Genomic DNA, 57,671 nt, shown 5'->3' with positions numbered 1-57,671 from the left:
CGCGGTGGTCGGTGCCGTGCAGCACCGCCGGCCAGAACAGGCCGTGGAAGTTGACGATGTCCTTGCCGATGAAATGGTGCAGCTCGGTCTGGGTGCTTGCGACCAGGTGCGCGGCGAAGTCTTCACCGGTCCGAGCACACAGGCTGCGGAACGAGGACAGGTAGCCGATCGGCGCATCCAGCCACACGTAGAAATACTTGCCCGGCTGGTTCGGAATCTCGAAGCCGAAGTAGGGCGCATCGCGCGAGATGTCCCAGGCACGCAAGCCGCCTTCGGCATCCAGCCACTCGCGCAGCTTGGCCTTGACCCCGGGCAGGGCGACATCGCCTGCCAGCCACTGCCGCAGGAAGCCGTCGAAGTGCCCGACCTCGAAGAAGAAGTGCTCCGAGTCGCGCAGCTCCGGCGTGGCGCCGGAGATCACCGACTTGGGCTCCTTCAGATCGGTCGGCGAATACGTGGCGCCGCAGACCTCGCAGTTGTCACCGTACTGGTCGGCGCTGCCGCAGTTGGGGCAGATGCCCTTGATATAGCGATCCGGCAGGAACATGCCCTTGGCAGGGTCGTAGAACTGGGCCACGCTGCGGCGGCTGATGTGTCCGGCCTGCTCGAGCTTGAGATAGAACTGCTCGGTCAGCTCGCGGTTGACCGGCGAGTTGGTCGAATCGTAGTGGTCGAAGGCCACGCCGAAGGCGGCGAAGTCGCGCTCGTGGCTGGCCTGGATGTTGGCGATGAAGGCTTCCGGGGTGACGCCAGCCTTCTCGGCCGCCAGCATGATCGGCGTGCCGTGGGTATCGTCGGCGCAGACGTAGAAAACGTTGTCGCCGCGCATGCGTCGCGCCCGCACCCAGATGTCGGCCTGGATGTAGCCCACCAGATGGCCCAGGTGCAGCGGGCCATTGGCGTAGGGCAGGGCATTGGAAACGAGCGCGGTGCGGGTCATGGGAAGACAGCGGGACGAGGGGGTCGTGATTATCGCATGCCGGTCCGAGGCCCTCCGGGCACGAAAAAGCCCGGCCGGAGCCGGGCTTGGATTGCGCGGAGCCGGTGGCGGGCGTTATTCGCGCACCCAGGTCTGCGCCCGGCAGATGAACATGATGCAGCCGGAGACATCCAGCTTGGTGCCCCCGGGCTGCAGTTCCATCTTGGACTTGTAGGTCTTGCCGTTGGCCGGGTCCATGATCGTGCCGCCGGCCCACTCGTTGGTGCCGTCCGGAGTCAGGCCCCACAGGATGGTCATGCCCTTGATCGGCTTGCCTTTGCGTTCGCCGGTGCATTGATCGCAGGTGGGATTCGGGCCGTGGTCGGATTTCAGGATCTCCACGACCTTGCCGGTCAGGCTGCCATCGGTGGCCTTGGTGATCTCCACGATGGACTTGGTGTCGCCGGTCTTGTCATCGATGGTCTTCCAACGGCCGATCGCGCCGTCGGCGGCCAGCGCGCTGGAGGCGGCACTGGCCAGGGCCAGCATGGACAACATCAGGATGGTCTTGCGCATGGTCCCCTCCCAGGGATCGGTGTCTGCCGTCCTTATACCGTACTGGGGCGTGTGGTGGGAGGTCCGGGTGACTCTCCGGTCAGCCATGAAAGAAGAAAGGTGGCTTTCGCCACCCTTCTTCAGTACTCCTTTCGATGCCTATGCTCAGAACTTGTAGTTCATTCGCACGAAGTACGTGCGGCCAAACCAGTCGTACTGAGTAGCAAATGCCGGGACGTTGCCATACCGGGTTGCAGTGCCGGTGGACATCAGTGGCGGATCCTTGTCGGTCAGATTGCGAACACCGAACAAGATGCCCCAGTCGCCCTGCTCATATCCCACGGACACGGCGTGCCTAAGCTGCCAGCCAGCCTTGATGTCGCGAGTGGCACCGGCGTAACCCTGGTAGGTAAACGTCGGATCAAGGTCGCGATTCATCGTCGAGCTCACGTATTGGGTGTTCCAGGTATAAGTCCAGTCGCCGCGTTCCAGACTTGCATTGGCAATACCCACGGTCTTGGGACGGCCGATATAGCCGACCTGATCTTCGGTGGTCGTACCACTCTCGGCGGAACTATCGAACAGCTGGTAGACGTCCTCTATCGTGTAGGTCACCTGCGCATCCAGCGAGACCTTGCCGAATGAGAAGTCGTTGTCGTAGTTCACCTGCAGGTCGTATCCGCGGGTACGCTGCTTGTTGATGTTGATGTAGGTGTTCTGGATCGTGGTGATCATGTTCGGATTTGCAGCCGCATCTGGTGCATTGCGCTCGAACAACTCACAGAAGCTGTTTGGATAGACCGGTGAGCCGTAGCAGCCAAACAAGATGTCATAGCTGTCCAGCTGACCAATCTCGTCACTGATCTGGTAGTCGAAGTAATCCAGCGCGACGCTCAGGTTGGTGCCGGTCGGAGTGACGACCAAGCCCAGGGTCTTTGCCTTGGAAGTTTCCGGCACCAGGAAACCTTTGCCGCCGCCAGAATAGACGGTCGCCGACGATCCGCCGGAGGCCGCGTAGTCCGCCGGAATACCAGCAGCTGCGCAGTTGTTGCGAAGGAAATCATTGCTGCTATCGCCCCACAGGATGCAGGGGTCGATCGAGGTCTGCGACAGGAATCCGCTCTGATCGCCCAGATAGAGCTCATACAGTCCCGGCGCGCGGTAGGAAGTGCCGATGGTGCCGCGAACGCGCGCCCACGGGGTGATCTGCCAGTTCAGGCCAGTCTTCCACACGTTGTCCGAGTCATTGACCGAGTTGTAGTCGAATACGCGACCGGACAGGTTGACCGACAGCGATTCGATACCCGGGATGTCCTTCAGCAACGGGACGTCAATCTCGGCAAAGGCCTCGCGGACGTTGTCGGTGCCTTTGGTGACCGTCGCCGAGCTGGAGCCCCACAGCATTCCGTTCTGCGACAGCTCATCGGGCTGGTCATCAATGCTGTAGTGGCGGTATTCCACGCCAAACGCGGCGGCGACATCACCAGCGGGAAGCGCAAACAAGTTGCCCGAAATGATTGCATTGACCGTGGCCTGGTCGTAGACCGTATTGCCCTTTGTCCTGGCGCCAATGGCATTGACCAGGTCGGCCATGTTCCTGCCGCTCAGGATGCCCGGATCGAAGTAGTTCACGGAGGCTTCGCCGCTATCGTCCAGGGTCAGATCGCCCGTGCGGCTTGCGTCGATCGCCAATCCCTCGTAGTCCCCGTCGCTACGGGTGTAAGTGGCATTGGCCTCCCAGCCCCAGCTATCGGTCCATTTGAACAGCCCGTCGAACTTGGTGGCGCCGTAGAAATATTCCACCGTCTGCTTCGAATTGCTCGGAAACGGCATGATGGGCTGGTAGTAGTTGTCGTCGGCCTCGTTGTAGACGACCGGGAAGAACTGGCGGTACGAGTGCGTGCTGGTCTCGCGGCGGTTATAGAGCCACTGGGTCTTCCAGTTGAACGCCTCGAAACCAAAGTCAGTGGCGCCATAAAGGCTGATCCGCTTGCGCTGGTTGATGACTTCATCCTTGTCCATGAAATCAAAGTTCAGCACGTCTTCGTAATAGGCCTGCGGCGAATTTGCGTAGTTCTGGGTGGGATACGGGCGCGGACGGTAACCCGGGAACGGCCCGATCGTGCTGCCGTCCGGCGAGGGGACGTAGCGGATAGTGCTCGCGTTGAAGTAATCGATGATGGTGTTCGCGTACAGGTTGTTGCACCCGGCCAACTTCGTGCCCGCCAGGACAGAGCGATCTTCCCGGTCAATGCGCTGGCCATCGGTGCCGAATACCAGATCCTCCGAGCAGCGGAAAAAGTCGCGGTCGCCGCGCGTCACAGCGTTACTTTTATCCCACTGAACGCCGGCGACGATGCTGCCGTTCTCGAAGTTCCAGCCGTTGGCAATGGAGGCAGCGAACTGCTCGCCACCGCCTTCTTCCGGAATGCTCATTTGGAACGTCATTTCGGGACGGTCGAAGCTTTTCTTTGTGATCAGGTTGACCACGCCCGCAACGGCATCAGAGCCATAGATCGAGGACGAGCCGTCCTTGACGATCTCAATGCGCTGCAGCAAGGCCTGGGGAATGACGTTCAAGTCGAATGCGCCGACCTGACCCCGGGTGCCTGCCGGGCCAGGTCTCTGGCCGTCGAGCAAGATCAATGTGCGGTTGGCGCCCAGGCCGCGGAGCGAAACGGTCTGCACACCGGTGCCGCCTTCGACGACGAACCCACCGAACTGATTGTTGATCTGCGTCGAACCTGCCGCCGCGGCAGAGGTCTGCAAGAAGTCCGCAGTGTCGAATTGACCAGCCGCGACAGCGGTGTCGACCTCAATCACCTGGACGGGAGAGGTGGTCTCGTACTCGGGGCGGCGCAGAAGCGAACCGGTCACGGTCACGGTGTCCAGATCCTTGGCTTTTTTGGCTTCCTGGGAGGCTTCTTCCGTGCTTTGCGCGTCGCTCTGTTCCTGGGCAAATGCAGGCACAACCTGCAGTGCGGCGACGACCGCGAGGGTCAGTGGCAGTCGCCGAAAGCCCTTCTGGTGAAAACTCGACATCTGTATCCCCTTGAAAAATAAGAAGTTAAACCGTCGTTACGGATCGGTTAATCGAATTTAACTCCCTCGTCACCGCATTGCAATAGCCGTCACACAATGTCGTGATGTGACAATGAGGACAGGCGTTAAAGTCCTCCGGGCCCGCAGTCGTTACGAAGGAAGCTTTCTATCAGCGCCAGCGTTGCGCGCTGTTGCCTTGGATACCAAGGCAGGCTGTGGGATTGATCGGGAATCAGCTCGAACTTCGCGGGGACGCGATCTTTGACAGCCTCGTAGAATCCCTGGGCATGAAAGGACGGCGTCCGGACGTCTCGGTCTCCCACGAACGTCAGCAGCGGGATGTTGGCATCCGCAGTGTTCCGCATCGGGTCCATCCCTTTGACCGTCTGACCCTGGAGAATGCGCTGCAGTCGGTTGTCACTCCAGCTTGTGCCTAGCCGGCCAAGGTTGGTAACGGGAGCTCCGGCGATCGCGCACTGGAAAGGTGATGGCTTGCGCACCGTCGCAGCGGCGGCTGCAAAGCCACCGTACGAATAGCCGAAGATGGCGATACGGTCCTTGGCGGCAATGCCCTGGGAGACGAGCCATGCTGCGCCATCGTCATTGTCGTCTGACATCTTCAGGCCCCACTGTGCGTCGCCGGCCAGCCATAGGTCACGGCCAAGGCCACTTGAGCCCCGGTATTGAGGGCGCAGCACCGCATATCCCCGCGAAGTGAGCATGGGAACCCAGCCAGTGACATCCCACCCCATGTAGTCTCTCGCCCAAGGCCCGCCGTGCGGCATCACAACTGCCGCCACTGGCTTTGAACCAGAGTGGTATCCGGGAGGCAGGTCAAGAATGGCGGGGATCTGTCGACCGTCGCGAGCTGTGTAGGTCACCCAACGTTCTTCCCCAACATTTCCTTTGGCCACCCAAGGGCGAGACGCCCCGATGGTGACCACGCGCTTGCCATCCAGAAGGAGGTGATAGCTCGGAGGGGTGTCGGCGCTTTCAGTTGTAAAGAGCACCTTTGACAGGTCCTCCGTGTAACGCCCCAACGTCACAGACTGCCCAGGGAATGCGGCCTTTAGACTTTCCTGAACAGTTTTGAGAGATGGATCGACGTAGACCGTCTCGTTGGCTGGTCCACCTACGACAAACCCAACGATCTTGTTGAAGTTGCTCGGTTGGGTACCGAATACCAGTGCATTGATCGAGAACTTGGCATCCGCGACAAGAGGCTCCTTGTCGAACCTATGGCTGGTCGGGTCATACAAGCGGGCCTGCACCTGATCGGAGAACAGGTCGGTGAGGACGTAGTACTTGCCGGTGCCGTCCTCAACTCCGACGACGTCAACGGTGTAGCGGTCTGAGAGCTTCGTGGTCAGCGGAGACTGGACCGAGAACTCACCGGTCTTGGGATCCAGCAGGAGAATTTGCTGTTCGTAGTCATCCCCGATCGCCTCGATCTGCGCCTTTGCCAGAACCTTGCCAGTTCGTGGGTCGAACAATGCTGGAGTCGCGCGAGCTCCGCCCTTGAACAGTAGCTCGGTCTCCCCGGTCTTCAGATCGTAAAGGTAGTAGTTGGCAACCAGCGAAGTGCCGCTCAACTGCTGAATTATGACCCGCTCCGGATCCTGTGGAAGATCGCTTACAAGCGAGGCAGTGCCTCCGATTTCCAGGCAGCGCAGTGTCTGCTGGCTGACGCCGAGCTTGCGTGTGTTGTCTGCGAATGCCTCGGTAAAGTCCTTCTGCTCGAAGCCAGCGATATAGGCCTTTGAGACGAAGGTTTTGGTTGCTCCATAGGTGCTGCCTTCGCCACATCCTCCCAGCTGACCAGTCCATTCCTGCCGGGAAACTGCTAAAAGTTTGCCCGCTTTGAGGGCGACGGCCTGAACGAACTTCATCCGGTCACCGGATGGCGTGACCACTGTGGGACCGGACGATAGCTTGCCGATATCCCATGTCGCCAATGCGGTCTGGTCCGGGTCGCTAGGAGCTGGAATCAGACCAACAAGATGTCGACCATCCGGACTCATGGAAACTGACTGGAGAGCCGGCAGCCTCGCCAGATCCTCAATCGGAAGGGGTTCTGAGCCGGCCGCGGACAGCGGCAAGAACGCGGTGGCTAAGGCGGCAGCTAGAGCGAAGCGAAACGGAAGAAGCATGTTGATCCCCTGCGAAACAAGTCATGTGTTGGTCAGCAGTTGACTCATGCTGACGGCTTGCTGAATGTGTCAAATATTTTTATGTGTCGCAATCATTGACACAATGGTTGTGCGCCTGCCGGCTGCATTCATCATCCTGGCGACGTCCTTTGCTTCCGGATGAGGGTGTGCAAGCGGTTATCCTGTGGCGTCTTTTGCGGTGGTCTTGGATTTATGTCGTTTGCTCATTTGGCGGCTCATGCCGTGCAAGGCTCGCTCAAGCCCCATCCCCGCGTCCGCAACGTCATTGCCGTCGGTTCCGGCAAGGGCGGGGTGGGCAAATCCACCACGGCGGTGAACTTGGCGTTGGCCCTGGCCGCGGAGGGGCTGAAGGTCGGCGTGCTGGACGCGGACATCTATGGGCCGAGCGTGCCGACGATGCTGGGCCTGTCCGGGCGCCCGGAGAGTCCGGACAACAAGTCGATCGAGCCGATGCGGGCCTTCGGGCTGGAGGCGATGTCCATCGGGCTGCTGATCGACCCGGAGACGCCCATGGTCTGGCGCGGGCCGATGGCCACCGGCGCGCTGACTCAGTTGTTCAATGACACCCTGTGGGGGGGTCTGGACGTGCTCCTGGTCGACCTGCCGCCGGGCACTGGCGACATCCAGCTGACGCTGTCGCAGAAGATCCCGGTGGCCGGCGCGGTGATCGTGACCACCCCGCAGGACATCGCGACGCTGGATGCACGCAAGGCCTTGAAGATGTTCGAGAAGGTCGAGGTGCCCGTGCTGGGCATCATCGAGAACATGGCCCAGCACGTGTGCAGCCAGTGCGGCCATGTCGAGCACCTGTTCGGCCAGGGCGGCGGCGAGGCGATGGCCACCCACTACGGCGTGCCCCTGCTGGGCTCGCTGCCGCTGGAAGTGCGGATCCGCGAACAGGGCGACGCCGGCGAACCGGTGGTTCACGCCGCGCCGCAATCGCCCGCGGCCCAGGCCTACCGGCAAGCGGCGCGCGCGCTGCTGGACGCGCTGGACCAGCGGCCGCGGGTGGCCATGTCCATCGGTGCCTCGCTGGTCTGAGCGGGCTTGCTGCGCGACCGTGCCATCGCCGCGCGGGATGGGCGGCCGCGCGCCGCTCCCTCCGGCTGCGGGTCAAACCCAACCGGTCAGGGCAAGGTCCCGGGCCGGGACAGGCTCCGGCCGGGGCCCTACAATGGCGCGCCTCGCCCCACCGCCATCTTCCGGGAACCCACGACCGCATGAGCATCAAGTCCGACCGCTGGATCAAGCGCATGGCCGAACAGCACGGCATGATCGAGCCGTTTGAGCCTGGCCAGATCAAGCACGACGCCGACGGCCATCGCATCGTCAGCTACGGCACCTCCAGCTACGGCTACGACGTGCGCTGCTCGCGCGAGTTCAAGGTGTTCACCAACATCAACTCCACCATCGTCGACCCCAAGCACTTCGACAGCGGCAGCTTCGTGGACGTGGAGTCGGATGTGTGCATCATCCCGCCCAACAGCTTCGCCCTGGCGCGCACGGTGGAGTACTTCCGCATCCCGCGCAGCACGCTGGTGGTATGCCTGGGCAAGAGCACGTATGCGCGCTGCGGCATCATCGTGAACGTCACGCCGCTGGAGCCGGAGTGGAAAGGACACGTGACCCTGGAATTCTCCAACACCACACCGCTGCCCGCGCGCATCTACGCCAACGAAGGCGTGGCGCAGATGCTGTTCTTCGAGTCGGATGAGGTGTGCGAGACCAGCTACAAGGACCGCGGCGGCAAGTACCAGGGCCAGACCGGCGTCACCCTGCCGCGTACCTGACAAGCCTTTTAACCCAGTCCAAGGAAGGAATGATGAATACCCAGAGCGACAATCCCTACCAAGGCCCGCAGGCGCCTCTGCATGCGCGTGATCCCGCCCAGCCGAACGACCTGGCCACGCGCACCGCGCGGTTGGGCGCGGCCGTGATCGACAGCCTGATTTCCCTGGTGGTCATGGGGCCGGTGATGTATCTGGGCGGTTACTGGGATGTCGTACGCGCCACGCGTGGGCATGTTCCCATGGCCACGATGCTGCCCTGGCTGGTGTTCGGCTTGGTGGTCTTCACGCTAATCCAGTTCAAGCCGCTGATGGCCAACGGCCAGACCTGGGGCAAGAAGCTCTGCGGAATCCGCATCGTCGACCTGGAAGGTCAGGTGCCGACGCTTTCGACGCTGCTGTTCAAGCGCGTCCTCCCCGTGCAGGTGGCGGGTGTCATTCCCGTCCTGGGGTCGGTGCTGATCGCGGTGGATATCTTGATGATCTTCCGCGACGACCATCGTTGCCTGCACGATATGGTCGCCGGGACGCGCGTGGTCAGCCTGCGCTGACCGACGCCGCGCCTGCGTTCAGCGCCGTTCGCACAGCGCGGGATCGCGGTAGCGACGCAGCAGCAGATTGACGCCCGCCAGGATCAGCAGGGCCGGCCACCAGGTGCTGATGAGGTTGCTGACGTCCAGGGCGACCACGCCCAGGTTGTCCAGCAGGAACAGCGTGCCCAGGACGATCAGGACCAGGGCGGGGATCAGGTGACGGGACATGGCGGTGGCTCCTTGGTGGATGCCGCCATGCTCGCGCGCGGCTGGCGCGCGGTCAGGTGCCACAAGTCAACACTTTCCCTGTCATGCAGGTGGGCAGGTGCGATGTCCGCGGTCGGAACAGCGCGCCGGCCCGCGGCGGAAGCTGCGCGCCGGGTCGGAAGCGCACGCGGAGCTGGACGAGGTGCGCGGACTCAGTGCTCGGCGCCACCGGCCAGGACCAGGTCATCGGACGTGTCCAGCGCGACCTCCAGGCAGATGCGCAGGGCCTGGGTGACCACGTCCACGGGCAGTGCGAACTGCCCCGGGTGCGTTGCTGCAAGCTCCGGCGAATACGGCACGTGGATGAACCCGGCACGCACTCCCCGCCGGCGCCGCAGCAGGTGGCAGGCGCCGTAGAAGACCTGGTTGCAGACATAGGTTCCGGCGGTCTGGGAGATGTGCACCGGCAAGCCCTGTGCCTGCAGCGCGGCGCGCATGGCCTTGATCGGCAAGCCGCTGAAGTACGCGGCCGGGCCGCCCTCGACCACCGGTGCATCCACCGGCTGCGCGCCCAGGTTGTCGGCGATGCGTGCGTCGATGACGTTGATGGCCACCCGCTCCAGCGACAGGCCCTCGCGCCCGCCGGCCAGGCCGACGCAGACCACCAGCCGCGGGCGCACCGCGTCCAGCGCTTGGCGCAGGCTGGTCAGCGCGGTCTCGAACGCGACCGGCAGGCAGCGGGTCTCCACGCGATGGCCGCCGATGCATTCGCCCTGCAGGGGCGCGACCGCGTCCCAGCTGGGATTGGTCGGGTCGGCGCCGAACGGCTCGAACCCGGCCAGCAGGATCCGCGGCACGCGGCTCATCGGAAGCACACCCAGGCCATCAGGCCCACGTTGAACACCAGCAGCACGCCAGCCGTGGCCGCCTGGGCACGGATGACGCCGTGGCGATCGCGCAGTTCCAGCAGCACCGCCGGGACGATGTTGAAGTTGGCGGCCATCGGCGTGAGCAGGGTGCCGCAGTAGCCGGTCAGCATGCCCAGCGCGCCGAGGCTGGCCGGGTCCGCGCCGTGGCGCTGGATGAGCAGGGGCAGGCCGATACCAGCCATCATCACCGGGAAGGCGGCAAAGGCATTGCCCATTATCATGGTGAACACCACCATGCCCCCGGCGAAGGCCAGCAGGCAGGCCATGCGGCTTTCGATCGGGATCACTCGGCCGACCAGCGTGGCGATGACCTCGCCCACGCCGGTGGCCGCGAACACGCCCCCCAGCGTGGCCAGCATCAGTGGCAGCACCACCGCCCATCCCAGCGCGTCCAGCAGCCGGCCGCCCTGGCGCACGCCCTGTGCTGGCGCGGCACGGGTGACCCATAGTGCCGTGCCCAATGCCGCCAGGCTGGCCACGGCCAGGGCGGTCAGGGTCAGCGCGCCGGGATCGAGTAGCCCCTGCAGGCCGGGCACCCACGTGCTGCACACGAACAGCACCAGCGTGATCAGGGGAATGGCCAGCGCCGGGCCGAACAGCCGGTTGCGCAAGCGCTGCGCGCTGGCTTGCCGGCGCTGCCGTTCGGCCTCGCTGTCACCCTGCGGCTGCAGACGCTGGAAGGCGGCCAGCACGCCCAGCAGAATCACGCCCACGCCCATGGCCTGCGCAGGCCACGCCACGCCCGCCTTCGTCGCCTGCAGGATCGCCTCGCCGGCGGCGAACGGCACGGCCAGCACGGTCCAGAAGCCCCCCATCGCCCAGCGTCGGGCGCGCAGGTTGTGCAGGGCGGTGACCACCAGCAGCACGGCCACCAGCCAGTAGAAATATTCGGCCTTCAGCACGGAGGCGTGCCATCCGTGGTGGCGCGCTCCGCGACGCGCGCCTGGCGCAGGCGACGCTCCATCCGCAGCAGCCGCAGTGCCTGCACAGCGAAGGCGGCCACGGCCGTCGGCAGCGCCCACAGGGCGATATGCAGGGGTTCGAGCACGATGCCGTTGCGCGCATAGAAGCCCTGGATCAGCAGCACCGCGCCGATCGCCACGAACACGTCCTCGCCAAAGAACAAACCGATGTTGTCGGTGGCCGCGGCATGGGCGCGGATCTGCTCGCGTTCGTGCGGCTGCAACGGGCCGAGGTCGCGTTCGGCTGCGGCCTCGCTCATCGGCGCCACCAGCGGGCGCACGGTCTGCGCCGGGCCGGCGACGTGGGTCAGCCCGACCATGCTGATGAGCTGGCGCAGGCCCAGGTAGGCGATCTGAAAACGCGCCAGGGTCAGCCTGCGGAAACGCACGATCCACGCCTGCGCCCGTTCGCGCAGGCCGTAGTGCTCGAGCAGGCCGATGGCCGGCAGGGTCAGCAGGAACATCATCAGCGCGCGGTTCTGGACGAAGCCATTGCCGATCAGCGCCAGCAGGTCGGGCAGGGCGATCTTCGCCAGCAGCCCACTGGTCAGCGCGGCCACGATCACCACCAGCAGCGGGTTGAAGCGCAGGACGAAGCCCAGCACCACCACGCCGATGCCCAGCAGCGGCCAGGCGTTCATGGCGCGTGCCTGGACGGCGCGACGATGCGGCAGCCAGCCTCGTCCAAGGCGGCGCGCAGGTCCCGTGCGAAGTCGGCGGCATCGGGACGGTCGCCATGCAGGCACAGGGTGTCGGCACGCAGGGCGACAGGTTCGCCGGTGCGGGCGGTGACCTGGCCCCGCAGCAGGGCGCGCACCTGCGCGATCGCGCTCGGGGTGTCTTCGATGCTGGCGCCCGGCGTCCCGCGCGGAGTCAGGCGGCCATCGGCTTCGTAGCGGCGCTCGGCGAAGACTTCGTGTGCGACCTGCAGGCCGGCCGCCGTGCCGGCGCTGGTCAGTGCGCTGTCGGACAAGCCATAGAGAATCAGGGTCGGATCGTGGTCGCGCACGGCCGTGGCGATGGCGCGCGCAAGCACAGGGTCGGTGGCGGCCTGGTTGTAGAGCGCGCCGTGCGGCTTGACGTGGCGCAGCGTGGCGCCGGCGGCGTCGACGATGGCCTGCAGCGTGCGCAGCTGGTCCAGCACCAGCGCGTGGGCCTGGGCCGGGGTGAGGTCGAGCGCGCGACGGCCGAAATGTGCGCGATCGAGATGGGAGGGGTGTGCACCGATGGCTACGCCATGCTGCAGGCACAGGGCCACGGTCTGGCGCATGGTCGCAGCGTCGCCAGCGTGTCCGCCGCAGGCGATGCTGGCCGAGGAAATGTAGGGCATGACCGCGGCATCGTCGCAGCTTTCGCCCAGGTCGCAGTTGAAATCCAGGGAGCGGGTCATCGCCTCGCCGCGTGCAGGGCCAACCGGATTCTGGCCATGCGTGCACGCACCTCGCAAGCGGCGGCCTGGGCCTGTGCCGGGGTGACCGCCTCGAACCACAGGGGTTGCCCGGGACGCAGCTGGGCCAGCCGCGGCAGGTCGGCACTGATCACGTGGCCCAGCCGTGGATAGCCACCGACGGTCTGCGCATCGGCCAGCAGCGCGATGGGTTGTCCATCGGGCGGAAGCTGGAGCGTGCCGGGGGCCACCGGTTCGGACAGGCCGGGGCCGGGCGCGTCGGGCAGCGGCGGTCCCTGCAGGCGCAGCCCCTGCCGGTCGCTGCGCGGGCTGGCCTGCCAGGCCGTGCCGGCCAGCGCCTGCGCGGCGGCCACGGTGCTAGGAACGTAGCGGATTGGCGCCGGCGCCGGGGTGGGATCGACCCACCAGCGCGGCCAGTGCGGCAACCGTCCATGGATCGCGGACGGCGTGTCGACGGGGAGCCTGTCGCCGGCCTGCAAGGCGCGCCCCTCCAGACCGCCGAAACCGCCACGCAGGTCGGTGCTGCGGCTGCCCAGGACCGGCGTGACCGCGAAGCCGCCGGCCACGGCGAGGTAGCTGCGGATTCCGTCGCCAATCCCGCCCAACACCAGTGTGCCGGCCGGAACTTGCACCGGACGTCCCATCGGGATCGACGTGCCGTCCAGACGCGCCTGGATCCGGGCCCCGGTCAGGGCGATCGTCGCCGGTGCGGGCAGGCGCAGGGTCGGGCCGCGCAGGGTCAGCTCGAGCACGGCGGCCTGGACCGGGTTGTCGACCAGGCGGTTGGCCAGCCACGCCGCGAGCGGGTCGAGTGCACCGGCCACGGCCACGCCAAGATGGCGCAAGCCCGTGCGGCCGGTGTCCTGGACGGTGGTCAGCAGTCCGGGCGCGAGGACCTCCCAGGCGCTCACCGCCCCGACGCCTCGAACTGCTCCGGCGAGATCGCCACGAAACGCACGACATCGCCCGGGGCCAACAGGGCCGGCGCGGCGCGCGTGGCGTCGAACAGGCGCAGCGGCGTGCGCCCCAGCAGGCGCCAGCCGCCGGGCGATTCACGCGGATAGACGCCGGTCTGCGCGCCGCCGATGGCGACCGATCCGGCGGGGACGCGGGCGCGTGGCGTGGCCAGGCGCGGCAGGGCCAGCGCCGCGTCCAGGCCCAGCAGATAAGGGAAGCCCGGCGCGAAGCCGGTCATGGCCACGATGTAGCGGCCCGCGGTGTGGCGTGCGATCAGCGATTCGGGCGATAGCTCCAGTTCGGCCGCCGCGCTGTCCAGGTCCTGCCCGTAGGCGCCGCCGTAGCAGACGGGCAGCTCGATCACGCGCGCTGCGGGAGGGCGCAGCGTGCGCGCACTGTTGTCCAGATGGCCTTCGATCCAGCGCCGGACCTGCGCATGCGCGTCGTCTTGCCACACAACCGGATCGAAGAACACGGCCACGCTGGCATAGGCGGGCACCACGTCGCGCAACCAGTCCGGCGCCGCCTCGCGCAGCGCGTCGGCCAGGGCGAGCGCCTGGCGATTGAGGGTGGGATCGATGGTCTGGCCCAGGCGGACCAGCAGGGCGTCGTCGGCGAGGGCTTCGAACGCCAGCGTCATCAGCGCAGCAGGCCGCGCCAGCGGACGCGTTGGGCTTCCAAGGCGTCGGGGGCGTGGCGCACGGCCGTGCCACTGCCCCAGACCGGGCCGGGCCAGGCCGCGTCGGCGGCGTGGCGTCCGACCAGGTGCACGTGGAGCTGGCGCACGATGTTGCCCAGTGCGCCGATGTTGAGCTTCTCGATGCCCGGCTCGGAGCGCAGCAGCGCCCCGGCCTGGTTGACCTCGGCCAGCAGCAGGCGCTGCTGGCCGCCGTCCAGTTCGATCCACTCGGTGGCTCCGGCCACGCGCGGCACCAGCACCAGCCACGGGAAGCGCGTGTCGTCCATCAGTCGCACCTGCGACAGCGGGCCATCGGCGACGAAGACGCTGTCGGCGGCCAGGCGCGGATCGAGCTGGAAGTCGGTCATGCCCGGCGCCTAGCCGATGTTTTCCTGCAGGAAGGCCACCGCACGGCCGAAGGCCAGCTTGGCGCTGGGCTCGTCGTAGACCGCAGGGCTGGCGTCGCGGTTGAAGGCATGGTTGGCCGGATAGGTGAAGACATCCATGTCCGGCCAGGCCTTGCGCTGGGCATCGACGATGTCCGGGGTGATGTGCGCGTCCTGCTCGCCGAAGTGGAACTGCACCGGCGCCTTCAGTGGCTGGTCCACGAACTGACCGTTGCGGCCGCCGTAGTAGCTGATGCTCGGCAGGCCCAGGCGCTGGGCCGAGAGCAGGGCGACGGTGCCGCCCCAGCAGTAGCCGACGGTGGCGACCTTCTCGTGGCCGGCGGCGGTGCGCGCGGCCTTGGCGGCGATCTCCACCACGTCCACGGCCGCATCCAGGCCGATCTCGCCGACGATCTCCAGGCCGCGCTTCATGCCGGCATCGTCATAGGGCAGTTCCAGGCCCGGCTCGACCAGGTCGAAGAAGGCCGGCGCGATGGCCAGGTAGCCCTGCTCGGCGTACTGCTCGGTCACCTCGCGGATGTGTTGGGTCACGCCGAAGATCTCCTGGATGACGACCAGGCTGCCGCGCGGGGTGCCGACGGGGTCGGCCTGCCAGGCCGCGACCGGGCCCTTGGCAGTGGTGAGCGTGATCCATTGACCCATGGCGAAGCCTCTTCGGAACGTGACGTAGGGCGCTCAAGTCTAAACCCGCGCCCGAAGCGTTCCGTTGCACCGACGTGCCCGATGCGTCCCGCCGGTGGGCTGGTGTGGGCGCTCAGGCCGTGGGCGCGTAGGACACCGCGACGATCACGAAGCTGCCGGTGCGGCCGGGCAGGGCGGCTTCGAACTCGTCGTCCACGCGCTTTTTGAGCATGGCCCGGGCCAGCGGCGAATCGATGCTGATGTGGCCCAGGGCCGCATCGGTTTCGTCCGGGCCGACGATGCGGTAGCGCGCCAGCTCGCCAGTGTCGGCGTCCTCCAGCTCGACCTGCGCGCCGAAGAACACCGCCTGCGGGTCGGCTGGCGCGGTATCGACCACGCGCAGGGCTTCCAGGCGCTTGCTCAGGTAGCGCACCCGGCGGTCGATCTCGCCGAGTTGCTTCTTGCGATAGCTGTACTCGGCGTTCTCCGAGCGGTCGCCCTCGGCCGCCGCGGCGGCCAGCGCCTTGACCACTTCGGGCCGGCGCACGCGCCACAGGTCCTCCAGCTCGGCCTTGAGTGCGGCGTGGCCGGCGGGGGTGATCAGGGCGGTGCTTTTTTCGGCAGGCGGGCGCCAGCGGCTCATGCGGTGAAATCGGATGGATGAACGTCCGGATTTTACGCGGGGCAGCACTTGTGCCGTGGCGTGGCCATCGTCGAAGCTGCGTCCGGCCCGATGCCGATGACACCAAGGACGTCACGCATGTTGATCCTGCCACTGCACAAACCCTTGAACCGCAGCAACCTGCCCTGGGCCACCGTGCTGCTGGTTCTGGTCAATGTGCTGGTCTTCGTGGGCTGGCAAGCAGGAGATACCGCGCGCCTGGCGTCGGCGTACGCCTACTACGCACAGTCCGGCCTGGCCGAGGTAGAAGGCGACGCCTATACGCACTGGCTGCGCGAGCATGGCCGCGGCGCGCAGGCGGCCGCACTGGAGGACCTCGCTGCGCCGGCCAGGGCCGCTGCGGTGGCGCAGACCACCCAATACGACCTGCCGTTCCAGCGCGCCTTGCGCGAAGGCCAGTTGATCGAAGCTGACCAACAGGCGCAGTGGCGGCAGGCGCGTGCCGCCTACGACCAGCGGATGCATCGGGTGTTTACCGATCGCCATGTGTTGCGCCATGGCGAATGGTCGCCGCGCAGGATGCTGTCCTCGGCCTTCCTCCATGCCGGGGTGCTGCACCTGCTGGGCAACATGGTGTTCCTGCTGGCAATCGGTGTCCTGCTGGAAGGGGCCATCGGCCCGACCTTGATGCTGGCGGTGTATGTGCTTGGGGCACTGGGGTCCAGCGCGGCCAGCCTACTGTGGCGTGCGGGCGAGGTCGGTGCCGGACTGGGGGCCTCCGGGGCGATTGCCGCGATGATGGGCGCCTTCTGCGTGGTGTGGGGCCGGCAGCCGGTCCGCTTTTTCTATTGGTTCGTGGTGATGTTCGATTACGTGCGGGCGCCGGCCATCTGGCTGTTGCCGGCGTGGCTGGGCTGGGAGTTCTACAACCTGTTCGGCAGCGGGGACAGCCATGTCGCCTTCGACGCCCACGCGGGCGGCCTGCTCTGTGGCGCCTTGATGGGGGCTGCCCTGGTGGCCGCGGGCCGCAGGCGCGATGGATTCATCCGGGACGATGTCGAGCCGACCGCGGCAGGTCCTGATGATCGTTGGGGGCGCGCGCAGATCCACATGGGACGCATGGAGAACGACCAGGCCGAGCGCTTGCTGGAGGCGCTGGCCGCCGAGCAGCCGGCGCGCTTCGAGGTGGCCTTGGCCCGCCATCGCGTCGCGCGCAATGCCGGCGATGCGGTGCGCGCGGGTCGTCGCGCGGTCGACCTGCTCAAGCTGCGGGCGCTGGATGAGGCCCAGGCCGCAGCCCAGGTGCATGTGCTGGAACAGGAGTCTCTAGCGCTGCCAGCCGAGGTCCGCGCCGGCCTGGCCGAACGCTGGGCGGCGCTGGGCCAGTGGCAGGCCGCCGAGCGCCTGCTCGAAGGCGCGTCGGACCTGTCCGCCGAGGATCAGGCCGGGCTGTGGCTGCGTGTGGCGCTGGCTCACGACGACCTGCAGGGCCGGGCCCGGCAGCAGCGGCTGCTGAGCCTGCTGATCGAACGCTTTCCCGACGTCCCGCAGGCGCACAAGGCGCGCTTTTTGCTCGACAACGCCTGAGTACCGCGCCCGGTGCGGCGCTCAGGCCCCGGCAATCTGGGGGGCGGCGGGCAGGTCATCGATCGCGGCTTTGGCGGCGAGCAGTCGGCGACGTTGTTCTTCGTCCTCACAGCGCGCCAGCGCCTGATCGAGCAGCGCCGAGGCCTGGGCGTCGCGCCCAAAGCGTTCGGCCAGCAGCAGCGCGGTGTCCAGCGCCCAGCGTGGGGCCTCTGGCGCCGAAGGCCAGGCCTTGAGCATGGCCAGGTGCAGGTCGACCTGAAGCTGGGCCTGGCCGGTCAGCTGCGCACGCGCGGCGAGCTGGCAGGCCTGCTCGACAGTCAATGGGACAAAGTCCGGATCGGCCTGCAGGGCTTCGCGCAGCAGGGCCAGGGCCTGCCGGTCCTGTCCGGCCTGAAGCAAGGCGTTGAGGTATTGGCGGGCGTGTTCCAGCCGCTGTTCGCTGCGGTGGCTGCTGGCCAGCAGGCGCTGGTAGAGCGCGTGCACCTCCAGCCCCACCGCGCGCGAACGCACTTCGCCACGCAGGATCTCCAGCGCCGTGTCGTTGCGCCCCTCGCGGATGTGCAGCTCCGCATCTTCCAGCAGGCGCTGGTCGGGCGCGTCGCGGATCAGGTCCAGGTCGTTGTGCGCGTCCGGTTCATAGCCCAGGACCTCGTGGTACTGGTAGACCAGATAGCCCATGAAGTGGAACGTGGCGAACAGCCCCCAGATGGTGATGGCGGCCAGTGCCAGTTCGTCCAGCACCGGGGGGAGCAGGCCCTTGGCCCAGCGGCTGGCGGTGAGCATGCTGGCCTGCATGACGAACAGCACGCCGAAGGCCGCCAAGTAGGGCCAGCCGATCCGGGTGGCCAGGGCGACGGCCACCGCCGGGTTGAGGGCGCGTCTGAGGCTGCCGTCCATTGCCAGGGAGATGACGAAGCCCGGCTGCAGCAGGACGACGGCCACCAGCACGAGCAAGCCCAACGCCAGGCCACCGAAGGCGAAGGCCAGGACGACCACGACGATCAGCGCGATCATCATCGCCAGCAGGCGCCAGACGCTTCCGTCCCACGATGCATTGACCAGCTCGGGTGCCTCCATGCGCCCGTCCGCGGTGTGCCGCAGGATGTCGAACGCATAGCCGTAGATCGCGGCCCAGGTGACCAGGGACAGCAGCCATCCCATTCCCGGGATCAGGCTGCTCAGCGTGCACAGCGTCAAGGTCACCAGCGCGAGCAGCGCCGTGCCGTGGAGCGGGTAGAGCGGAAACCGGCGCAGGCGAGTCCAGAAGGGTTCTGGCATCGCCGGGCGGCGGGCGCGAGGCAGGCGCGGGCCCATGGGCTAAATCCTTTTACTTCCCCTGTGAAGACCCGATTGTGTCCTCGCGCTCGTCGGGGTGGCAACTCCTCCGGCGCCGCCTGCCGCAGGTTTCCTCAGTGCGCGCGCTTGAAGGTGTAGGTCCCGTCCTGGCTGCGCAGTTCGTCGGCGGACACCACGTCGAAGCGCACGTCCTGGGCGGCCTTGTCGTTGGGGTCCAGCAGCATCACCCCCGCCGCGGCCGACGACCAGGTGCCGTCGCTGGTCAGTTCGGCGCCAGCGGCCTTGAGGGTCTGCCGGTAGGTGCCATCGGCGGCGATCTCCAGCTGCGAGCCGTTGCCTTCGAAGGTGCCGGCCAGCGCCTTGGCGTCAATGACCCGGCCGGCCTGGTCGGTGACTTCACCGGCCGACGCGTTGTCAACGGCGGCCACCGCGTCGGTCTCCGGCAGCGGCGGTGGACGGGTCGCTTGCACGCTGGCGTCCTGCGCGGGCGGGGTGGCGGTGACTGGTTCGGTGTGGTCCGGCTTGCAGGCGGCCAATAGCAGAAGCGGGATGAGCAACGTGGACGGGCGGAATCGGGGCGTCATGATGCGTCCTGGGGAATGCGTCTGAGGATCATGCCATTGTCGCGCTCGTCCGCAGCGGTGCATGAACCGCCGTCCTGGCTCAATGACGTCGCGTCGTCGCTGATCCGGAAGCCATACCAGCGCTCGTCTTCGTGCCGAAGCGGTGGTTCTCGATTCAGTATCAGGCAACTGCCCGCGATCTCATCGATCCACCACGGGCCGGCCACGGTTTCCTTGCGCCCTTTGCCGCGATCGCAACGCGTGGTCAGGACATAGCGATTGTCGGCCTTGATTTGCAGGCGGGCGCGCTTGTATTCGCAGGTCGGGTCGCGGGTCATCCAGTCCCTGACTTGCCCGCTGTAGTCGCCGGTAAGTTGCGGCTGCCGCGCCTTGGGCCATTCATTGACATGGGTGTCCTGTGCGAAAGCGATTCCCATGAAGCACGCCGCAAGACCGAGCAAGCCCAGCGTCCTCATTTTCATTGCCGATCCCTCCTTGGAGGCGTCATCAACGCTGGTCAGCGGCCTTTGCCGCCGAACAGCCCGCCCAGCAGGCCACGCAGGATCTGCCGGCCGACCTGGTTGCCCACGGTGCGGGCGGTCTGCTTGGCCATCGCTTCGACCAGGCCCTGACGGCGGCCGGTGCCGAACAGCATGTCCTTGGCCATCTTGCCCAAGCCGTTGTCATCGGGCGCGTCGGGCTTGGCGGGGGGCGCCTTGGCCTGCGCGGTGGCGGTGTCGGCACGGTCGAGCAGGCGCTCTGCCGCTGATTCGCGGTTGATCGGGGTGTCGTACTTCATGCCGACCGGGCTGCCGGCGCGGACCTGTGCGCGTTCGGCTTCGGTGATCGCGCCCATGCGGCAGCGGGGCGGGGCGATCAGGGTCTGCTGGACCGGCATCGGCACGCCCTTGTCCTGCAGGGTCGAGACCAAGGCCTCGCCGGTCCCGAGCGAGGAGAGCGTGCGCGCCACGTCCAGCTTCGGATTGGGGACGAAGGTCTCGGCCGCCGTGCGCACCGCCTTCTGGTCGCGCGGGGTGAAGGCGCGCAGCGCATGCTGCAAGCGATTGCCCAACTGGCCCAGGATGTTGTCGGGCACGTCGTCGGGGAACTGCGAGCAGAAGTACACGCCCACGCCCTTGGAGCGGATCAGGCGCACGACCTGCTCGATGCGCTGCTGCAATGCCGGCGGGGCGTCGTCGAACAGCAGGTGCGCCTCGTCGAACACGAACACCAGCTTGGGCTTGTCCAGGTCGCCGACCTCGGGCAGGTTCTCGAACAGCTCGCTCAGCAGCCACAGCAGGAAGGACGAATACAGCCGCGGCTTGAGCACCAGCTGGTCGGCGGCCAGAATGCCGATCACCCCGTGACCATTCGGGTCCACGCGCATCAGGTCTGGCAGTTCCAGCGCCGGCTCGCCGAAGAAGCCCTCGCCGCCATCCTGCTCCAGCCGCAGCAGGGCGCGCTGGATGGCGCCGACCGACTGCGCACTGACCAGTCCGTACTGGGTGGAGACCTCCTTGCGTTCCTCGACGACCAGACCCAGCAGGGCGCGCAGGTCGGCCAGGTCCAGCAGCAGCAGACCGCGGTCGTCGGCCAGCTTGAACACGATGTCCAGCACGCCGGCCTGGGTGTCGTTCAGTTCCAGGATGCGGCCGAGCAGGGTCGGGCCCATCTCGGTCACGGTGGTGCGCACCGGGTGGCCGAGCTTGCCGTACAGGTCCCAGAAGATGGTCGGCGCGCCGGCCGGGGCATAGCCGTCGATGCCGATCTGCGCGGCGCGCACGGTGACGCGCTCGCTGCCGTCGCCGGGCAATGCCAGGCCCGCTACGTCGCCTTTCACATCGGCCATGAACACCGGCACGCCCAGGCGTGAGAAGCCTTCGGCCAGGGTCATCAAGGTCACGGTCTTGCCGGTGCCGGTGGCCCCGGCGACCAGGCCGTGGCGGTTGCCGAACTTCGGCAGCAGGTGGACCGGGATGTCGTCGGTGATGCCTTTGCCCAGCAGGATCGGGTCCATGGAGGTTCTCGCGCGGAGTCGGGCCGATTCTAGGCGCAGTTGTCCTTACCGGTCCGCCGCAGGGCCAAGGATGTCCCACGCATGACCGATGACCTTGCCGCCTGCGCGCGTGCGCAGCTACCCTGCCGGACCGCTTTGCGTCCGTGTGTGCCTGATGTCCTTCCCGTTCCGTGCCGTGCCGTTGTTCGCCGTCCTGACCCTGTCGTTCCTGGCGTCACCGGCCCTTGCGCGGATTTCCTCCCGGGACAAGGCGGCGGCCGAGGCGCTGGCCCAGCAGATGCAGGCCGCCGAGAAGCGCTACAACGCCGCGCTGGTCCTGACTTCCAACGCCGACCCGAAGGGTCAGGCCGAAAGCGATGCGGCCCTGGAGGACATGGAAGACACCCTGGACGCCTGCGCCAAGCAGAAGGGCTGCCAGATGCACACGCTGCTGGCCACCTACAAGCGCCTGCTCAAGGAGCAGGTGGACGTCGCCTCCGACGTGTCCGGCGATGACCTGGTCGGCGAGAGCGACAGCACCGATCCGCTGGACGATGGCCAGGACCACAGCGTGCCGGCCAGCTCGGAGGTACCCGACTCGACCCGGACCGCGCGCCTGCTGGACGATGGGCGTCATCCCTTCGACACGATGGTCGAATTCAATCCTGCAGTGCAGGCCGGGATCCGGCGCTGGCTCACCGACATGCGCGGCGCGCTGATCGACAGCTACGAGAACTATCAGAACATGCGTCCGGAGATGCTGCCGGCCTGGCAGGCCACTGGCCTGCCCGAGGCGCTGCTGTTCGGGATCATGGCCAAGGAGTCCAACGGCCGCACCCATGTGAGTTCGCGTGCCGGCGCGGCGGGGCTGTTGCAGTTCATGCCGTCCACCGGCAGCCGCTTCGGCCTGGGCATGGATGCGACCGGGTTCGATACGCGCTTTGATCCGTACGCCGCCACCGAGGCCGCCGCGGCCTACATGAACGAGCGCATGGGCGAGCTGAACCACAACATCGAGTTCGCCCTGGCCGCCTACAACGGCGGGGAAGGGCGCGCACGGCGGATCTACGCCAGCCGCCCCGGCGCGAGCTTCTGGGATGCCGATGTGTACGCGCAGTTCCCGGCCGAGACCCAGGACTACGTGCCCATGGTCATCGCCGCGGCCTGGCTGTATTTGCACCCCAAGCAGTACGGCCTGGTCTTTCCCCGCATCGACGCCACGCCGGCGCCGATCAAGCTGGCACGCACCGCCTCGATCTACGAGCTGACCATCTGCATGGGCAACGGCCGCACGCGCGAGGGCTACATGCGCGCCCTGCGCAACCTCAATCCGCGCTACCAGGCCGATGACTGGATCCCGGCCGGCACCACGCTGCAGGGCAGCGTGCGCATGGCGAGCCTGTACAGCCGCTACTGCGTCAGGGGACCGCATGCCGACCTGGCCCACACCCTGGTCACCGCCACGGTGGAGGCGGCCATCAAGCGCGATGCGCCGCCTTCGACGCGTGTGGCCGTGGGCGATGTCAGTGGCGTGCCGATCGGCGTGCCAACGACGGTGGCGACCGGTGCGCCCAAGGCGGCCAAGCCCAAGGCGGCGCAGGCGCGGCACTACCGCGTGGCCCGTGGCGATACCCTGGGCGGCATCTCCGACCGGTTCCGCTGCGATCTCAAGGATCTGGCCAAGGCCAATGGACTGCGAGCCCCGGCCTATGCGCTCAAGCCCGGACAGCGACTGACCCTGACCAGCTGCGACGGCTGAACCCGCGCGGGGCGGCGCGCGCATGACGCCTTGCCGACAGTCCGATCCCTGCTGGCGGCTGAACGAGACGGCTCGATCCGGCGTGGCCCCTGTCATCAGTCATGCAGGCACGCGCGTTCACAGACGCTAATCTTGATGGTTGTTGCCTAGCAACACCGTCCCCTACGGAGAGTCAGTGCATGTCGCGTAAATGGAAGATCGCCCTTGGGGCGGTCGTCGTGCTGGTGGTCGTGCTGGTGGGAGTCCGCGGCTGCGGCAAGCGTCATGCGGCAGAAGAAGCCAAGCAGGGCGGCGAGGACAGCACCAAGCCGGTTCCGGTAACCGTCGAGCCGGTCACCACACAGAACGTGCCGGTGTACCGCAACGCGACCGGGACGGTGACCGCGCTCAACACGGTGACGATCAATCCGCAGACCGGCGGACGCCTGATGAGCCTGAATTTCACCGAAGGCCAGCCGGTCAAGAAGGGCCAGCTGCTGGCCAAGATCGACCCGCGTGAGCTGCAGGCCGCCTACGACCAGGCCGCCGCATCGAAGAAGCAGAACCAGGCCCAGCTGCAGACCGCGCGCGACACCAACGCACGCCTGACCGATCCCAAGTACGCGCCCTATGTCGCGCGCACCGACATCGACACCCAGAAAAACCTGGTCGCGCAGTACCAGGCAGCCGTCGCCGCCGCCGAGGCGTCGATGGAAGCGGCCAAGGTGCAGTTGCAGTACACCGATATCGTCTCCCCGCTGGACGGCATCGCCGGCATCCGTGGCGTGGACGTGGGCAACATTGTCAGCACCGGGTCCACGATCGTGACCATCACCCAGGTCGAGCCGATCTACGCCTCCTTCAGCCTGCCGGCGCAGGACCTGACCGTGGTGCGCCAGGCACAGGCCAAGGGCGCGGCCAAGGTCGCCGCGCTGGACAGCACCGACCAGCACGTGATCGCCGATGACGGCGTGCTGGACGTGGTCGACAACCAGGTCGGCGCGGACACCAACACCTTCCGCCTGCGCGCACGCTTCCCCAATGCCGACCACGTGCTGTGGCCGGGGCAGTTCGTCAACGTGCGCCTGCAGGTCGACATGCTGGACGGCGGCCTGGTGGTGCCGACCCAGGCCGTGCAGCGTGGCCCGGACAGCGACTACGTCTATGTGGTCCAGGCCGACAACACCGTCAAGATGACCGACGTCACCACCGGCGTGGAGGTGGGCGATACCCATATCGTGGTCACCAAGGGGCTGAAGGCCGGCGAGCGCGTCGTGACCGAGGGCCAGTTCCGGCTCAAGCCCGGCTCCAAGGTCAATGCCCTCAAGCCGGGCCAGGAGCCGCCGGAGCCGACCGAGCAGGAACTGCAGCAGGCCATGCAGGGCGACAAGCGCGGCGGACGCCGCGGCCCGCGCTGATTCACATGCCCCGCCGCCGCCCGCGGCGGGGTCGCCGCGCAGGCGCGGTCGCCACGACGATCTGACAGGACGGACTTCCCTTGGGCTTCTCCAGCATCTTCATCCGCCGCCCCATCGCCACCACGCTGCTGATGATCGGCGTGATGCTGCTTGGCATCCTGGGTTATCGCAGCCTGCCGGTCTCGGCCCTTCCGGAGATCGACTCGCCCAGCCTGGTGGTGAACACGCAGTACCCGGGCGCGAGCGCGGCGACGATGGCCTCGCTGGTGACCACGCCGCTGGAGCGCCAGCTGGGGCAGATCTCCGGGCTGGAGATGATGACCTCCGACTCGTCGGCCGGTCTGTCCACCATCGTGCTGCAGTTCTCGATGGACCGCGACATCGACGTGGCCTCGCAGGACGTGCAGTCGGCCATCCGCCAGGCCACGCTGCCCAGCGGGCTGCCGTACCAGCCCACCTACAACCGGGTGAACCCGGCCGACGCGGCCATCGTCACCCTCAAGCTGACCTCCGACACGCTGCCGTTGCGCGAGGTCAACCGCTACGCCGATTCCATCCTGGCCCAGCGCCTGTCCCAGGTCCCGGGCGTGGGCCTGGTGTCCATCGCCGGCAACGTGCGCCCGGCCGTGCGCATCCAGGTCAACCCGGCCATGCTGGCCAACATGGGCATGACCCTGGAGAACCTGCGCAGCGCGCTGACCCAGGCCAACGTCAATGCGCCCAAGGGCTCACTCAACGGGGCGACCCAGTCCTACAGCATCGGCACCAACGACCAGATCGAGGACGCCGCCGGCTACGCCTCGACCATCATCCGCTACCAGAACGGGGCGCCGGTGCGACTGGGCGACGTGGCCAAGGTGGTCAACGGGGTCGAGAACGACCAGCTCTCGGCCTGGGCCGATGGCAAGCAGGCCGTGCTGCTGGAGATCCGTCGCCAGCCCGGCGCCAACATCGTCCAGACCGTGGCGGCCATCCGCGCCATGCTGCCCCAGCTGCGCACGGTGTTGCCGGCCGAGGTCAAGCTGGACGTGTTCTCCGACCGGACCGAGACCATCCGCGCCTCGGTGCACGAGGTCCAGTTCACCCTGATCCTGACCATCGGCCTGGTGGTGGCGGTGATCTTCGTGTTCCTGCGCCGGCTGTGGGCTACGGTGATCCCGTCGATCGCCGTGCCGCTGTCGCTGGTAGGCACCTTCGGGGTGATGGCCTTTGCCGGGATGTCGCTGGACAACCTGTCGCTGATGGCGCTGGTGGTGGCCACGGGCTTTGTGGTGGACGACGCGATCGTGATGATCGAGAACATCGTGCGCTACATCGAGCAGGGCAAGTCTGGGCCGGAGGCGGCCGAGGAGGGTGCGCGCCAGATCGGCTTCACCGTGCTGTCGCTGACCATCTCGCTGGTGGCGGTGTTCCTGCCGCTGCTGCTGATGCCGGGGGTGACCGGGCGGCTGTTCCACGAGTTCGCCTGGGTGCTGTCCATCGCGGTGGTCATCTCGATGCTGGTGTCGCTGACGCTCACGCCGATGATGTGCGCCTATCTGCTCAAGCCAGACCAGCTGCCCGAGGGCGACGACGCGCATGAGCGCACCGCCGCGGCCGGCAAGCAGAACCTGTGGTCGCGCACCGTGGGCCTGTACGAGCGCACCCTGGACTGGGTCCTGGCGCGGCAGAAGCTGACCTTGATCGTGGCTCTGGCCACGGTGGCCCTGACCGTGGCGCTGTACATCCTGATTCCCAAGGGTCTGCTGCCCGAGCAGGACACCGGCCTAATCACCGGCGTGGTCCAGGCCGACCAGACCGTGGCCTTCGAGCAGATGCAGTCGCGCACACAAGAGGTGGCGGCCGCGCTGCGCAAGGATCCGGCGGTGACCGGCGTGGCGGCGTTCGTCGGCGCCGGCAGCATGAATCCCACGCTCAACCAGGGCCAGATCAGCATCGTGCTCAAGGAGCGCGGGGACCGTGACGGCCTGGACGAGGTGCTCACCCGCCTGCAGAAATCCGTTGCCCACATCCCGGGCATCGCGCTGTACCTCAAGCCGGTGCAGGACGTGACCCTGGATACGCGTGTGGCGGCGACCGAGTATCAGTTCTCGCTCTCGGACGTGGATACCAACGAACTGCAGACCCAGGCCGAGCGGCTGACCGCCGCGCTGCGCAAGCGTCCGGAGTTGTCGGACGTGGGCAACAACGCGGCCAACGCCGGACGTGCGCTGATGATCGACGTCAACCGCGACACCGCCAGCGCGCTGGGTGTGCCGATGCAGAGCATCGACGACACGCTCTACGACGCCTACGGCCAGCGCCAGATCTCCACGATCTTCACCGCGCTCAACCAGTACCGCGTGGTGCTGGAGGTGGCGCCGGAGTTCCGCACCCAGGACGCGCTGATGAACAAGCTGGCCATCGCCAGCAACGGCAGCGGCGCGCTGACGGGCACCAATGCGACCACGCTGGGCCAGGTGACCTCGTCCAACTCCTCCACGGCCACCGGTATCGGCAATGCCAACACCGGCATCACCGTGGGCAGCGGCGGGGCGATTCCGCTTTCGGCGCTGGCCACCGCCCGGGTCGGCACCACGCCGCTGGTGATCAGCCACCAGCAGCAGCTTCCGGCGGTGACCATCTCCTTCAACGTCACCCAGGGCTACTCGCTGTCCCAGGCCGTGGCGGCCATCAACCAAGTGCGTGAGCAACTCGACCTGCCCGAGACGGTGCGCACCGAGTTCATCGGCAAGGCGGCCGAATATTCCTCCAGCCAGTCCGACGTGGTGTGGCTGCTGATCGCCGCGGTGGTGGTGATCTACATCGTGCTGGGCGTGCTGTACGAGAGCTACATCCACCCATTCACCATCATCTCGACCCTGCCGCCGGCCGGCGTGGGCGCGCTGCTGGCGCTGATGCTGTGCGGCTTCAGCCTCTCGGTGGACGGCATCGTCGGCATCGTGCTGCTGATCGGCATCGTCAAGAAGAACGCGATCATGATGATCGACTTCGCCATCGATGCCCGGCGCGAGGGGCTCAGCGCGCACGATGCGATCCGCCGCGCCTGCCTGCTGCGCTTCCGGCCGATCATGATGACCACCGCCGCCGCGCTGCTGGGCGCATTGCCGCTGGCGCTGGGCGACGGCATCGGCTCGGAGCTGCGCAAGCCGCTGGGCGTGTCGATCGTGGGCGGCCTGCTGCTCTCGCAACTGGTGACGCTGTACACCACGCCGGTGATCTATCTCTACATGGAACGCTTCTCCCAGCGCGTGCAGCACTGGCGTGACGCCCGTGCGGCGCGGCGAGCCTCCCCGGCCCAGGAGCTCGGCTGACGGGCGCCTGGGCGTCCTGTGCCGTCTGATCTCGCCATGACCCGTCGCGTCAGCCTCTCGACTCTTTTCATCCGTCGCCCCATCGGCATCTCGCTGCTGGCGGCCGGCCTGTTCGTCATCGGGCTGATGTGCTACCTGCGCCTGGGCGTGGCGGCGCTGCCGACGCTGGAGATCCCCTTCATCTTCGTCCAGGCCAGCCAGTCCGGCGCCGATGCCAGCACCATGGCCTCGACCGTCACCGCGCCGCTGGAACGGCGCCTGGGTCAGGTGCCCGGCGTGGACTCGATGCGCTCCAACAGCTCCGAGGGACGTTCGCTGGTCTTCCTGAGCTTCAACTCCAGCCGCAACGTGGACTCGGCCGCGCAGGACGTGGCCGCCGCGCTCAGCGCGGCCAGCGCGGACCTGCCCTCGGGCATGGGCACGCCCGGCTTCCAGAAAGCCAACCCCAACGACGATCCGTTGATCGCCATGGCGCTGACCTCCGACACCCAGTCGGCGGCCGACCTGTACAACCTGGCCGATTCACTGCTGGCCCAGCGGCTGCGTCAGGTCAGCGGCGTGTCCTCGGTGGATATCGCCGGTGCCTCCACGCCCGCGGTGCGCGTGGACGTCAACCTGCGCGCGCTCAACGCCATGGGCCTGTCGCCGGACGACCTGCGCAACGCCATGCGCGCGGCCAACGTGCTCTCGCCGACCGGCTTTCTGTCCGACGGCAAGTCGACCATGGCGATCATGGTCAACGACTCGGTACGCAAGGCGGCCGACTTCGCCAACCTGGGCATCTCCAGCCAGAATGGCGTGATCGTGCGGCTCAAGGACGTGGCCAAGGTCTACGACGGGCAGCAGGACGCCTACCAGGCAGCCTGGTTCAACAAGAAGCCCGCGGTGGTGATGTACGTCTACATCCGCAGCGGCGCCAACGTGGTGGCCACCGTCGACCGGATCCGTGCGCAGGTGCCGATGCTGCGCGAGTACCTGCCGCAAGGCACCACCCTGACCCCGTACTACGACCGCACCCCGACCATCCGCGCCTCGCTGCACGAGGTGGAGATCACCTTGCTGATCAGCCTGGCGATGGTGGTGCTGGTGATGGCGCTGTTCCTGCGTCGGCTGGCGCCCACGCTCATCGCCACGGTGACCGTGCCCCTGTCGTTGGCCGGCTCGGCGGTGGTGATGTACGCGCTGGGCTACACACTCAACAACTTGAGCCTGCTGGCCCTGGTGATCGCGATTGGCTTCGTGGTGGACGATGCCATCGTGGTCATCGAGAACATCATGCGCCACCTGGACGAGGGCATGTCGCGGATGGAGGCGGCCATCGCCGGTTCGCGCGAGATCGGCTTCACCATCGTCTCGATCACCGCCTCGCTGATCGCGGTGTTCATCCCGGTGCTGTTCGCCTCGGGAATGATCGGTGCGTTCTTCCGAGAGTTCACCGTGACCCTGGTCGCGGCCATCGCGGTGTCGGCGATCATCTCGCTGACCCTCACACCAACGCTGTGCAGCCGCTTCCTGCAGCCGCATGCGGCCGAAGCGTCCGAATCGCGCATTGGCCGCGTGATCGAGGCCGGGCACCGCGGCATGCTGCGCGTATATACCGCCTGCCTGGATTTCAGCCTGCGCCACGCGCTGCTGCTGTCGCTGACCCCGCTGATCCTGATCGGCCTGACCATTTTCCTGTTCGGCAAGGTCAAGTCCGGCAGCTTCCCGCCGCAGGACACCGGCCTGATCTGGGGCCGGGCGCAGTCCAGTGCGACGGTGTCCTTCGAGGACATGCGCGCGCGCCAGGAGCGCATCACCGACATGCTGCTGGCCGACCCGGCGGTGAAGATCGTCGGCGTGCGCCTGGGCAGCGGTCGCCAGGGCTCCAGCGCGCAGTTCAACATCGAGCTCAAGCGCCATGACGAGGGCCGCAAGGCCACCACCGCCGAGGTCCTCGCGCGGCTCAGCGCCAAGGCCGATCGCTACCCGGATTTGGAGCTGCGCCTGCGTGCGGTGCAGGACCTGCCCAGCGATGGCGGCGGCGGCGACCAGGGCGCGCAGTATCAGGTCTCGCTGCAGGGCAACGACCTAGCCGAACTGCAGACCTGGCTGCCCAAGGTCGTGGCCCAGTTGAAGAAGAACCCCAAGTTCCGCGACGTCGGCAGCGATGTGGAAGAAGGCGGCCTGCGCCAGAACATCGTCATCGACCGTGAGAAAGCCGCGCGCCTGGGTATTTCCATCGGTGCCATCGACGGGGCGCTCTATGGCGCCTTCGGCCAGCGCTCGGTCTCCACGATCTATTCCGAGCTCAACCAGTACTCGGTGGTGGTCAACGCGTTGCCCAACCAGACCGCCACGCCCGCCCAGCTCGAGACGGTGATGCTCAAGAGCCGCAGCGGCGAGATGGTGCCGCTGAGTGCGGTGGCCCATCAGGTCGACGGGCTGGCGCCCTCGCAGGTGCGCCACCTCAACCAGTACACGACGATGGATCTGAGCTACAACCTGGCGCCTGGCGTGAGCACGGGCGAAGCCAGCGCGATCATCAAGTCTGTCGTGGATGGCATGCGCATGCCTGGCGATATCAAGATCAGCGAAGGCGGCGGCTGGCAGCGCGATCTGAGCCCCAATTCGATGGGCCTGCTGGTGCTGGCGGCGATCCTGACCGTCTACATCGTGCTGGGCATGCTCTACGAGAACCTGGTCCACCCGGTGACCATCCTGTCCACGCTGCCGGCCGCAGGCGTGGGGGCGTTGCTGGCCCTGGTGATCACCGATACCGAGCTGTCGGTGATCTCGATGATCGCGCTGGTGCTGCTGATCGGCATCGTCAAGAAGAACGCGATCATGATGATCGACTTCGCCCTGGTGGCCCAGCGCGAGCACGGGCTGACCCCGCTGCAGGCCGCGCGTGAGGCCTCGATCGTGCGTTTCCGCCCGATCATGATGACCACCATGGTGGCGTTGCTGGCCGCCGTGCCGATCGCCGTGGGCCTGGGCGAGGGCTCGGAACTGCGCCGTCCCCTGGGCATCGCGATGATCGGGGGCCTGCTGTTCTCGCAGAGCCTCACCCTGCTGAGCACGCCGGCGCTGTACGTGATCTTCTCCTGCCTGCAGCAGCACTGGCGCAACTGGCGTGCCCGCCGTCGCGAGAAGAAGGCCGCGCGCCGCCGCGCGCGCCTGGCGCGGGCCTGACTTGCACGGCTGTTCCATCGCCTGCGTGTCCGAAGCGGGCGGCGATGCTTGTAACCGCTTTCGTGGAACGGCGGCACGCTTCAGGCCCTGACGCGCCGACAAACGGCATCCGGCTTCAAGAATCTGCAATGCAGGGCGGGCACAATCCCGCAACAGGGGTCGCTTGATACGTCAGGACCAGGCCATGAACGCATGTATCAGCACGCGGCTACCGCGCGTCTTCATCGACATCGAAGCCGAGCAGGACTACTGGCAGGACTGGTATCACAACCTGCCGGGCGCGGCGGCTACGCGCGGCTTCGCCTTCTACTGGCCGGTGATCGGCGCGGTCTACGACATCTACATCAACCATCCTGGCTGGGATTCGGACCGGGCCCAGGCGCGCTATGCGCTGTCCGCGGCGGTCCAGGCCCAGGGTCTGAGCGAGCGCGAAGCCAGCGAGGTGTTCTCGCAGGTCTGGGGCCGGATCAGCGGCGAGCGCCTGGGCCGTGCGGCGCTGGATCGCATCGCGCAGCCATACGCGGCGTAGCGACGCCCGCGGCGAACCCAATGTCCACGACCACGCTGCCGCCCGCGACCAAATCGTAGAGCGGAGCTTGCTCCGCTGGGGCTTTCTGACAACCTGTCCGGAGCGCAGCGGAGCAAGCTTCGCGCTACGTCAACCGTGCCAGCGCCTGGCCCAGGCGCACGGATGTTTCAGCACCCAGACCGGGGGCGAGTTCGGCCACGCCCGGCGGCAGCAGCACGATCACCGTCGAGCCATAGTTGAAGCGGGCCATCTCGCCAAAGCGTTCCAGCACGATGCCCTGGCCGCGATAGTCCTTGCGGGTGATCCTGGTCGCGTACTCGGGGATCTCCACGCCACTCCACACCGTCTCCACGCCGGAGACCAGCATCGCGCCGACCATCACGCAGGCCATCGGGCCGAAGTCGGTGTCGAAGTGGCACACCAGCCGCTCGTTGCGGGCGAACAGTCCCTGCACGTTGGCCACCGCATCGGTGCCCACGCTGAACAGCCGCCCGGGCACATGCACCGTTTCGCGCAAGGTGCCGGTCCAGGGCATGTGCACGCGGTGATAGTCGCGGGGCGACAGGTACACCGTGGCGTACACGCCATGCTCGAACGGCGCCGCATCGGCCTCGCTGCCCAGCAGCGCCGCGGCGGTGAAGTGCTTGCCCTTGGCCTGGAAAATGCGGCCCGACTCGATCGGCCCGCACTGGCTGATATGACCGTCGGCCGGCATCAGCAGGCTGCGGCGGCCCGGGTCGGGCATGCGCGCGCCAGGCTTCAGTGCCCGGGTGAAGAACGCATTGAACGTGGGATAGGCGGTCGGATCGGGTTGGGCGGCCTCGGCCAGGTTCACGTTGAACCTGGCCACCACCGTATCGATGATCTTCTGCTTGATCGCCGGGTTGTCCGAGTACGCCAATTTTCGCGCCAGCGAGGACAGGACCCGATGCGGCAAGGCGTAGGTGAGGGTGGTGACCAGGCTCACTTGGGCATGGCCTCGGTCAGCTTGAGCATGTCCGCGCCGATGGCGGCCGGGTCGAAGGGCGGCTGGATCAAGCCTGCCATGCGCCCCTGCGGGTCGAGCACGATGATCTGGGCGGAGTGGTCCATCGAATAATCCTGCGGGTTCTGTTTGAAATGCTCGCCCGGGACCTTGACGAAGACCAGGCTCAGCGACTTGGCGAACGCTTCCAGTGCCGGAACATCGGCCGTGGCGGCCAGCGTGTCGGGATGAAACGCGTGCGCATATTCGCCCACCTTGGTCGGCGTGTCGCGCTCGGGGTCGATCGAGACAAACAACAGCCTCGGGCGGATGCTGTCGGGCAGGGTAGCCCACTGCTTCTGCGCCTGGGCCAGCTGCGCCAGGGTGGTCGGGCACACGTCCGGGCAGAAGGTGAAGCCCAAAAACACCAGGGTCCAGTGGCCGCGCAGTTCACCCTGGGTGAGCTGGGTGCCGTCGGCCTGGCGCAGGGAGAACTCCGGCAGGACGCGCGGGCGGGGCAGCAGGGTGACGGCCTGGGTGGCCGGCCACCGGGCATCGTCGCCCTTGGACGGTGCGAGGAGCTTGTTGGCCGCCAGCACGCCGAGAATGCCGGCCGCCACGATCAAAATCAGAACGCCGAAGCTGCGTTTGCCCATTTTCCGTTTCCCGTGCAACGAAGGGCCATGATACCGGGCCGTCCCTCTATAATCGGCGGCCGCCTTCATCCGTTGTTGTCCATGACTGCCAGCGCAGCCGACGCCCTGCATACCATCATCGACCTGATCCGCTATGGCGCCAGCCGCTTCAACGCGGCCGGGTTGACCTTCGGGCACAGCCACGACAACGCGCTGGACGAGGCCACCGCCTTGGTCCTGCACACGCTGCACCTGCCGCCGGACCTCGGTCCCGCCTATGGCCAGGCGCGTCTGCTGCCGGAAGAGAAGCAGGCCGTCCTGGCGCTGATCGAGCGCCGCGTGGTCGAGCGTGTGCCGGTGGCCTACCTGACCGGCGAGGCCTGGTTCGCCGGCCTGAGCTTCAAGTCCGACACGCGTGCGCTGGTGCCGCGTTCGCCAATCGCCGAACTGATCGTCTCCGGGTTCGAGCCGTGGCTGGGCGGGCGCGACGTGCATCGCGCGCTGGATCTGTGCACCGGGTCTGGCTGCATCGCCATTGCGATGGGGCATTACAACCCGGACTGGCAGGTGGATGGCGCGGACATCAGTGACGACGCCCTGGCCCTGGCCGCGGAAAACAAGCAGCGCCTGCTGGCCGACAACGTCGAACTCGTGAAGTCCGACCTGTTCGCCGGGCTGACCGGGCGCCACTACGACCTGATCGTCACCAATCCGCCCTACGTCACCAACGACGAGACCGACGCGCTGCCGCGCGAATACGCCTACGAGCCCGAGCTGGGCCTGCGCGCCGGCGACGACGGTCTGGATCTGGTGCTGAAGATCCTGCGTGATGCGCCGATCCACCTGTCCGAGGACGGCTTGCTGATCTGCGAGGTCGGTGAGTCCGAGCAGCACCTGATCCGGCTGCTGCCGGAAGTGGACTTCGCCTGGATCGAGTTCAAGGTCGGGCAGATGGGCATCTTCGCGGTCGAATGCCGGGAACTGATCGCGCACAGCGCACGGATCACCGAGCTGGCGGCGCAGCGCCCGTGAGCGTTGCTGCAGCCCGCCATCCTGTAGCGCCGAGCTTGCTCGGCGGCCTTTCGTCGGGCGCACGGATCACACAAGCAGCCGAGCAAGCTCGGCGCTACATGGATCTTGGGTGATGAGCGCGAACAGCTTCGGCAAGCTGCTGACCGTCACCACCTTCGGCGAATCGCATGGGCCGGCGATCGGCTGTGTGGTCGATGGCTGCCCGCCGGGGCTGGAACTCAGGGCCGAGGAATTCGCACACGACCTGCAGCGCCGTGCCACCGGTAAGAGCCGCCATACCTCGGCCCGGCGCGAGGCCGACGAGGTCGAGATCCTCTCCGGTGTCTACGAAGGCCGCACCACCGGCACGCCGATCGGCCTGCTGATCCGCAACACCGACCAGCGCAGCAAGGACTACGCGAACATCGCCGCGCAGTTCCGCCCGGGCCACGCCGACTACAGCTACTGGCAAAAGTACGGCATCCGCGACCCGCGCGGCGGCGGGCGTTCGTCCGCGCGCGAGACCACCATGCGCGTGGCCGCCGGGGTGATCGCCAAGAAGTGGCTGGCCCAGCGATACGGCGTGACCGTGCGCGGCTTCCTGTCGCAGCTGGGCGAGATCAGGCCGGCCGGTTTCGACTGGAGCGCGGTGGAGGACAACCCGTTCTTCTGGCCGCATGCGCCACAGGTCGAGGACCTGGAAACCTACATGGACGCGCTGCGCAAGTCCGGCGATTCGGTCGGCGCGCGCGTGGACGTGGTGGCCGACGGCGTGCCGCCGGGCTGGGGCGAGCCGATCTACGGCAAGCTCGACGGCGAGCTGGCCGCGGCCCTGATGAGCATCAACGCGGTCAAGGGCGTGGAGATCGGCGACGGCTTCGCCAGTGCGGCGCAAAAGGGCACCGAGCATCGCGACCTGATGACGCCGCAGGGCTTCGCGTCCAACCACGCCGGCGGCATCCTCGGCGGTATTTCCACCGGGCAGCAGGTCGTCGCCTCGATCGTGCTCAAGCCCACCTCCAGCCTGCGCCTGCCGGGCGCCACGGTGGACGTGGACGGCAATGTGGTGGACGTCATCACCACCGGCCGCCATGACCCGTGCGTGGGCATCCGCGCCACACCGATCGCCGAAGCGATGATGGCGCTGGTGCTGATGGATCAGGCGCTGCGCCATCGCGCGCAATGCGGCGACGTCGGTGAGGTGTTACCACGCGTCCCCGGACGGATCGATGGCTGAATCGCGGCCCCGCGTCTGGGTGAGCCAGCCGCTGTTCGACGACATCGTCGACCAGCTGCGGGCGCATTCCGACGTGGAGACCACCCAGGCCGTGACCCGCTACACCTCGACGGACCTGGCCGAAAAGCTGGCCTCGCTGGAGGGTGCGGTGGTCACGCTCAACGAGCGCATCGGCGCGGCGGAGATCGCCGGCGCACCGCGACTGCGCGCGGTCGCCAATGTCGGCGTTGGCTACAACAATCTGGACATCGCGGCGTTGGGCGCGGCCGGCATCGCGGCGACCAACACGCCCGACGTGCTGACCGAGACCACGGCCGACCTCGGCTTCGCCCTGCTGATGGCCACGGCGCGCCGCATCACCGAGGCCGAAGCCTTCCTGCGCGCCGGGCAGTGGAACACTTGGTCGTTCACCAACCTGCTGGGTGCCGATCTGCACGGCAGCACGTTGGGCATCCTGGGGCTGGGCCGCATCGGCCAGGCCATCGCGCGCCGCGCCCGCGGCTTTGGCATGCGTGTGCTGTACCACAACCGCTCGCCGCTGGACGCCAAGGTCGAAGCCGAACTCGGCGCGTCCTACGTGTCCTTCGACGACCTGCTGAGCGGTAGCGATCACCTCATGCTGGTCGTGCCCTACACGCCGGCCGCGCATCACCTCATCGATGCCGGCGCGCTGGCGAAGATGAAGCCGACCGCCACCCTGGTGAACATCGCACGCGGCGGCCTGGTCGACGAAGTGGCGCTGGCCGACGCCCTGGCCAACGGCCGCCTGGCCGGCGCCGGGCTGGATGTGTTCGAAGGCGAGCCCACGGTGCGCCCGGAGCTGCTGGCGCTCAAGAACGTCGTGCTGACCCCGCATATCGGCAGCGCCAGCCTGGCCACCCGTCGGGCCATGGTGCAACTGGCCGTGGACAACCTGCTGGCCGCGCTAGGTTTCGGCCCGGATGCCGGCCGCCCGCCGTGCCTGGTCAACGCCGATGCGCTCGACGCCGCCAATGCCGGCGGCGCGACCGCGGGCGACACCAAAACCATCACGATCAAACGATAGGGAACCTGCCGCGTACGCAACGCCGGTGAGGTTCCCCGAACCCAAGGCTCCAGGTCCGTCGCGTCCTGTTTCCCCGATTAAACCTTTCCAAGAAGACACCCTCATGAGCAACGCAACCCGCACCTTCACCGTCGCCGTCGTGGGCGCCACCGGCGCCGTCGGCGAGACCATGCTGTCCATCCTGGCCGAGCGCGACTTCCCGGTCGGCAAGCTGATCGCCCTGGCCTCGGCGCGCTCAGCCGGCGGCACGGTCGATTTCAAGGGCCAGAAGGTCGACGTGCTCGACCTGGCCACCTTCGACCCGACCGGCGTGGACATCGCGCTGTTTTCCGCCGGTGGCGGGGTGTCCAAGGAGTACGCGCCCAAGTTCGCCGCCGCCGGTGCGGTGGTGATCGACAACTCCTCGACCTTCCGCTACGACGACGACGTGCCGCTGGTGGTGTCCGAGGTCAATCCGCATGCGGCCAAGCACCGCCCGCGCGGCATCATCGCCAATCCCAACTGCTCGACCATGCAGCTGATGCCGGTGCTGGCCCCGATTCACCGCGAGTACGGCATCACCCGCGTCAACGTGGCCACCTACCAGTCGGTGTCCGGCGCCGGGCGCTCGGGCATGGAAGAGCTGGGCAAGCAGACCGCGCAGCTGCTGGCCTTCCAGGAGATCGAGCCGCAGAAGTTCCAGGCCCAGATCGCCTTCAACCTGATCCCGCACATCGACGACTTCCAGCCCAACGGCTACACCAAGGAAGAGATGAAGCTGGTCTGGGAGACTCAGAAGATCCTGGAGGACAAGAGCATCCTGGTAAACCCGACCGCGGTGCGTGTGCCGGTGTTCTACGGGCACTCCGAGGCGGTCAACGTCGAGACCAAGAAGAAGCTCACCCCGGAGGCGGCGCGCGCCCTGCTGGCCGCCGCGCCGGGCGTGGAAGTGGTCGACGAGCACAAGGCGGGCGGCTATCCGACCCCGGTGACCCATGCCTCGGGCCAGGATCCGGTCTTCGTCGGCCGCATCCGCGAAGACTTCTCCCACCCCAGCGCGATCAACCTGTGGGTGGTGGCCGACAACATCCGCAAGGGCGCCGCGCTCAATGCGGTGCAGCTGGCCGAACTGGTCGCCGCAGGCGGCTGAAAGACCCGCCACGGCCGTGCCGATCGCCACACGCGTTGGCCGCGCCGGTCGTTGCCGGGCGGGGATCGGGACGCCCCGCTCGCGGCGGTGGATCGGTCCGTGTCCTGGGCCCGGGATTTCAACCTCCCGGGCCTGTACCGCTATAGTCGCGGCGTGAAATCGCAGGGGACGTTCTTGAAACTGGCTCGATTCAAACCCGTCGCGCGGGCGGCGCTGGCCGTTGCATTGTTGGCCATCAGCGGTGCTGCCATGGCCCTGGGCCTGGGCGAGATCCGGGTGAAGTCCAAGCCTGGCGAGCCGCTCGTGGCCGAGATTCCGGTGATCTCCAGCGCCCCGGGCGAACTGGACCAGCTGCGCGCGCGGCTGGCCTCGCCGGTGATCTTCGAGCGGGTGGGCCTGCAACGTCCGTCCGGGCTGGTCAGCCAACTGGACTTCGCCGTGGCGCTGTCCGACGACGGCAAGCCGGTCATTCGGGTGACCAGCCAGGACCCGGTGCAGACGCCGGCAGTCAGCTTCCTGATCGAGGTGGACTGGGGCCAGGGCCGCCTGGTCCGCGAGTATTCCGCGCTGGTCGGTGCGCCCGGTTCGGTGGCCGCCGCGGGGCAGCCAACGATCCAGGCGCCCACGCCGGCGCCTTCCAGCCGGATCCAGCGCCCGACCCCTGCACCGGCGCCCGTGCAGGATGCGCCGGCGCCTGAAGGCACGACGGCATCGACCGCGCTTCCGCCGCCGGCCCAACCTGCAGCTGCGCCCGCGCCTGCCGCCGTACCGGTGTCTGGCAGCGTTCCGGAGACGGTCACCGTGCGCCAAGGCCAGGCCCTGTCGCAGATCGCGCGCGGGCTGGCGCAGGGCGGCACCCTGGACCAGACGATGATGGCCTTGCTGCAGGCCAATCCCGAGGCCTTCATCGGCGGCAACATCAATCGCGTGCGCAGTGGCGCGGTGTTGCGGGTGCCGCAGGCCGAACAGATCCAGGCCCTGGCCGCGACCCAGGCCGCGGCGATGGTCCGGCAGCAGGTGTCCGACTGGCGCCAGGCGCGCCAGCCGATCCCGCAGCCGGCAAACGCGCTGGCTGAGCCGCCGGCACCGGCCTCGGGGACGGCGCCCAAGGTGGCCGAGGCACGACTTGAAATCGCACCGCCGGCGGCCGACTCCGCGCAGCGTGCAGGAACCACATCCGGCACCGATGCCGGAGGCGAGGGCGACATGCTGGCGAACGAACAACTGCGGCAGACCCGCGAGGACCTGGCCGCGCGCAATGCCGAGGTCCGGGAGCTCAAGGCCCAGGTGGCCGAACTGGAAAAGCTCAAAAGCCAACAGGCGCAGCTGCTGGCGATGAAGGACAGCGACCTGGCCGCCGCCCAGCAGCGCCTGGGGCAGGGCGCGCAGCCTGGGGTGCCGGTCTGGCTGTGGCTGGGACTGGCCCTGGTGATCGTCGGCCTCGCCGCCTGGGTGGTCCTGCGCCGCCGGAGCGGCCCGCGTCCGGTGCCGGTCTACAAGGGGCCGCTGGTGGCGCCAGCCCCAGTCACGCCGGCGCCGCGCGAGGAAGTCGAGGCGACGGCAGGGGACGGAACGCCAGATCCTGAGTTCGCGCCAACCCAGACGCCGGCCCCGCGCCACACCCCGAACTATGTCGACCCAGCTCCGGTCGCGTCCCACGACGCGTCGCCGTCGCCGGCCGTTACTCCGACCTGGATGAGTCCGACCGCCAAGCCGACCTGGCACACGCCCAATGCCCCGCAACCGACGTTGGCGCAGATCGTGCCGGCATCGGCATCGGCATCGGCGCCATCGCCATCGCCATCGCCATCGCCCGCCGAGGCGCCGGTTGTGGAAGCCGAGGTGGCACCGGCCGTAGTGCCCGTCCCGACGCCGGCGCCCGCGTCCACGCCCGCCGCCGCGCCGTCCGCAGGCGGGCGCGAGCGTCTGGAACTGGCCATCGCCTACCTCGACCTGGGCGATACCGAAGCCGCGCGTGCCCTGCTGGGCCAGGTGGCCGCCGGGGACGATCCGCAGGCCGCTGCCGAAGCCGCCCAGCTCCTGAACGAGCTGGGCTGAGCCCGCAGCAGGGGCCGCACGGGATGCGTTACGCGCTTGGCGTCGAGTACGACGGCGGCGACTTCCAGGGCTGGCAGCGGCTGGAGAAGCCTGGTGCGCCGGTGCATACACCCAGCGTGCAGTCCACGCTGGAAGCCGCCCTGTCGACCGTGGCCAACGCGCCGATCGACACGGTCTGCGCCGGACGCACCGATGCCGGCGTGCACGGCCAGTGCCAGGTCGTGCACTTCGAAACCGAGGTCGAACGCACCCCACGCGGCTGGACCCTGGGCGCCACCGCCAACCTGCCGCCCTCGATCTGCGTGCGCTGGTGCATGCCGGTGGCGCCTGATTTCCACGCGCGCTTTTCCGCGCGCGCGCGACGCTATCGCTACGTGCTGTTGAACCGCCCCGTGCGCCCGGCGCTCGGGCGCCAGCTGCTGTCCTGGGAGCGGCTGCCGCTGGATGCCGAGGCGATGAACCGGGCCGCACAGGCGCTGCTGGGCGAGAACGACTTCTCCGCGTTCCGCACCGTGCACTGCCAGGCCCGGCACCCGATGCGCGAGCTGCAGGCCATCCAGGTCACCCGCCAGGGCGAACAGGTGATCGTCGAGGTGCAGGCCAATGCCTTCCTGCATCACATGGTGCGCAATATCGTCGGCTCGCTGTTGGTCGTCGGGCGCGGCGAGCAGCCGGAGAGCTGGATCGCGCGCCTGCTCGCCGGCCGCGACCGCACCGTGGCCGGCCCAACTGCACCCCCGCAGGGGCTGGTCTTTGTTGGCCCGCTGTACGAGGCGCACTGGGGCCTGCCGTCGGAAGTCACGCTCGCCGGCTGAGCGATGCGTGCGGAGCGGAAAACGCGGTTGCAGCGAAGCGATGCGCTGCCCGCTTAGACTGGCAACCTGTGAATCGGCCAGGTTCCCCCATGCAGACGCGCATCAAGTTTTGCGGCATGACCCGTCCCCAGGACGTGCGCCTGGCGGTGGAACTGGGCGTGGACTACATCGGCCTGATCTTCGCGCGCAGCCCGCGCAGGCTTTCGATCGAGCAGGCGTGCGAACTGCGCGCGCTGATTCCCGACAGCATCGGCGCGGTCGCGCTGGTCATGGATCCGGGCGTGGAGGAGGTCGCGGCGATCGTCGAACACGTGCGCCCGGACCTGCTGCAGTTCCATGGTGGCGAGTCCGACGGTTTTGCCGCCGCGTCCGGCGTGCCTTTCCTCAAGGCCCTGCCGATGGGCGGGACGCTGCAGGCGGAGGCCGCCATGCAGGCCTACCCCTCGGCTTGGGGTTTCGTGCTCGACAGCCATGTGCCCGGCGGCACCGGTGGCAGCGGCAAGACCTTCGACTGGGCGCGCTACCCGCGCGCGGCCGGGCGCCCCTGCCTGCTGGCCGGCGGCCTGACCGCCGACACCGTCGGCAACGCGGTGCGCAGTGCGCGCCCGTGGGGCGTGGATGTCGCCAGCGGCATCGAGTCGGCCCCTGGCCACAAGGATCCAGAGGCGATGCAGCGCTTCGTGCAGGCCGTGCGCGAGGCCGATGCCGGCTGAGGCCGCGTGCCGCGCGTTGCCACCGCCACCCGTCGGCTGGAATAATCGGGAACGTGTCGCGCCAGGCTGGCGCAGCGACAAGGGGTCGCTCGGGGAAGGCACGCAGGACACCACGCGTGGCGCGAACCGCGCGGGGCAGGGGAATCGAAGGAATGCTGGAGTTTCTGTCTGTCGCATTGAGCTGGCCCACGTTGCCGTACAGCATCGTGCTGGGCTTCTCGGTCGCGTACTGGCTACTGGCCGCCACGGGCATCGTCGATGCCGATGGCCTGCACGGCGCCGATGTGCATCACACCGACCTCCATCTGGATGGCGACCACGCGCTGCACGGTGTCTCCGGGATGTTCGCCCGGCTTGGCCTGGGCGGTGCGCCGGTGATGCTGGTGGTGGCGCTGGTCGCCTTCTTTGGCTGGACGGTCACCTATTTTGGCCACCTGTTCTTCCTCGAGCATGTCGGTCCCGCGCTGCGCTGGGGGCTGGGGGCGCTGCTCGCGCTGGCGGCGCTGATCCCGGGCGTGGCCGCCAGCGCCCTGGTGCTGCGGCCGATCCGGCGCCTGTTGCTCAAGCTGCGTCCCATCGAGCAGGCCGCCATCCTCGGTCGCGCCGGCGTGGTGGTGTCGCCGCGCGTCGATGCGGCGTCCGGTCGCGCCAGCGTCGATGACGGTGGTGCCGGCCTGCTGCTGCAGGTGCGCACCGCGCCCGGCCAGGAACTCGCACGGGGAGACCGTGTGCTGCTGGTGGACTACGACGCCACCCACAACCATTACCACGTCGTCCGCGAGTCGGACGCGCTGTTGCCTGCTGCGTCGGATACGCGGCATCTGTCCTGAGGAGAAGTACCAGATGAGTTTTGCCACCCTTGCCCCGTTCGTGATCGGCGTCGGCATCCTGCTGGTGCTGCTGCTGGGCATCGCCGGCCTGTTCAAGGCCTTCTACCGCAAGGTCGACCAGGGCGTGGCCCTGATCGTCAATGACATGAGCGCCACGCCCAAGGTGCATTTCACCGGCGCGCTCATCATTCCGGTGCTGTACCGCGCCGAGCAGATGCAGATCAGCCTGATCACCCTGCAGGTGGACCGTCGTGGCAAGGAAGGCCTGATCTGCCGTGACAACATGCGCGCGGACATCGCCGTGGCCTTCTACCTGCGCGTCAACGAGACCCAGGCCGACGTGCTGCGCGTGGCCAAGGCCATCGGTGCCGACCGGGCCTCGGACAAGGACGCGGTCGATGAGCTGTTCAATGCCAAATTCTCCGAGGCGCTCAAGACGGTCGGCAAGAAGTTCGACTTCACCGAACTGTTCGAGAAGCGCCAGGAGTTCCGCGATGAGATCGTCGCGGTGATCGGCAACGACCTCAACGGCTATGTGCTCGAGGACGTGGCCATCGATTACCTGGAACAGACGCCCAAGGCGCTGCTGGATCCGTACAACATCCTGGACGCCGAGGGCATCCGCAAGATCACCGAGCTGACCGCTGCGCAGAACGTGGTGACGAACGAGCTGGAGCAGAACGAGCGCCTGGCCATCACCAAAAAGAACGTCGAGGCGCGCGAAGCGACCCTGGCGCTGGAGCGGCAGCAGGCCGAGGCCGAGGCCCGCCAGAAGCGCGAGGTGGAGACCATTCGCGCGCGCGAGGAGGCCGAGACGCTCAAGGTGCAGGAGGAGCAGCGCCAGCTGGCCGAGAACGCGCGCATCGAAGCGCAGCAGCTGATCGACATCCGCGAGCAGAACCGCCTGCGCGAGGTCGAGGTCGCCGAGCAGAATCGCCAGCGTGCGGTCGCCATCGAGGCTGAGCGCGTGGCCCGGGCGCGCGCGCTTGAGCAGGTCACCACCGATCGCGAGGTCCAGCTGCAGGGCGTGGAGCGCGACAAGGTCGTGGAGAACGGCAAGATGGACGTGGCCAACATCACCCGCGAGCGCATCGCCATCGACAAGACCGTGGCCCAGGAAGAAGAGCGCATCAAGGAGGTGCGCGAGGTCTCCGAGGCCGACCGCCAGAAGCAGGTCACCATCCTGGAAGCCGAGGCCAAGGCGCAGGAGCTGCTGGTGCGCCAGGTCAAGGAAGCGCAGGCCCGCGAGACCGCGGCCAAGCATCGTGCCGTGGAGCTGACCACCCTGGCCCAGGCCGAGTTCGAGGCCGCCGGCCGCCAGGCCGAGGCCAAAAAGGTCCTGGCCGACGGCATCCGCGCCGAGCAGGCCGCCCCCGGTCTGGCCGACGCCCAGGTCAAGGAGGCCTCCGCACTGGCCATCGAGAAGGTCGGCGTGGCCGAGGCGCGCGTGATCGAGGCCAAGGCCGAGGCCAACCTCAAGCAGGGCACCACCGAGGCACGCGTGCTGGCGCAGACCCTGGAAGCCCAGGCGCAGGGCGAGGAGCAGATGGGCAAGGCCAAGGCCAGCGCCACCGAATCGCTGGGCCTGGCCGAGGCCAGCGTGGTGGAGAAGAAGCTCTTCGCCGAGGCGCAGGGCCTGACCCGCAAGTTCGAGGCCATCGGCTCGCTCAGCGACACCGCGCGCGGCCACGAGGAGTTCCGCATGATGCTGGACACCAGCCTCAAGCAGGCCCTGGCGTCCATCGACGCCGGTCGCGAAGTGTCCAAGGAAAACGCCGAGGTCATCGCCACCGCGCTGCGCAACGCCGACATCGACCTGGTGGGCGGCGATGGCGGCATGTTCGACAACCTCATCAAGGCAGTCTCGCTGGGCAAGTCGATCGAGGGCCTGGCCGACAAGAGCCCGATCGTGCAGGACCTGATGCAGCGTTACCTGGGGGTGCAGCGTCCCGGGGCACCGGCGCGTTCCCTGGGCAACGGCGTTGGCGATGCTGATAAGGGCGCTGCGCACGGCGTCTCGCTGGACAACGCCTGATCGCGCGGGTGATGACCACGCACCAGAGTGGATGCGTGTCGCCGTGATCCCGCTAGGCCGCGCATCGGTGCGCGGCCGCTGGCCCGCCTGACGCAAGGAACCGCTGCACCATGTCCGATCCGCACATCGCTCCCGAGACGCCCGAGCAGGGCCGCGCACAGGGCCAGGTCGATCAGGCCGTCGCCCGTGGCGGCGCCTACGAGGTCCTGCGCCGGCGCCTGAGCGAGCAAGGGGCGCGCCTGCGCCAGGTGGTCGATGGCCTCAATGCACGGCGCCTGGCCGAGTTCGGCGACAGCCGCCTGGAGGTCGCAGGCCGTTTCCGCATCCGCACCGAGAACAACTGCGTCGGCCGTGACGTGGTCCAGGTCGGTGCGGACATGCTGCTGTTTGGCTACAACGTGTTCATCGGGTTGAAGCCCCAGACCTGGATCGAGGATGTGTTCGGCCTGTACCGGCTGGTGGAGGGAACCGAAGGCTACGACGTGGTGCCGGTGCCCGCAGCGGACAGCTTCCTGGGGCAGGCCGGCTTCGTCCACGACTTCACCGAGCTGTACGCCTACTACAAGCATGCCCGCCTGCTGCAGCTGATCGTGGAGGGCGGAAAGCTGCTGGCCGCCTTCCAGATCGGCGAGCGCAGTACCGATGTGCGTGTGTTCCGCTGGGCGATCGACAGCGACGGCACGCTGAGCTACCTGGACACGCGCGGCGAGCGCGACATCGCGCTGCCGCCGCCGTTCGATTTCGAATGGACCCGGGCCACGCGCGAGCTGGCCGTCACCGGCCGCCACGCGCATCTGAACATCCTCGACACGTTGTTCGTGGAAACCACCGGCGGCGACCTGACCATCAAGGTGGAGAACAACACCGAGACCGGGCAGGGCATCTACAGCGAACCGGTCGAGGACGCCACCCAGTCGCTTGACGATGCCCAGTTCGACTTTGCCCGGGTCGGCACGCTGGTCCTGCTCAAGGTGTTGCCCTATCGCGAGACCGCCTGGCGCGGACTGATCTACAACACCCTGACCGGGCACCTGGTGCGCAACGATGCCATCGTCCAGGCCTGCGTGCAGCTGCCCGAGGATCACGGCATCCTCTTCCCAGGCGGCTATTACCTGCAGGGTGGCGAGCACAAGGCCTTCGATGCCTCCATGGACGGGATGCAGTTCAAGCGGGCGATCCGCTCGCCCAACGGCGAGGACGTGCTCTACATCTTCTACGAACGCGAGGGCGGCCGGTCGGCGCTGTTCGTTTACAACACCATCCAGCGGGCGCTGCAGAACCCGGTGTTCGGGCACGGCTACGCGCTGCTGCAGGACGGGCGCATGGTGCTGTTCCACGCCGAGGGCGATCAACCCACGCGCATCCACCCGATGCAGGTGTGGCTGACGCCCTTCACCAGCGACGAGTTCGCCGCAGCGCGGCCGGCCAGCAACAGCTTTATGGGCCGGATCGGCAACGCCGAGCTGGTCCGGGGCATTTCCAACCTGCTGGGGCTGAGCCGCGATATCGAGGGTCGTGATGTCTCGGTGCAGCGTTACGAGCGCTTGGTGGGCGATGCGCGGCGTTTGTTCGATGCGCATCACTGGCTGGACGACGCGCATTGCGATGGGGCGGCCACGCTGCTGCGCGAGATCACCGCCACCGGCGAGTCGGTGCTGGACGAGTACGAAAAGGTCCAGGCCATCCGCCAGCAGTCCGACCAGGCCATGGCAGAGGCAGTGTCCGCGCACAAGGCGCTGCTGGCCCGCCTGCAGCCGGAGAACTGGACGGCGGTGCAGGAATTCGTCGATGCGCTCAATGCCATCGGTGCTCAGCGCGGACACCTGCTGACCATTCGCGAATACCGCTACATTGACACCGACGCCATCGATGCCATGGCCGCTGCCTTGTCCGAGGCGCATGCGCGCGTGGGCGCGGCGACCGGCGCGTTTCTCGCCGGCGAGGCCGCGCTGGTGCCGTTCAACGAACGCTTGGAGGCGATGGATGCCGGCGTGCAGGCCGCGAGCAGCGCGCGCCAGCTGGCCGAGCAGCTCGAGGCCATGCAGGCCATGTCGGCCGACCTGGACATGCTGTCCGAGCTGATGGCGGGGCTGAAGGTCGACGACGCCACCCAGCGTACGGTGGTGGTCGAGGCGATCTCGGCGATCTATGCGCGGCTCAACCAGGCCCGCGCGCGCGCCGAACAGCGGCGCAAGTCGCTGGGTTCGGCCGAGGCCGTGGCCCAGTTCGGCGCGCAGTTCGCATTGTTCGGCCAGGCCATCACCAGCGCGCTGTCGCTGGCCACCGATCCCGAGCGCGCCGACGAGCAGCTCTCGCGACTGATGGTCCAGCTGGAGGAGCTGGAAAGTCAGTTCGGCGAACACGAGCAGTTCCTGGGCGACATCCTGGCCAAGCGCGAGGAACTGATCGAGGCGTTTGAGACCCACAAGCAGGCGCTGCTGGACGATCGCCAACGCAAGGCGCAAGCGGTGATGGACGCGGCCAGCCGCATCCTCGATGGCCTGGGCCGGCGCACCGAGCGCTTCACCAGCGCCGACGAGCTCAATGCCTTCTTCGCCGGCGATCCACTGATCCTCAAGCTGCGCGAACTGGCCGAGCGCCTGCGCGGCTATCGCGACAGCGTCAAGGCCGACGACATCGAGTCGCGGCTCAAGGCCACCCGCGACCAGGCGGTGCGCGCGCTGCGCGACCGCAGCGAGCTGTTTGAGGCCGGCGGCAACGTGGTCAGGCTGGGGCCGCGCCACCGCTTCAGCGTCAATACCCAGCCGCTGGACCTGACCATCCTGCCGCGTGGCGATGCGCTGGCCCTGCACCTGACCGGCACCGATTTCCTCGAGCCGATCGACGACCCAGCGCTGGCACCGCTGCAGCCCTACTGGCAGGTGGCGCTGGATTCCGAATCCCCGGCGCTGTATCGCGGCGAATACCTGGCCGGCAGCGTGCTGGAAGCCGCGCTCGGCGGCCACGATGGCCTGGACCTGGCCACGCTGGCGCACCAAGCGGCCGAACCGGACGCGCTGGCCAAGGTGGTGCGCGACTTCGCCGCGCCGCGCTATCGCGAAGGCTACGAGCGCGGCATCCACGACCATGACGCCACCGCCATCCTGCGCGCGCTGCTGCCGCTCTACCAGGCGGCCGGTGTACTGGTGCATGCGCCGCTGCCGCGCGCCCTGGCCTGGCTGTTCTGGGCCACGCACCAGCACCGGCCTGATGTCGTGCACTGGGTCTCGCGACAGGCGGGCGCCGATGCCATCGCTCGCCTGTTCGGATCGCAAGCCGGTGTCGAAGCGCTGCAGGCCGAGATGACCGAGACCCTGGCCGGTTTCGTCGAGGCGCAGGGCTTGCCGTTCGATGCGGCCGTGTCGTCTGCCGCCGCTGCGTACCTGGCGGCGGAGCTGGGCCAGGGCGAGCCGACGTTCGCCGTGAGCCGCTATGGGCGCGGCCTGGTCGAGGCCCTGCACGCGCGTCTCGACCAGGCTGGGCTGCGCGAGGAGGTTGAACGCGCCTTGGCCCAGCCTGATGCGCGCCTGGCCGCGCGCTGGGCGCTGGCGGTGCAATGGCTGGACGGCCTGTGCCGCGATCCGCAGTTCGCTGCCCAGGCCGGCTACGTGGGCGAAGCCGCGGCGCTGCTGCTGGTTGGCGCCTCGCTGCGCACCCGGCCGGTCGAGTTGGCCCTGATGACCACGGTCGAAGGCCTGCTGGGCGAGCACCCGCGTGTGGTCGAGGGGCGGGTGGTGCTGTCGGTCGACGATTTCCTCGGTCGCATGCGCCAGCACCGCGCCGTGTTCGTACCCGGCTTCCAGCGTTACCAGGCTGTGCGCCAGCAGATCGTCTCGCGTGAACGCGAGAGCCTGCGCCTGTCCGAGTTCAGGGCCCGGCCGTTGTCCTCGTTCGTGCGCAACAAGCTCATCAACGAGGTCTACCTGCCGCTGATCGGCGACAACCTGGCCAAGCAGATGGGCACGGTGGGCGAGGACAAGCGCAGCGACCTGATGGGTCTGTTGATGATGATCTCGCCGCCGGGTTACGGCAAAACCACGCTGATGGAATACGTGGCCAGTCGCCTGGGCCTGGTCTTCATGAAGATCAACGGGCCGGCGCTGGGCCACCAGGTGCGCTCGCTGGATCCGGCGCAGGCGCCGGATGCCACCTCGCGCCAGGAGCTGGAAAAGCTCAACCTCGCGCTGGAGATGGGCAACAACACCATGCTGTATGTCGACGACATCCAGCACACCCATCCCGAGTTCCTGCAGAAGTTCATCTCACTGTGCGACGGCACCCGCCGCATCGAAGGGGTGTGGAAGGGCCGCAGCCGCATCTACGACATGCGTGGCAAGAAGTTCTGCGTGGTCATGGCCGGCAATCCGTACACCGAGTCCGGCGAAGTCTTCAAGATCCCGGACATGCTGGCCAACCGCGCCGACATCTACAACCTGGGCGATGTGCTCGGTGGCATGGAAGATGCTTTCACCCTGAGCTACATCGAGAACAGCCTGACCTCCAACGCGGTGCTCGCGCCGCTGGCCACGCGCGACATGGCCGATCTGTACCTGCTGGTCGACCGGGCGCGCGGCAAGGAGGTCTCCACCAATGCGTTGAGTCACGCCTACAGCGGCGCGGAAGTGAACGAGATCGTCGCGACACTGCAGCGACTTCTGCAGGTGCGCGACGTGGTCTATCGCGTCAACCAGCAGTACATCGCCAGTGCCGCGCAGGACGATCGCTATCGCACCGAACCGCCGTTCCGCCTGCAGGGCAGCTACCGCAACATGAACAAGCTGGCCGAGAAAGTCTCGCCGGTCATGAACGCCGCCGAGCTTCAGCAGCTGATCTCCGACCACTATCTGGGCGAGGCGCAACTGCTGACCACTGGCGCGGAAGAGAACCTGCTCAAGCTGGCCGAGCTGCGCGGCGTGCTGGACGAGGCCGGCGCCGCGCGCTGGGAACAGATCAAGCGCGACTTTCTGCGCAACAAGGCGATGGGTGCGGACGATGCCGATGTCGGTGGTCGCGTGGTGGCCCAGCTGGCCGATATCGCCGGCGGATTGGCGGGTCTGCGACCTGGGGCTGCGGAAAAGGTGGTGGATACGGGCAACCAGGCGCCCTGGCCGGCGGTGCTCGAGCTGCTCCAGCAGGTGGCTCAGGCGCGCGCGCAGGTGCCACCGAGCGACGCGCTGGTCCAGCTGCCGGCCACGCTGAGAGCGGCCATCGAGCCGCTGCTGCAGGTGGTGCAGGTAACCCAGCAGGCGCAGGCCCAGGCGAACGTTGCGCTGGCGAACCTGGCCGAGCTCGCGCGTGAGCAGGCACGAGCGCCAGCCGAACCGCCGGCACGTGCTCGAAGGGCCCGGTCGCCGGAGGAGCGACGCCTGGACGAAGCCCTGATCCGGCACTTCTATGGCGAAGCCGCCCCTGAATCGGCCGATCCCAACGAGGACACGCCGGCCTCGTGAACACATACGACGGCCCGCGGCTGCCCATGCCACCGGACGTGCCCTGCCCATCGGGAGATGTTGCTGCTGCGGCGGCGTACGGGCAGCCGGTGCTGGAGGCCATGGCCGCCGTCCCGCTGCCGCCGATGGCCGATGCCATGGCGGCGCTGGTGGCCGTGTTGGAACAGCTGCACCTGGGCCTGCAGGCGGTGAACCCCGGCGCGATCCGCCGCCGCAGTGGTTTCATTGGGCGTCTTCTCGGCCGTGACGTCGAGGCGCAGGTCCAGGCCGAGGCGCTCGCTGCCCGGCTGGGGGTGCTGATGCTGCAGGCCGATCGCCACGCTGCTGCGCTCCGGCATCAGGTGGTCGCATGCGGGCAGGCCTGCGCCGAAGGCGAGGGCGCCGCCAGCGCGCTGGATGCCTGGGTGCGGGCGGGCACGTTGCAGCTCGGCGCGAGCCGGGACGGTGCCACGTGGCAGCAGGCGTTGTCGGTGCGTCTGGACCATCTGCGCCGACTCGCCGTTCTGCGGCGCCTCGATGCGGCGCAAGCGCAGCTGCTCGGCAGTCAAGCCAAGGAGCTGCTGGCTCGTCACCAGCGCATCCGAGACACCTTGTTGCCCGCGTGGCGCCAGCAGGCCCTGTCAGGCTCTCTGGCAAAGGTGCCCGACCAATTGCGCCGCGCTCAGGACACCGCTGGCGACATCGCCCGTGAGGTGGCCGCCATGCAGGCTAGACTGCCGGCGATGCGCGTGACCGGCGCCAGCACCGACACGCATAACGAAGGAGACGTGCAATGATCCAGGATTCGCCCCACATGCCGCTGCCGACTGGCGCGGCGCCGACGACGGCCGCCACGCTGGACCCGGCGGTGTTCAGCGCCCTCGGGCTGACGCCGGCCGACCAAGGCCGCATCGAGGAGATCGCAAGTGGGCTGGAGGACCTCAGCCCGGGCAACTTGCACGTCTTCGGGCGCGAGGCCGCCGGCAAGACCGCCGCGTTCTCCACCCAGTTGCTCGACCAGGTCCGCAATCGCGACCTGGAGGCTACGGGCGACAAGCTGGGCGAAGTCGTGCGGATCGCCCGTTCGCTCAAGCTCGACGGGCTGGACGAGCGCTCGCGCGTCCCCGTCATTGGCGGGTTGATCGATCGCCTACGTGCCTCCAAGGGCGAACTGGTGCAGCAGTTCAGCGATACCAACCGTCAGATCGAGCAACTTCTGGGCGACGTCGGTGTGCAGCAGGCGCTGCTGTCCCAGCGGGTAGGGGAGTTCGACCGCATGCATGCCATTGTCCTGGACGAGCGCCATGCGCTGGGACTGCACGTGGCCGCGGGCAAGCTCCGCCTCGCCCAACTGGCAACCGAACAGCAGGCATTGGCCGGCCAGGAGGACCCGCAGGCACGCACACGCCGCAACGAGCTGGACAACGCCGTGCGCTTGCTCGATAAGCGGGTCGGTGACCTGACGGTGATGCAGCATGCCGCCGACCAGTCGCTGCCAATGATCCGGCTGATCCAGGCAAACGCCATCCAGCTGATCGAGAAGTTCAACGCCGTACGCGACATCACCATTCCCTCGTGGAAGCGCCAGTTCGCCATCCAGCTCTCACTCAGCGAACAGAAGAACGCGGTGGCGCTGTCCAATGCCATCGACGATGCGACCAACGAGATCATGCGGCGCAACGCCGACCTGATGCGCCAGACCTCGGTTGAGACAGCCAAGGCCAACCAGCGTGCGGTCATCGATGTAGCGACCCTGCGCCACGTGCACGAGCAGTTGATCGCCACCGTCGAAGAGGTGCGCAGCGTGCACCGCGAGGGCATGCAGCAGCGCCAGCAGGCCGAGGTGGAGCTGGCTCGCCTGCGCGAGGACGTGCAGCAGCGCTTGGCGGCGCCGACCGCTTGAACGCGCGCGCCGCTTGATTAGGCAGCGGGCGCCAGTTCCGCCCGGATCCAATCGGCCAGGACCAGCAGGCGTGCATCGGGTGTGCGGCGTGTGGTGCACAGCGCCCAGTGTCCGGCGGTGGGGGTAAAGCCCCACGGCGCTACCAGGCGGCCGCTGGCCAGGTCGTCGGCGACCAGCGGTTGTGGGGCGATCGCGACGCCCAGGCCGGAGGCGGCTGCTTCCAGCAGGTAATACAGATGCGGGAAGGCCTCGCCCAGTTGCAGGGCCTGCGGGTCCAGTCCGTGGGCCAGCGCCCACTGCGGCCAAGCCTGTGGACGCGAGGTGGTGTGCAGCAGCGGTTCGCCCAGCAGGGCAGACCCGGGCGCGTGCTGTAACCGGGGCAAGTGGGGATGGCGCGCACCGATCACCGGGCCGATCGCTTCGCCGGCCAGTTCCAGCACCTGCCAATCCGGCGGCCAGGGGGCTTGGCCGAGCAGCAACAGGGCATCGACATCGGCCAGGGCGCGTCCAGGCGATTCCTGGGCGGAGAAGTGCAGGCGCACGCCGGGCAGTGCGTGCTGCATCCGCTCCAGGCGCGGGATCACCCAGCGCGCCAGCACGCTGGCCGAGCAGCCCAGCACCAATGTGTCGCCGGCCGCGCCACGCTGCAGCTCGCCCCAGGCCTGGCCGAGCTGGGCGAACGCCTGGCCGCAGGCATCCCGCAGGCGGCGCCCGGCCGGGGTCAGGACCAATCCGCGTCCGACCCGGTCGAACAAGGGCTGTCCCAGGGCTTCCTCCAGCGAGCGCACCTGGCGACTGACCGCGCCATGGGTGACGTGCAGCGCCTCGGCCGCGCGGCTCATGCTTTCCAGTCGGGCGGCCACCTCGAAGGCGCGCAGCGCGCCGAGCGAGGGCAGGGCGAAGGTGTCCATATGTGAGTTTTTCTGACAGTTCGCTGCGATCTTATCGCTATTGCCCTCGGCGGCGCTGGGCTAGGATGGCCGTCTTCGCTTCAGACCGGTGCCGCCATGTCGACCTCGCCCATCCGTGACTTTCATGCCTTCCCGGACCCTGCCGGCCACTACGGCCGCCACGGCGGCCGCTTCGTCGCCGAGACCCTGATCGGCCCGCTGGAGGAACTGGCCGCCGCCTACGATGCTGCCCGCGCCGACCCGGCCTTCATCGCCGAATACGATCGTGACCTGGCCCACTACGTCGGTCGTCCCAGCCCGATCTACCACGCCGAGCGACTGAGCCGTGAGGTAGGCGGCGCGCAGATCCTGCTCAAGCGCGAGGATCTCAACCACACCGGCGCGCACAAGATCAACAACACCATCGGCCAGGCCTTGCTGGCCGCGCGCATGGGCAAGACGCGGATCATCGCCGAGACCGGCGCCGGCCAGCACGGCGTGGCCAGCGCCACGGTGGCCGCGCGCCTGGGCCTGGAGTGCGTGGTCTACATGGGCGCCACCGACATCGAGCGGCAGAAGATCAACGTCTATCGCATGCGCCTGCTGGGCGCGACGGTGGTGCCGGTGACCAGTGGTTCGGCCACGCTGAAGGACGCGCTCAACGAGGCCATGCGCGACTGGGTCACCAACGTGGCCGACACCTTCTACATCATCGGCACCGTGGCCGGCCCGGACCCGTATCCGCGCATGGTGCGTGACTTCAACGCCATCGTCGGTCGCGAGGCGCGCGTGCAGATGCTGGATCAGTATGGCCGCCTGCCCGATGCGATCACCGCCTGCGTGGGTGGGGGCAGCAATGCGATCGGCATCTTCCATGCCTTCCTCAACGATGCAGGCGTGAAGCTCTACGGCGCCGAAGCCGCCGGCGACGGCATCGAGACCGGCCGCCATGCCGCCTCGATCGCCGCCGGCCGCGTCGGGGTGCTGCACGGCAACCGCACCTATGTGATCTGCGACGACGACGGCCAGATCATCGAGACCCATTCGATCTCCGCCGGCCTGGACTATCCCGGTGTGGGTCCGGAGCACGCCTTCCTGGCCGATTCGGGCCGCGCGCAGTACCTGGGCATCACCGACGACGAGGCGCTGGCCGCCTTCCACACGCTGGCCCGCACCGAAGGCATCCTGGCCGCGCTGGAATCCAGCCACGCAGTCGCCCAGGCGATCAAGCTGGCGCGCGAGCTGCCCAGGGACCAACTGGTGCTGTGCAATCTTTCCGGGCGCGGCGACAAGGATGTCCATACCATCGCCGCCCACGACAACATCCAACTCTGAACGCCCGACAGGACCCGCACCATGGCAGATGACACCCAGACCAACCCGCCGCAGGGCGCGCCGGCCGCGCCGCAGCTCGATCCGGCGTTCTTCGACGTGGTCAACAAGTTCGTGCAGTTGGCCAACCGCCAGGGCGGCATCCACGGCGCCCAGCGCGCCAGCTACGCCGCGCTGCATGGCGTGGCCCGCTACAACTGCCACGCCTACCTGAGCGTGGAGCGCGATGTGCCGGGGACCCGCGCGGCATTCCTGGACTACATGAGCGGGCTGTACCGCAAGCTGCTCAACGAGCACCTCGACGCGCTGGGCGCCGAGCACGGCGTCGACGTCGGCGTGTCCGAACTGACCTATGCCGCGCCCGCGGACGCTGGCGCCCGGGACGCCGCCGAATGAACCGGCTCGAAGGCAAGTTCGAAGCGCTCAAGGCCTCCGGGCGCAAGGCACTGGTGCCCTTTGTGACCGCTGGCGACCCTTCGCTGGAGGCCACTGTGCCGGTGATGCGCGCCCTGGTCGAAGCCGGCGCCGACGTGATCGAGCTGGGCGTGCCGTTCTCCGATCCGATGGCCGATGGGCCGACCATCCAGCGCAGCTCAGAGCGCGCGCTGGCGCGCGGGGCCGGGCTGCGCTTCGTGCTGGAGGCGGTCAACGCCTTCCGCCAGATCGACGCGACCACGCCGGTGGTGTTGATGGGCTATCTGAATCCGGTCGAGATCCACGGGACGCAGCGCTTCGCCCGCGAAGCCGCAGCCGCCGGCGTGGACGGCGTCCTGTTGGTCGACCTGCCTCCGGAAGAGGCCAGCGATACCCTGGCGGTGTTCGAGCCGTACCGTCTGAAGCTGATTTCGCTGGCCGCCCCGACCACCTCCGATGCGCGCATGGATCTGCTGTGCGAACAGGCGCAGGGGTATCTGTATTACGTCAGTTTCGCCGGCGTGACCGGGGCCTCCGACCGCCTGGACACGCAGGCCGCGGGGCAGCGCTTGCAGGCGTTGCGGTCGCGGTCGCGGGTGCCGGTGGTGGCGGGCTTTGGCATCCGCGACGCCGCCAGTGCGGCGGCCATGGCGGTCCAGGCCGATGGCGTGGTGGTCGGCAGCGCCCTGGTTGGCGCGATCGCCGAAGCCGACAGCCCGGTCCGGGCAGCTGAACTGGCGGGGAACTTCCTGCGCCCGCTGCGTGAGGCGCTGGATCGGGGGCTGAGCTAAACTGCCGCGCTTGATCCCGCGCCACCGGGCGCGCCAATGCAGGTTTTCAAACACGCATGAGCTGGCTCAGCAAATTGATGCCCTCGGGCATCCGCACCGACGCAGCGACCCGCACCCCCAAGCGCAGCGTTCCCGAAGGCCTGTGGGAAAAGTGCGACAACTGCGGCGCGGTGCTGTACCGGCCCGAGCTGGAGGAAAACCTGGAGGTCTGCCCGAAGTGCAACCACCACATGGCCATCCGCGCCCGCGCCCGCCTGGCGGCCCTGTTCGATGCCGGCTCCACCCGTGAGCTGGGCGCCAGCCTGGGCCCGACCGACGTGCTCAAGTTCCGGGACCAGAAGCGCTATGCCGATCGCATCAAGGCCGCGCAGAAGTCCACCGGCGAGCGCGATGCGCTGATCACCCTGCAGGGTCAGGTCAAGGGCAACGCCATGGTGGCCAGTGCCTTCGACTTCGCCTACATGGGCGGCTCGATGGGCTCGGTGGTGGGCGAGCGTTTCGCCCTGGGGGCCGAAAAAGCGCTGGAGTTGGGTTGCCCGTTCGTGTGCTTCTCCGCCTCGGGCGGCGCGCGTATGCAGGAGAGCCTGTTCTCGCTGCTGCAGATGGCCAAGACCTCCGCGGCGCTTGGGCGCCTGCGCGCGGCCGGCCTGCCGTACATCTCCGTGCTGACCCATCCGACCACCGGTGGCGTGTCGGCCAGCTTTGCGATGCTGGGCGACATCAACATCGGCGAGCCCAAGGCGCTGATCGGCTTCGCCGGCCCACGCGTGATCGAGCAGACCGTGCGCGAGAAGCTGCCCGAAGGCTTCCAGCGCTCCGAGTTCCTGCTCGAGCACGGCGCCATCGACCAGATCTGCGACCGTCGTGAGCTGCGCGACCGCCTGGCCGACCTGTGCGCGATGATGATGAAGCAGCCCAGGCCTGCCAGCGACGTCGAGGCTGCCTGATGTCCCAGGCCAGCCGGAAGTACTTCGGCACCGACGGCATCCGCGGGCGCGTCGGCCAGGGACCGATCTCGGCCGATTTCATGCTGCGCCTGGGCAACGCCTACGGCCATGCCCTGGCCGCGCGCGTACGTCGCGCCGGGGCCGGCAAGCCGGTGGTGATCATCGGCAAGGACACACGCATCTCCAACTACATGTTCGAGGCCGCGCTGGAAGCCGGGCTGGTCGCCGCGGGCGTGGACGTGCAGCTGATGGGCCCGATGCCCACGCCTGCGGTGTCGCACCTGACCCGCGCGCTGCGTGCTTCCGGCGGGATCGTGATTTCCGCCTCGCACAATCCGCACCACGACAACGGCATCAAGTTCTTCTCCGCCGAGGGCGAGAAGCTCGACGACGCGACTGAGCTTGCGATCGAGGCCGCGCTGGAACAGCCGTTCCGCACCGTGGCCTCCGAGCAGCTGGGTAAGGCTGTGCGCACCCGCGATGCGGTCGGGCGCTACGTGGAGAGCTGCAAGAATTCGATCCCGCGCGAGTTCGACCTGACCGGCATGAAGATCGTGGTGGACTGCGCCAATGGCGCGACCTACCAGGTCGCGCCGATCGTGCTGCGCGAACTGGGCGCGCGCGTGGAAGTGATCGGCGATGCGCCCAACGGCCTGAACATCAACGACGGCGTCGGGTCCACCCACCCGGAGCATCTGGCCAAGCGCGTGGTGCTGTCCGGTGCGGACTTGGGCATTGCCTTCGATGGCGATGGCGATCGGGTGCTGTTCGTCGACGGGCGCGGCGAAGTGGTCGATGGCGACGGGCTGCTGTACGTGCTGGCCAGCGACTGGAAGGCCTCCGGTCGCCTGCGCGGAGCGGTGGTCGGCACGCTGATGACCAACTACGGGCTGGAAAAGGCGCTGGGCGAGCAGGGCATCGACTTCGTCCGTGCCAAGGTCGGTGATCGCTACGTGCACCAGGCCCTGGTCGATGGCGATGGCGTGCTGGGCGGGGAAGCCTCGGGTCACATCCTGTGCCTGGACCGCGCCAACACCGGCGACGGCATCGTCAGCGCGCTGCAGGTGCTGGAAGTCCTGCACCGGACGGGCCGCCGCCTGGATCAGGCGCTGGCCAACCTGACCATGCTGCCGCAGAAGACCACCAACGTGCGTCTCGACGGCGTGGCCGCCAAGGCGGTGGTGGAGGCGCCTGCCGTCCAGGCGGCGCTGAAGGATGCGCAGGCCGCGGTCGCCGGGCGCGGGCGCGCGTTCCTGCGCCCGTCCGGCACCGAGCCGGTGGTCCGAGTCACGGTGGAAGCCGACGACGACGCACTGATGCAGTCCACGCTCGAAGCGCTGGCCGAGGCGGTGCGTGCCGCGGCATGAAAAAGTGCTGATCGCCCTGGGCGTGATCGCCATCAAGGCGCTCACGCTCTGGGGGCTGTACCTGCTGCTGCGCTAGGCGAGCGCCGGGGCGATAAACTAGATGGCCATGTTCGCCGTCACCGGTTTTCGCCCATGAGCGCCATTCCCACCCTCGACATCGCCCGTTTCATCACGCCGACCAGCGCCGCCGACCGGGCCGCGTTCGTGGCCGAGTTGGGGGCCGCCTATCGCGAGTGGGGCTTTGCCGGCATCCGCAATCACGGCATCGCGCAGGCCGATATCGATGCGGCCTATGAGGTGTTCAAGAACTTCTTCGCGCTGCCTGACGAGGCCAAGCTGAAGTACCGCGTGCCCGGCATCGGCGGCGCGCGCGGCTACACCGCCTTTGGCGTGGAGACGGCCAAGGATTCCAAGCATTTCGACCTCAAGGAGTTCTGGCACGTCGGCCGCGAGATCCCCGCCGACTCGCAGTACGCCGACGTCATGCCGCCCAACCTGTGGCCGGACGAAGTGCCTAACTTCCGCGAGCATGCCTACGGCCTGTACCAAAAGCTCGATGCCCTGGGCAGCCAGGTGCTGGCCGCGCTGGCCCTGCATATCGGTTTGCCGGAGGACTACTTCGTCGACAAGACCAACTCGGGTAATTCGATACTGCGGCCGATCCACTATCCGCCGATCACCAGCGAGGACATCCCCAACGTGCGCGCCGGTG

General features: G+C 67.8%; 48 protein-coding genes (2 of these 48 only partly in view). 27 read left to right on the top strand and 21 right to left on the bottom strand.

The window, feature by feature from the left end:
* From metG to ACORQU_RS00765, 4 genes are all read right to left on the bottom strand, one after another.
* Positions 1–940, bottom strand: partial view of a methionine--tRNA ligase gene (metG, locus tag ACORQU_RS00780; protein WP_491642811.1) — the 5' end (the start) only. Its footprint begins 1,133 nt before the window's first position; the window shows 940 of its 2,073 coding nt (coding positions 1–940); it begins with the start codon at positions 938–940; its stop codon lies off the left edge, out of view.
* A 114-nt stretch (positions 941–1,054) separates the two neighbouring features.
* Positions 1,055–1,495 carry a DUF2147 domain-containing protein gene (locus ACORQU_RS00775; RefSeq protein WP_271645272.1) on the bottom strand — a complete coding sequence of 147 codons (441 nt, stop codon included), beginning with the start codon at positions 1,493–1,495 and terminating at the stop codon, positions 1,055–1,057.
* A 144-nt stretch (positions 1,496–1,639) separates the two neighbouring features.
* Positions 1,640–4,516 carry a TonB-dependent receptor domain-containing protein gene (locus ACORQU_RS00770; protein ID WP_491642810.1) on the bottom strand — a complete coding sequence of 959 codons (2,877 nt, stop codon included), beginning with the start codon at positions 4,514–4,516 and terminating at the stop codon, positions 1,640–1,642.
* A gap of 125 nt (positions 4,517–4,641) precedes the next feature.
* Entirely contained in the window at positions 4,642–6,666 is a 2,025-nt protein-coding gene (locus ACORQU_RS00765; protein WP_491642809.1) for an alpha/beta hydrolase family protein, read from the bottom strand.
* 213 nt (positions 6,667–6,879) lie between these two features.
* Between ACORQU_RS00765 and apbC the strand changes: the two genes are divergently transcribed.
* The 3 genes from apbC to ACORQU_RS00750 all read left to right on the top strand — a co-directional run bounded on the left by apbC (position 6,880) and on the right by ACORQU_RS00750 (position 9,025).
* Complete coding sequence (apbC, locus tag ACORQU_RS00760; protein ID WP_491642808.1) at positions 6,880–7,728, top strand: iron-sulfur cluster carrier protein ApbC; 849 nt, start codon at positions 6,880–6,882, stop codon at positions 7,726–7,728.
* A gap of 179 nt (positions 7,729–7,907) precedes the next feature.
* Positions 7,908–8,477, top strand: coding sequence for a dCTP deaminase (gene dcd / locus ACORQU_RS00755; RefSeq protein ID WP_491642807.1), 570 nt, complete (start codon positions 7,908–7,910; stop codon positions 8,475–8,477).
* A 29-nt stretch (positions 8,478–8,506) separates the two neighbouring features.
* Positions 8,507–9,025 carry an RDD family protein gene (locus ACORQU_RS00750; RefSeq protein WP_491642806.1) on the top strand — a complete coding sequence of 173 codons (519 nt, stop codon included), beginning with the start codon at positions 8,507–8,509 and terminating at the stop codon, positions 9,023–9,025.
* Positions 9,026–9,043: 18 nt separating this feature from the next.
* On the opposite strand, the gene ACORQU_RS00745 is transcribed toward ACORQU_RS00750, so the two are convergent.
* The 10 genes from ACORQU_RS00745 to greB form a co-directional block, all read right to left on the bottom strand.
* Positions 9,044–9,235 carry a LiaI-LiaF-like domain-containing protein gene (locus ACORQU_RS00745; RefSeq protein WP_271645278.1) on the bottom strand — a complete coding sequence of 64 codons (192 nt, stop codon included), beginning with the start codon at positions 9,233–9,235 and terminating at the stop codon, positions 9,044–9,046.
* A 191-nt stretch (positions 9,236–9,426) separates the two neighbouring features.
* Complete coding sequence (gene pcp, locus ACORQU_RS00740; protein ID WP_491642805.1) at positions 9,427–10,080, bottom strand: pyroglutamyl-peptidase I; 654 nt, start codon at positions 10,078–10,080, stop codon at positions 9,427–9,429.
* On the bottom strand, positions 10,077–11,045 hold the full coding sequence (locus tag ACORQU_RS00735; RefSeq protein WP_491642804.1) for a DUF979 domain-containing protein: 969 nt from the start codon (positions 11,043–11,045) through the stop codon (positions 10,077–10,079). Before ACORQU_RS00735 ends, pcp begins: the two co-directional genes overlap by 4 nt.
* Positions 11,039–11,746: a DUF969 domain-containing protein gene (locus tag ACORQU_RS00730; RefSeq protein WP_491642803.1), complete on the bottom strand. Its 708-nt coding sequence runs from the start codon at positions 11,744–11,746 to the stop codon at positions 11,039–11,041. Before ACORQU_RS00730 ends, ACORQU_RS00735 begins: the two co-directional genes overlap by 7 nt.
* On the bottom strand, positions 11,743–12,495 hold the full coding sequence (locus tag ACORQU_RS00725; protein ID WP_491642802.1) for a 5-oxoprolinase subunit PxpA: 753 nt from the start codon (positions 12,493–12,495) through the stop codon (positions 11,743–11,745). Before ACORQU_RS00725 ends, ACORQU_RS00730 begins: the two co-directional genes overlap by 4 nt.
* Positions 12,492–13,424: a 5-oxoprolinase subunit C family protein gene (locus ACORQU_RS00720; protein WP_491642801.1), complete on the bottom strand. Its 933-nt coding sequence runs from the start codon at positions 13,422–13,424 to the stop codon at positions 12,492–12,494. The genes ACORQU_RS00725 and ACORQU_RS00720 overlap by 4 nt, the downstream gene beginning before the upstream one ends.
* Positions 13,421–14,110, bottom strand: a complete 690-nt coding sequence (pxpB, locus tag ACORQU_RS00715) for a 5-oxoprolinase subunit PxpB (RefSeq protein WP_491642800.1) — start codon at positions 14,108–14,110, stop codon at positions 13,421–13,423. Before pxpB ends, ACORQU_RS00720 begins: the two co-directional genes overlap by 4 nt.
* A complete protein-coding gene (locus ACORQU_RS00710) occupies positions 14,110–14,517 on the bottom strand; it encodes an HIT domain-containing protein (RefSeq protein ID WP_491642799.1) in 408 nt (135 codons plus the stop codon). Before ACORQU_RS00710 ends, pxpB begins: the two co-directional genes overlap by 1 nt.
* A 9-nt stretch (positions 14,518–14,526) precedes the next feature.
* Positions 14,527–15,198: a dienelactone hydrolase family protein gene (locus ACORQU_RS00705; protein ID WP_491642798.1), complete on the bottom strand. Its 672-nt coding sequence runs from the start codon at positions 15,196–15,198 to the stop codon at positions 14,527–14,529.
* A 112-nt stretch (positions 15,199–15,310) separates the two neighbouring features.
* The gene (greB, locus tag ACORQU_RS00700; RefSeq protein ID WP_271645287.1) at positions 15,311–15,820 is read right to left on the bottom strand and encodes a transcription elongation factor GreB; all 510 of its coding nucleotides are present in this window, start codon (positions 15,818–15,820) and stop codon (positions 15,311–15,313) included.
* Between the two features lie 117 nt (positions 15,821–15,937).
* Here greB and ACORQU_RS00695 point away from each other — a divergent pair, with 117 nt between their 5' ends.
* Positions 15,938–17,386, top strand: a complete 1,449-nt coding sequence (locus tag ACORQU_RS00695) for a rhomboid family intramembrane serine protease (protein WP_491642797.1) — start codon at positions 15,938–15,940, stop codon at positions 17,384–17,386.
* A gap of 21 nt (positions 17,387–17,407) precedes the next feature.
* Here ACORQU_RS00695 and ACORQU_RS00690 read toward each other — a convergent pair whose 3' ends face one another.
* From ACORQU_RS00690 to ACORQU_RS00675, 4 genes are all read right to left on the bottom strand, one after another.
* Positions 17,408–18,700 (bottom strand): tetratricopeptide repeat protein, encoded by a 1,293-nt coding sequence (locus ACORQU_RS00690; protein ID WP_491642795.1) that lies wholly within the window; start codon positions 18,698–18,700, stop codon positions 17,408–17,410.
* Positions 18,701–18,795: 95 nt separating this feature from the next.
* Positions 18,796–19,266, bottom strand: a complete 471-nt coding sequence (locus ACORQU_RS00685) for a hypothetical protein (RefSeq protein ID WP_491642793.1) — start codon at positions 19,264–19,266, stop codon at positions 18,796–18,798.
* Positions 19,263–19,727 (bottom strand): hypothetical protein, encoded by a 465-nt coding sequence (locus ACORQU_RS00680; RefSeq protein ID WP_491642792.1) that lies wholly within the window; start codon positions 19,725–19,727, stop codon positions 19,263–19,265. The genes ACORQU_RS00685 and ACORQU_RS00680 overlap by 4 nt, the downstream gene beginning before the upstream one ends.
* Before the next feature lie 35 nt (positions 19,728–19,762).
* Positions 19,763–21,262, bottom strand: coding sequence for a helicase HerA-like domain-containing protein (locus ACORQU_RS00675; protein ID WP_491642790.1), 1,500 nt, complete (start codon positions 21,260–21,262; stop codon positions 19,763–19,765).
* A gap of 145 nt (positions 21,263–21,407) precedes the next feature.
* On the opposite strand from ACORQU_RS00675, the gene ACORQU_RS00670 reads away from it, so the two are divergent.
* From ACORQU_RS00670 to ACORQU_RS00650, 5 genes are all read left to right on the top strand, one after another.
* Complete coding sequence (locus ACORQU_RS00670) at positions 21,408–23,000, top strand: transglycosylase SLT domain-containing protein (RefSeq protein WP_491645188.1); 1,593 nt, start codon at positions 21,408–21,410, stop codon at positions 22,998–23,000.
* A 179-nt stretch (positions 23,001–23,179) separates the two neighbouring features.
* Complete coding sequence (locus tag ACORQU_RS00665) at positions 23,180–24,397, top strand: efflux RND transporter periplasmic adaptor subunit (RefSeq protein ID WP_271645293.1); 1,218 nt, start codon at positions 23,180–23,182, stop codon at positions 24,395–24,397.
* Positions 24,398–24,477: 80 nt separating this feature from the next.
* On the top strand, positions 24,478–27,711 hold the full coding sequence (locus ACORQU_RS00660; RefSeq protein ID WP_491642789.1) for an efflux RND transporter permease subunit: 3,234 nt from the start codon (positions 24,478–24,480) through the stop codon (positions 27,709–27,711).
* A gap of 36 nt (positions 27,712–27,747) precedes the next feature.
* Entirely contained in the window at positions 27,748–30,885 is a 3,138-nt protein-coding gene (locus ACORQU_RS00655) for an efflux RND transporter permease subunit (protein ID WP_491642788.1), read from the top strand.
* 184 nt (positions 30,886–31,069) lie between these two features.
* Entirely contained in the window at positions 31,070–31,414 is a 345-nt protein-coding gene (locus tag ACORQU_RS00650; protein WP_491642787.1) for a hypothetical protein, read from the top strand.
* A gap of 124 nt (positions 31,415–31,538) precedes the next feature.
* Here the strand turns inward: ACORQU_RS00650 and asd are convergent, their stop codons facing one another.
* Both asd and ACORQU_RS00640 read right to left on the bottom strand, forming a co-directional pair.
* Positions 31,539–32,381, bottom strand: coding sequence for an archaetidylserine decarboxylase (gene asd / locus ACORQU_RS00645; protein WP_491642786.1), 843 nt, complete (start codon positions 32,379–32,381; stop codon positions 31,539–31,541).
* The gene (locus ACORQU_RS00640) at positions 32,378–33,034 is read right to left on the bottom strand and encodes an SCO family protein (RefSeq protein ID WP_491642784.1); all 657 of its coding nucleotides are present in this window, start codon (positions 33,032–33,034) and stop codon (positions 32,378–32,380) included. Before ACORQU_RS00640 ends, asd begins: the two co-directional genes overlap by 4 nt.
* Positions 33,035–33,115: 81 nt before the next feature.
* Here ACORQU_RS00640 and prmB point away from each other — a divergent pair, with 81 nt between their 5' ends.
* The 12 genes from prmB to ACORQU_RS00580 all read left to right on the top strand — a co-directional run bounded on the left by prmB (position 33,116) and on the right by ACORQU_RS00580 (position 51,218).
* Positions 33,116–34,045 carry a 50S ribosomal protein L3 N(5)-glutamine methyltransferase gene (prmB, locus tag ACORQU_RS00635; protein WP_491642783.1) on the top strand — a complete coding sequence of 310 codons (930 nt, stop codon included), beginning with the start codon at positions 33,116–33,118 and terminating at the stop codon, positions 34,043–34,045.
* Positions 34,046–34,157: 112 nt separating this feature from the next.
* Positions 34,158–35,261, top strand: coding sequence for a chorismate synthase (gene aroC / locus ACORQU_RS00630; protein WP_491642782.1), 1,104 nt, complete (start codon positions 34,158–34,160; stop codon positions 35,259–35,261).
* The gene (locus ACORQU_RS00625) at positions 35,254–36,306 is read left to right on the top strand and encodes a 2-hydroxyacid dehydrogenase (protein ID WP_491642781.1); all 1,053 of its coding nucleotides are present in this window, start codon (positions 35,254–35,256) and stop codon (positions 36,304–36,306) included. Before aroC ends, ACORQU_RS00625 begins: the two co-directional genes overlap by 8 nt.
* A 103-nt stretch (positions 36,307–36,409) precedes the next feature.
* Positions 36,410–37,435, top strand: coding sequence for an aspartate-semialdehyde dehydrogenase (locus tag ACORQU_RS00620; protein ID WP_491642780.1), 1,026 nt, complete (start codon positions 36,410–36,412; stop codon positions 37,433–37,435).
* A 99-nt stretch (positions 37,436–37,534) separates the two neighbouring features.
* Positions 37,535–39,493 (top strand): FimV/HubP family polar landmark protein, encoded by a 1,959-nt coding sequence (locus ACORQU_RS00615; RefSeq protein ID WP_491642778.1) that lies wholly within the window; start codon positions 37,535–37,537, stop codon positions 39,491–39,493.
* Positions 39,494–39,516: 23 nt separating this feature from the next.
* The gene (gene truA, locus ACORQU_RS00610) at positions 39,517–40,308 is read left to right on the top strand and encodes a tRNA pseudouridine(38-40) synthase TruA (protein WP_491642777.1); all 792 of its coding nucleotides are present in this window, start codon (positions 39,517–39,519) and stop codon (positions 40,306–40,308) included.
* A gap of 89 nt (positions 40,309–40,397) precedes the next feature.
* Complete coding sequence (locus ACORQU_RS00605; RefSeq protein ID WP_271645304.1) at positions 40,398–41,021, top strand: phosphoribosylanthranilate isomerase; 624 nt, start codon at positions 40,398–40,400, stop codon at positions 41,019–41,021.
* A gap of 152 nt (positions 41,022–41,173) precedes the next feature.
* Positions 41,174–41,851: a hypothetical protein gene (locus ACORQU_RS00600; protein WP_491642776.1), complete on the top strand. Its 678-nt coding sequence runs from the start codon at positions 41,174–41,176 to the stop codon at positions 41,849–41,851.
* A 13-nt stretch (positions 41,852–41,864) separates the two neighbouring features.
* The gene (locus ACORQU_RS00595; RefSeq protein WP_491642775.1) at positions 41,865–43,886 is read left to right on the top strand and encodes a flotillin family protein; all 2,022 of its coding nucleotides are present in this window, start codon (positions 41,865–41,867) and stop codon (positions 43,884–43,886) included.
* A gap of 110 nt (positions 43,887–43,996) precedes the next feature.
* On the top strand, positions 43,997–49,336 hold the full coding sequence (locus ACORQU_RS00590; protein ID WP_491642773.1) for a DNA repair ATPase: 5,340 nt from the start codon (positions 43,997–43,999) through the stop codon (positions 49,334–49,336).
* A complete protein-coding gene (locus ACORQU_RS00585) occupies positions 49,333–50,112 on the top strand; it encodes a hypothetical protein (protein WP_491642772.1) in 780 nt (259 codons plus the stop codon). The genes ACORQU_RS00590 and ACORQU_RS00585 overlap by 4 nt, the downstream gene beginning before the upstream one ends.
* A gap of 17 nt (positions 50,113–50,129) precedes the next feature.
* Complete coding sequence (locus ACORQU_RS00580; protein ID WP_491642771.1) at positions 50,130–51,218, top strand: toxic anion resistance protein; 1,089 nt, start codon at positions 50,130–50,132, stop codon at positions 51,216–51,218.
* Between the two features lie 17 nt (positions 51,219–51,235).
* On the opposite strand, the gene ACORQU_RS00575 is transcribed toward ACORQU_RS00580, so the two are convergent.
* Positions 51,236–52,129 carry a LysR family transcriptional regulator gene (locus tag ACORQU_RS00575; RefSeq protein WP_491642770.1) on the bottom strand — a complete coding sequence of 298 codons (894 nt, stop codon included), beginning with the start codon at positions 52,127–52,129 and terminating at the stop codon, positions 51,236–51,238.
* Positions 52,130–52,225: 96 nt separating this feature from the next.
* Between ACORQU_RS00575 and trpB the strand changes: the two genes are divergently transcribed.
* From trpB to ACORQU_RS00545, 6 genes are all read left to right on the top strand, one after another.
* Positions 52,226–53,443 (top strand): tryptophan synthase subunit beta, encoded by a 1,218-nt coding sequence (gene trpB, locus ACORQU_RS00570; RefSeq protein WP_271645311.1) that lies wholly within the window; start codon positions 52,226–52,228, stop codon positions 53,441–53,443.
* Positions 53,444–53,464: 21 nt separating this feature from the next.
* Positions 53,465–53,836, top strand: coding sequence for a DUF3144 domain-containing protein (locus ACORQU_RS00565; RefSeq protein WP_491642769.1), 372 nt, complete (start codon positions 53,465–53,467; stop codon positions 53,834–53,836).
* Entirely contained in the window at positions 53,833–54,645 is an 813-nt protein-coding gene (trpA, locus tag ACORQU_RS00560; RefSeq protein ID WP_491642768.1) for a tryptophan synthase subunit alpha, read from the top strand. The genes ACORQU_RS00565 and trpA overlap by 4 nt, the downstream gene beginning before the upstream one ends.
* A 56-nt stretch (positions 54,646–54,701) precedes the next feature.
* Positions 54,702–55,592: an acetyl-CoA carboxylase, carboxyltransferase subunit beta gene (gene accD, locus ACORQU_RS00555; RefSeq protein WP_491642767.1), complete on the top strand. Its 891-nt coding sequence runs from the start codon at positions 54,702–54,704 to the stop codon at positions 55,590–55,592.
* Positions 55,592–56,959, top strand: a complete 1,368-nt coding sequence (gene glmM, locus ACORQU_RS00550) for a phosphoglucosamine mutase (RefSeq protein ID WP_491642766.1) — start codon at positions 55,592–55,594, stop codon at positions 56,957–56,959. Before accD ends, glmM begins: the two co-directional genes overlap by 1 nt.
* Positions 56,960–57,091: 132 nt before the next feature.
* Positions 57,092–57,671, top strand: partial view of an isopenicillin N synthase family dioxygenase gene (locus ACORQU_RS00545; protein WP_491642765.1) — the 5' portion only. The gene runs 371 nt beyond the window's last position; 580 of the gene's 951 nt are visible here — the first part of the coding sequence; its start codon is at positions 57,092–57,094; the stop codon falls past the right edge of the window.

The sequence above is a fragment of the Pseudoxanthomonas sp. JC1303 genome (assembly GCF_058448525.1).
Note: the sequence above shows the minus strand (reverse complement) of the source record. Positions and strands in the feature narration are given on the sequence as shown.

Bases quoted from the DNA above. Each gene is read 5' to 3' on its own strand.
- ACORQU_RS00775 (WP_271645272.1), bottom strand. From the start codon at position 1,495: ATGCGCAAGACCATCCTGATGTTGTCCATGCTGGCCCTGGCCAGTGCC.
- ACORQU_RS00770 (WP_491642810.1), bottom strand. From the start codon at position 4,516: ATGTCGAGTTTTCACCAGAAGGGCTTTCGGCGACTGCCACTGACCCTC.
- ACORQU_RS00765 (WP_491642809.1), bottom strand. From the start codon at position 6,666: ATGCTTCTTCCGTTTCGCTTCGCTCTAGCTGCCGCCTTAGCCACCGCG.
- apbC (WP_491642808.1), top strand. From the start codon at position 6,880: ATGTCGTTTGCTCATTTGGCGGCTCATGCCGTGCAAGGCTCGCTCAAG.
- dcd (WP_491642807.1), top strand. From the start codon at position 7,908: ATGAGCATCAAGTCCGACCGCTGGATCAAGCGCATGGCCGAACAGCAC.
- ACORQU_RS00750 (WP_491642806.1), top strand. From the start codon at position 8,507: ATGATGAATACCCAGAGCGACAATCCCTACCAAGGCCCGCAGGCGCCT.
- ACORQU_RS00745 (WP_271645278.1), bottom strand. From the start codon at position 9,235: ATGTCCCGTCACCTGATCCCCGCCCTGGTCCTGATCGTCCTGGGCACG.
- pcp (WP_491642805.1), bottom strand. From the start codon at position 10,080: ATGAGCCGCGTGCCGCGGATCCTGCTGGCCGGGTTCGAGCCGTTCGGC.
- ACORQU_RS00730 (WP_491642803.1), bottom strand. From the start codon at position 11,746: ATGAACGCCTGGCCGCTGCTGGGCATCGGCGTGGTGGTGCTGGGCTTC.
- ACORQU_RS00725 (WP_491642802.1), bottom strand. From the start codon at position 12,495: ATGACCCGCTCCCTGGATTTCAACTGCGACCTGGGCGAAAGCTGCGAC.
- pxpB (WP_491642800.1), bottom strand. From the start codon at position 14,110: ATGACGCTGGCGTTCGAAGCCCTCGCCGACGACGCCCTGCTGGTCCGC.
- ACORQU_RS00710 (WP_491642799.1), bottom strand. From the start codon at position 14,517: ATGACCGACTTCCAGCTCGATCCGCGCCTGGCCGCCGACAGCGTCTTC.
- ACORQU_RS00705 (WP_491642798.1), bottom strand. From the start codon at position 15,198: ATGGGTCAATGGATCACGCTCACCACTGCCAAGGGCCCGGTCGCGGCC.
- greB (WP_271645287.1), bottom strand. From the start codon at position 15,820: ATGAGCCGCTGGCGCCCGCCTGCCGAAAAAAGCACCGCCCTGATCACC.
- ACORQU_RS00695 (WP_491642797.1), top strand. From the start codon at position 15,938: ATGTTGATCCTGCCACTGCACAAACCCTTGAACCGCAGCAACCTGCCC.
- ACORQU_RS00690 (WP_491642795.1), bottom strand. From the start codon at position 18,700: ATGGGCCCGCGCCTGCCTCGCGCCCGCCGCCCGGCGATGCCAGAACCC.
- ACORQU_RS00685 (WP_491642793.1), bottom strand. From the start codon at position 19,266: ATGACGCCCCGATTCCGCCCGTCCACGTTGCTCATCCCGCTTCTGCTA.
- ACORQU_RS00680 (WP_491642792.1), bottom strand. From the start codon at position 19,727: ATGAAAATGAGGACGCTGGGCTTGCTCGGTCTTGCGGCGTGCTTCATG.
- ACORQU_RS00675 (WP_491642790.1), bottom strand. From the start codon at position 21,262: ATGGACCCGATCCTGCTGGGCAAAGGCATCACCGACGACATCCCGGTC.
- ACORQU_RS00665 (WP_271645293.1), top strand. From the start codon at position 23,180: ATGTCGCGTAAATGGAAGATCGCCCTTGGGGCGGTCGTCGTGCTGGTG.
- ACORQU_RS00655 (WP_491642788.1), top strand. From the start codon at position 27,748: ATGACCCGTCGCGTCAGCCTCTCGACTCTTTTCATCCGTCGCCCCATC.
- ACORQU_RS00650 (WP_491642787.1), top strand. From the start codon at position 31,070: ATGAACGCATGTATCAGCACGCGGCTACCGCGCGTCTTCATCGACATC.
- ACORQU_RS00640 (WP_491642784.1), bottom strand. From the start codon at position 33,034: ATGGGCAAACGCAGCTTCGGCGTTCTGATTTTGATCGTGGCGGCCGGC.
- prmB (WP_491642783.1), top strand. From the start codon at position 33,116: ATGACTGCCAGCGCAGCCGACGCCCTGCATACCATCATCGACCTGATC.
- aroC (WP_491642782.1), top strand. From the start codon at position 34,158: ATGAGCGCGAACAGCTTCGGCAAGCTGCTGACCGTCACCACCTTCGGC.
- ACORQU_RS00625 (WP_491642781.1), top strand. From the start codon at position 35,254: ATGGCTGAATCGCGGCCCCGCGTCTGGGTGAGCCAGCCGCTGTTCGAC.
- ACORQU_RS00620 (WP_491642780.1), top strand. From the start codon at position 36,410: ATGAGCAACGCAACCCGCACCTTCACCGTCGCCGTCGTGGGCGCCACC.
- truA (WP_491642777.1), top strand. From the start codon at position 39,517: ATGCGTTACGCGCTTGGCGTCGAGTACGACGGCGGCGACTTCCAGGGC.
- ACORQU_RS00605 (WP_271645304.1), top strand. From the start codon at position 40,398: ATGCAGACGCGCATCAAGTTTTGCGGCATGACCCGTCCCCAGGACGTG.
- ACORQU_RS00600 (WP_491642776.1), top strand. From the start codon at position 41,174: ATGCTGGAGTTTCTGTCTGTCGCATTGAGCTGGCCCACGTTGCCGTAC.
- ACORQU_RS00595 (WP_491642775.1), top strand. From the start codon at position 41,865: ATGAGTTTTGCCACCCTTGCCCCGTTCGTGATCGGCGTCGGCATCCTG.
- ACORQU_RS00590 (WP_491642773.1), top strand. From the start codon at position 43,997: ATGTCCGATCCGCACATCGCTCCCGAGACGCCCGAGCAGGGCCGCGCA.
- ACORQU_RS00580 (WP_491642771.1), top strand. From the start codon at position 50,130: ATGCCGCTGCCGACTGGCGCGGCGCCGACGACGGCCGCCACGCTGGAC.
- ACORQU_RS00575 (WP_491642770.1), bottom strand. From the start codon at position 52,129: ATGGACACCTTCGCCCTGCCCTCGCTCGGCGCGCTGCGCGCCTTCGAG.
- trpB (WP_271645311.1), top strand. From the start codon at position 52,226: ATGTCGACCTCGCCCATCCGTGACTTTCATGCCTTCCCGGACCCTGCC.
- ACORQU_RS00565 (WP_491642769.1), top strand. From the start codon at position 53,465: ATGGCAGATGACACCCAGACCAACCCGCCGCAGGGCGCGCCGGCCGCG.
- trpA (WP_491642768.1), top strand. From the start codon at position 53,833: ATGAACCGGCTCGAAGGCAAGTTCGAAGCGCTCAAGGCCTCCGGGCGC.
- accD (WP_491642767.1), top strand. From the start codon at position 54,702: ATGAGCTGGCTCAGCAAATTGATGCCCTCGGGCATCCGCACCGACGCA.
- glmM (WP_491642766.1), top strand. From the start codon at position 55,592: ATGTCCCAGGCCAGCCGGAAGTACTTCGGCACCGACGGCATCCGCGGG.